This window comes from Candidatus Zixiibacteriota bacterium, from assembly GCA_018820315.1.
Lineage (GTDB): Bacteria > Zixibacteria > MSB-5A5 > JAABVY01 > JAHJOQ01 > JAHJOQ01.
In genome coordinates, this window is record JAHJOQ010000026.1 from 1 (window position 1) to 53,287 (window position 53,287).

Annotated in this window: 44 protein-coding genes and 1 tRNA gene; 25 read left to right on the forward strand and 20 right to left on the reverse strand. The window is 50.9% G+C overall.

Going from position 1 to position 53,287, the window contains the following annotated elements; translation table 11 throughout:
• The first annotated feature begins 546 nt into the window (after positions 1–546).
• The 16 genes from KKH67_02090 (at position 547) to KKH67_02165 (ending at position 21,554) form a co-directional block, all read left to right on the forward strand.
• On the forward strand, positions 547–1,698 hold the full coding sequence (locus tag KKH67_02090) for a hypothetical protein (protein ID MBU1317965.1): 1,152 nt from the start codon (positions 547–549) through the stop codon (positions 1,696–1,698).
• 58 nt (positions 1,699–1,756) lie between these two features.
• Positions 1,757–1,957 (forward strand): hypothetical protein, encoded by a 201-nt coding sequence (locus KKH67_02095; protein MBU1317966.1) that lies wholly within the window; start codon positions 1,757–1,759, stop codon positions 1,955–1,957.
• Between the two features lie 149 nt (positions 1,958–2,106).
• Positions 2,107–3,081 (forward strand): magnesium/cobalt transporter CorA, encoded by a 975-nt coding sequence (corA, locus tag KKH67_02100; protein MBU1317967.1) that lies wholly within the window; start codon positions 2,107–2,109, stop codon positions 3,079–3,081.
• 108 nt (positions 3,082–3,189) lie between these two features.
• Positions 3,190–3,843, forward strand: a complete 654-nt coding sequence (locus tag KKH67_02105) for a TetR/AcrR family transcriptional regulator (protein ID MBU1317968.1) — start codon at positions 3,190–3,192, stop codon at positions 3,841–3,843.
• A complete protein-coding gene (locus KKH67_02110) occupies positions 3,840–5,195 on the forward strand; it encodes a TolC family protein (protein ID MBU1317969.1) in 1,356 nt (451 codons plus the stop codon). The genes KKH67_02105 and KKH67_02110 overlap by 4 nt, the downstream gene beginning before the upstream one ends.
• Positions 5,188–6,222, forward strand: coding sequence for an efflux RND transporter periplasmic adaptor subunit (locus KKH67_02115; GenBank protein MBU1317970.1), 1,035 nt, complete (start codon positions 5,188–5,190; stop codon positions 6,220–6,222). Before KKH67_02110 ends, KKH67_02115 begins: the two co-directional genes overlap by 8 nt.
• Positions 6,222–9,338, forward strand: a complete 3,117-nt coding sequence (locus tag KKH67_02120) for an efflux RND transporter permease subunit (protein MBU1317971.1) — start codon at positions 6,222–6,224, stop codon at positions 9,336–9,338. Before KKH67_02115 ends, KKH67_02120 begins: the two co-directional genes overlap by 1 nt.
• Complete coding sequence (bshC, locus tag KKH67_02125) at positions 9,328–10,944, forward strand: bacillithiol biosynthesis cysteine-adding enzyme BshC (protein ID MBU1317972.1); 1,617 nt, start codon at positions 9,328–9,330, stop codon at positions 10,942–10,944. The genes KKH67_02120 and bshC overlap by 11 nt, the downstream gene beginning before the upstream one ends.
• 12 nt (positions 10,945–10,956) lie before the next feature.
• Positions 10,957–12,099, forward strand: a complete 1,143-nt coding sequence (gene bshA / locus KKH67_02130; GenBank protein ID MBU1317973.1) for an N-acetyl-alpha-D-glucosaminyl L-malate synthase BshA — start codon at positions 10,957–10,959, stop codon at positions 12,097–12,099.
• Between the two features lie 13 nt (positions 12,100–12,112).
• Positions 12,113–12,832: a bacillithiol biosynthesis deacetylase BshB1 gene (gene bshB1, locus KKH67_02135; GenBank protein ID MBU1317974.1), complete on the forward strand. Its 720-nt coding sequence runs from the start codon at positions 12,113–12,115 to the stop codon at positions 12,830–12,832.
• Between the two features lie 531 nt (positions 12,833–13,363).
• Positions 13,364–13,452 (forward strand) — tRNA-Sec (locus KKH67_02140).
• Positions 13,453–13,508: 56 nt separating this feature from the next.
• Positions 13,509–14,900, forward strand: a complete 1,392-nt coding sequence (selA, locus tag KKH67_02145; GenBank protein ID MBU1317975.1) for an L-seryl-tRNA(Sec) selenium transferase — start codon at positions 13,509–13,511, stop codon at positions 14,898–14,900.
• Positions 14,901–16,775, forward strand: coding sequence for a selenocysteine-specific translation elongation factor (selB, locus tag KKH67_02150; protein ID MBU1317976.1), 1,875 nt, complete (start codon positions 14,901–14,903; stop codon positions 16,773–16,775).
• On the forward strand, positions 16,768–18,384 hold the full coding sequence (locus KKH67_02155) for an amidohydrolase (GenBank protein ID MBU1317977.1): 1,617 nt from the start codon (positions 16,768–16,770) through the stop codon (positions 18,382–18,384). Before selB ends, KKH67_02155 begins: the two co-directional genes overlap by 8 nt.
• The gene (locus tag KKH67_02160; protein ID MBU1317978.1) at positions 18,381–20,675 is read left to right on the forward strand and encodes a hypothetical protein; all 2,295 of its coding nucleotides are present in this window, start codon (positions 18,381–18,383) and stop codon (positions 20,673–20,675) included. The genes KKH67_02155 and KKH67_02160 overlap by 4 nt, the downstream gene beginning before the upstream one ends.
• Before the next feature lie 48 nt (positions 20,676–20,723).
• Complete coding sequence (locus tag KKH67_02165) at positions 20,724–21,554, forward strand: hypothetical protein (protein MBU1317979.1); 831 nt, start codon at positions 20,724–20,726, stop codon at positions 21,552–21,554.
• Here KKH67_02165 and KKH67_02170 read toward each other — a convergent pair.
• The 3 genes from KKH67_02170 to KKH67_02180 form a co-directional block, all read right to left on the reverse strand.
• Positions 21,548–22,336: a hypothetical protein gene (locus KKH67_02170; GenBank protein MBU1317980.1), complete on the reverse strand. Its 789-nt coding sequence runs from the start codon at positions 22,334–22,336 to the stop codon at positions 21,548–21,550. The two genes, KKH67_02165 and KKH67_02170, sit on opposite strands and share 7 nt — an antisense overlap.
• Before the next feature lie 218 nt (positions 22,337–22,554).
• Positions 22,555–23,778 carry a cysteine desulfurase gene (locus KKH67_02175; protein MBU1317981.1) on the reverse strand — a complete coding sequence of 408 codons (1,224 nt, stop codon included), beginning with the start codon at positions 23,776–23,778 and terminating at the stop codon, positions 22,555–22,557.
• A gap of 109 nt (positions 23,779–23,887) precedes the next feature.
• On the reverse strand, positions 23,888–24,292 hold the full coding sequence (locus KKH67_02180) for an iron-sulfur cluster assembly scaffold protein (protein ID MBU1317982.1): 405 nt from the start codon (positions 24,290–24,292) through the stop codon (positions 23,888–23,890).
• Between the two features lie 247 nt (positions 24,293–24,539).
• Between KKH67_02180 and pdxS the strand changes: the two genes are divergently transcribed.
• On the forward strand, positions 24,540–25,418 hold the full coding sequence (gene pdxS / locus KKH67_02185; protein ID MBU1317983.1) for a pyridoxal 5'-phosphate synthase lyase subunit PdxS: 879 nt from the start codon (positions 24,540–24,542) through the stop codon (positions 25,416–25,418).
• A 78-nt stretch (positions 25,419–25,496) separates the two neighbouring features.
• Positions 25,497–26,066, forward strand: a complete 570-nt coding sequence (gene pdxT, locus KKH67_02190; protein ID MBU1317984.1) for a pyridoxal 5'-phosphate synthase glutaminase subunit PdxT — start codon at positions 25,497–25,499, stop codon at positions 26,064–26,066.
• A gap of 74 nt (positions 26,067–26,140) precedes the next feature.
• On the opposite strand, the gene KKH67_02195 is transcribed toward pdxT, so the two are convergent.
• Together KKH67_02195 and KKH67_02200 are read right to left on the reverse strand one after the other, a co-directional pair.
• Complete coding sequence (locus KKH67_02195) at positions 26,141–26,983, reverse strand: PAS domain S-box protein (protein ID MBU1317985.1); 843 nt, start codon at positions 26,981–26,983, stop codon at positions 26,141–26,143.
• Between the two features lie 200 nt (positions 26,984–27,183).
• Positions 27,184–27,657 carry a PTS sugar transporter subunit IIA gene (locus KKH67_02200; protein MBU1317986.1) on the reverse strand — a complete coding sequence of 158 codons (474 nt, stop codon included), beginning with the start codon at positions 27,655–27,657 and terminating at the stop codon, positions 27,184–27,186.
• Between the two features lie 524 nt (positions 27,658–28,181).
• Between KKH67_02200 and KKH67_02205 the strand changes: the two genes are divergently transcribed.
• Positions 28,182–33,500 carry a T9SS type A sorting domain-containing protein gene (locus KKH67_02205; protein MBU1317987.1) on the forward strand — a complete coding sequence of 1,773 codons (5,319 nt, stop codon included), beginning with the start codon at positions 28,182–28,184 and terminating at the stop codon, positions 33,498–33,500.
• Positions 33,501–33,570: 70 nt separating this feature from the next.
• Positions 33,571–34,617, forward strand: coding sequence for a T9SS type A sorting domain-containing protein (locus tag KKH67_02210; GenBank protein ID MBU1317988.1), 1,047 nt, complete (start codon positions 33,571–33,573; stop codon positions 34,615–34,617).
• An 89-nt stretch (positions 34,618–34,706) separates the two neighbouring features.
• Here KKH67_02210 and KKH67_02215 read toward each other — a convergent pair whose 3' ends face one another.
• Both KKH67_02215 and KKH67_02220 read right to left on the reverse strand, forming a co-directional pair.
• Positions 34,707–35,162, reverse strand: a complete 456-nt coding sequence (locus KKH67_02215; protein ID MBU1317989.1) for a hypothetical protein — start codon at positions 35,160–35,162, stop codon at positions 34,707–34,709.
• Positions 35,163–35,287: 125 nt separating this feature from the next.
• The gene (locus KKH67_02220; GenBank protein MBU1317990.1) at positions 35,288–35,494 is read right to left on the reverse strand and encodes a hypothetical protein; all 207 of its coding nucleotides are present in this window, start codon (positions 35,492–35,494) and stop codon (positions 35,288–35,290) included.
• 506 nt (positions 35,495–36,000) lie between these two features.
• Between KKH67_02220 and KKH67_02225 the strand changes: the two genes are divergently transcribed.
• The 5 genes from KKH67_02225 (at position 36,001) to KKH67_02245 (ending at position 41,039) form a co-directional block, all read left to right on the forward strand.
• Positions 36,001–36,405 carry a phage tail assembly protein gene (locus KKH67_02225; protein ID MBU1317991.1) on the forward strand — a complete coding sequence of 135 codons (405 nt, stop codon included), beginning with the start codon at positions 36,001–36,003 and terminating at the stop codon, positions 36,403–36,405.
• Positions 36,406–36,665: 260 nt separating this feature from the next.
• Positions 36,666–37,535 carry a DUF4412 domain-containing protein gene (locus KKH67_02230; GenBank protein MBU1317992.1) on the forward strand — a complete coding sequence of 290 codons (870 nt, stop codon included), beginning with the start codon at positions 36,666–36,668 and terminating at the stop codon, positions 37,533–37,535.
• A 140-nt stretch (positions 37,536–37,675) separates the two neighbouring features.
• A complete protein-coding gene (locus KKH67_02235; GenBank protein MBU1317993.1) occupies positions 37,676–38,389 on the forward strand; it encodes a hypothetical protein in 714 nt (237 codons plus the stop codon).
• A gap of 28 nt (positions 38,390–38,417) precedes the next feature.
• Complete coding sequence (locus tag KKH67_02240; protein MBU1317994.1) at positions 38,418–39,797, forward strand: PEGA domain-containing protein; 1,380 nt, start codon at positions 38,418–38,420, stop codon at positions 39,795–39,797.
• 138 nt (positions 39,798–39,935) lie between these two features.
• Positions 39,936–41,039, forward strand: a complete 1,104-nt coding sequence (locus KKH67_02245) for a Stp1/IreP family PP2C-type Ser/Thr phosphatase (protein ID MBU1317995.1) — start codon at positions 39,936–39,938, stop codon at positions 41,037–41,039.
• A gap of 236 nt (positions 41,040–41,275) precedes the next feature.
• Here the strand turns inward: KKH67_02245 and rplS are convergent, their stop codons facing one another.
• The 13 genes from rplS to uvrB form a co-directional block, all read right to left on the reverse strand.
• Positions 41,276–41,656 carry a 50S ribosomal protein L19 gene (gene rplS, locus KKH67_02250; GenBank protein ID MBU1317996.1) on the reverse strand — a complete coding sequence of 127 codons (381 nt, stop codon included), beginning with the start codon at positions 41,654–41,656 and terminating at the stop codon, positions 41,276–41,278.
• Between the two features lie 25 nt (positions 41,657–41,681).
• Positions 41,682–42,425: a tRNA (guanosine(37)-N1)-methyltransferase TrmD gene (gene trmD / locus KKH67_02255; GenBank protein MBU1317997.1), complete on the reverse strand. Its 744-nt coding sequence runs from the start codon at positions 42,423–42,425 to the stop codon at positions 41,682–41,684.
• Complete coding sequence (rimM, locus tag KKH67_02260) at positions 42,425–42,940, reverse strand: ribosome maturation factor RimM (GenBank protein ID MBU1317998.1); 516 nt, start codon at positions 42,938–42,940, stop codon at positions 42,425–42,427. The genes trmD and rimM overlap by 1 nt, the downstream gene beginning before the upstream one ends.
• On the reverse strand, positions 42,941–43,171 hold the full coding sequence (locus KKH67_02265) for a KH domain-containing protein (GenBank protein ID MBU1317999.1): 231 nt from the start codon (positions 43,169–43,171) through the stop codon (positions 42,941–42,943).
• A gap of 18 nt (positions 43,172–43,189) precedes the next feature.
• A complete protein-coding gene (rpsP, locus tag KKH67_02270; protein MBU1318000.1) occupies positions 43,190–43,705 on the reverse strand; it encodes a 30S ribosomal protein S16 in 516 nt (171 codons plus the stop codon).
• A gap of 13 nt (positions 43,706–43,718) precedes the next feature.
• Positions 43,719–45,038, reverse strand: coding sequence for a signal recognition particle protein (ffh, locus tag KKH67_02275; protein MBU1318001.1), 1,320 nt, complete (start codon positions 45,036–45,038; stop codon positions 43,719–43,721).
• Positions 45,039–45,133: 95 nt separating this feature from the next.
• Positions 45,134–45,793, reverse strand: coding sequence for a ribulose-phosphate 3-epimerase (gene rpe, locus KKH67_02280; protein MBU1318002.1), 660 nt, complete (start codon positions 45,791–45,793; stop codon positions 45,134–45,136).
• Positions 45,793–46,566, reverse strand: a complete 774-nt coding sequence (locus KKH67_02285; GenBank protein ID MBU1318003.1) for a PASTA domain-containing protein — start codon at positions 46,564–46,566, stop codon at positions 45,793–45,795. Before KKH67_02285 ends, rpe begins: the two co-directional genes overlap by 1 nt.
• Positions 46,566–47,918, reverse strand: coding sequence for a 16S rRNA (cytosine(967)-C(5))-methyltransferase RsmB (gene rsmB, locus KKH67_02290; protein ID MBU1318004.1), 1,353 nt, complete (start codon positions 47,916–47,918; stop codon positions 46,566–46,568). The genes KKH67_02285 and rsmB overlap by 1 nt, the downstream gene beginning before the upstream one ends.
• Before the next feature lie 50 nt (positions 47,919–47,968).
• Positions 47,969–50,518 (reverse strand): TIGR03960 family B12-binding radical SAM protein, encoded by a 2,550-nt coding sequence (locus KKH67_02295; protein MBU1318005.1) that lies wholly within the window; start codon positions 50,516–50,518, stop codon positions 47,969–47,971.
• 93 nt (positions 50,519–50,611) lie between these two features.
• On the reverse strand, positions 50,612–50,803 hold the full coding sequence (locus tag KKH67_02300) for a hypothetical protein (GenBank protein MBU1318006.1): 192 nt from the start codon (positions 50,801–50,803) through the stop codon (positions 50,612–50,614).
• A 115-nt stretch (positions 50,804–50,918) separates the two neighbouring features.
• The gene (locus KKH67_02305; GenBank protein ID MBU1318007.1) at positions 50,919–51,446 is read right to left on the reverse strand and encodes a 2'-5' RNA ligase family protein; all 528 of its coding nucleotides are present in this window, start codon (positions 51,444–51,446) and stop codon (positions 50,919–50,921) included.
• A 37-nt stretch (positions 51,447–51,483) separates the two neighbouring features.
• On the reverse strand, positions 51,484–53,287 hold a 1,804-nt coding region (gene uvrB / locus KKH67_02310; GenBank protein ID MBU1318008.1), incomplete at its 5' end, for an excinuclease ABC subunit UvrB.

Sequence of the window (53,287 nt, forward strand, 5' to 3'; positions counted from 1 at the left end):
ACTGGCGAGGATCTTCAGGAGTTAATATCATCTCTTACCTCATATCTCTATTATCAGACATACAGATAATAAAAAGACGATACTTAACCGCCTCAACCAAAACTTGTGGGACAGCCTCTGGACATCTGCCGCGCACTTGATGTGCGAGCAGAGGCTGTGCCTCTGCGTTCTTCACGAGCTATCCACAGGAGCACAGCTCCTGTGTGCACTTTGATGCGACATAAGAGATCGCCACGTCGCTTTGCTCCTCGCGATGACGACGATGGACGTATTGGGGTTTTTCAACATGCCTTTTCACCGGCATGACATCTGTCTCATGTTCTGTTGTGGGCGAGGCGTCTTGTGATGCGCCAGACTTGTAGGTCGAATCCCTCGCGGATTCGACACTTCGGTATCTGAATCCGCTTGACTTCCAGAAGAAAAACAAACAACATTAAGACAATGTCCACAATACCGGGGAAGATCACTTTTGACCTACCTTCTGTATTTTTCAGATGTTGAAAGGGACAATATATGTTCTCGAAAATTTTATCTGGGAACTCTCGGATGAAAGAAATTATTCATGTGTTATTACTCACAGTTTTGATTGCCGCTGCAAATCTGGGCCTGAGAACGATGGTGACCCAGGATGATGAGTTATGGACTCGTCGCATTGAATTCCATGAGAATGAATTCCCTTATTCAATACGTCCCCTTACAAATGTAACAACCAGGTCATTGGCCAATGTTTTTGAAATATCTATCAAACATGCCTTTGCTTTCAGCCAGTACATTCTTGTCTTTATCCTCTTTCTATCATTCAGATATTTTTTAAAGATTATCGGGATGTCACAGAAACAAAGGATCTTTGGATTATGGATGCTCGCATTATCGTTCCCGATACTGTGTATACACTTCATTCCAAACTACTCCTGGGATGATCTTTGGGCATATATTGGTTTGATCTGGATGGCGGTATTCTTATTTAGAAGTAAACTAATTCATGCCGCATTGTGTCTAACATTTGCTATGCTAAGTCGTGAAAATGTAGTTTTGATAGCACCGGCTTTTTTCCTGATTGGTTCTGAAAAAATCTCCTGGAAGAAAAGACTTACTGCGCTTTTGATTCCGATTATTCTATATTGTGGATATCGTTTTATCATGTTTCCAGAAATCCTCTCAGGCCGTTTCACACGATTGATTGTGAATTTTGAAAATCTCGGAGAAATCAGACAGACAACCTATTCTGTTTTCATAAGCTTTGGCTGGCTCTGGGGGCCACTTATAATAGCTTTATACAGGTTTCTTAAAAAAGAACGGTTCACGGATAAGTTCTGGAATCAGATTGTTTATTCCGCGATTATAGTTTCTGTATTATGTATAGGAGTAACTCTCAACACCGCGCTTGCCAGAGAAACACGGCTCTTTTTTACACCTTTTGTGTTTATAATACCACTGGCTGTAAGTCATATTTCAAACAGAAAAACATTATTTGAGCAAATGTTAGAAAGAAACCAGGGTTGGAGAATAATCCTGAGCGGTACCGTTCTGTTCACTGGCTGTCTGGTAACAATAGTATTGCTATTTCCCTCTTTCCCATTCCTGCCAATGATTGACTTACATCGCACCCTGTTTGCATTAAATTTGAGCTTGTTTATTGTGATTGCATTACTTGAAAGTAGAAAATACCGTGATCTGTTAATAAGAATCAACCGATGAGAAACGCCAATTATTCACTTCATTGAGTGTGATAATCTCCTCTATTGATCTTGGCAATGTGGAAGACAAGGCCGCGAGCTGCCGCAAAGCTGTAGATGCGTGCAATGAAGCGCTGAAGGTGAGAACGTATGGAGACATCCCGATGCAATACGCGCTGACTCTGGAAAACGCGGGACTGATCTACTGGACGCCGGCTGGAGATGACAACAAGGCTAACGATTGCGCGCTAATGCTCAGGCGCGTTATGAACAGCGTCTGAGGATTCTCTTTTCGACTGATCCCTGCTGATCTGTGATAGACTCATCATGTATTCAGCGCGTTGGTTAAACCATTTGCCTTTAGTATTCAAGAATGTATATTTCCGGCTAATAAGTTTGGCACCTGCCGAGAAGTGATAGGTATGGATCAATGATTAGCTCGTTTGTCTGGAATCCGGAAGAGGGTGGTCGCGAATTTGAGGGAATGATCAATTTCAGCGAACTTCTCACCAAGAAAGATCATGTTTTTTGGGTTGATCTGTCTGAGCCGACCGACGAGGAATCGTACATCCTGACCCACGACTTCAAGTTCCATCCGCTTGCAATTGAAGACGTTTTGAGCGAAATGTCTCGACCAAAAGTCGACGACTACGAGGATTATATATTCGTCGTATTTCTCGTCGCCAGCGGACGCCCGGGTGGCGAGGATGATCTCCCATTCAAGGAGATCGGTCTGTTTCTGACCCGGAATTGCGTCGTGACTGTCCATTTTCAGCGGCTCAAGGTGATCGATTCAATCTTTGCGCGTCTTCATAAAGACGAGAGATTCATCTCGCGCGGAGCGGACTTTTTCTTCCACACGGTACTCGACCATCTCGCTGACACATATTTCCAGACGCTGCTGGTTATCGAGGCCGAGACCGACAAGATCGAGGATGATGTATTCGAGGATCCCGATCCGGAAATCGTCAAACGCATATTCACAATCCGTCGTGACGTGCTCCAGATCAAGCGTACGATTGCACCGCTACGTGAAGTTGTCGCTCAATTTGCTCGGGCCAAGTTCTCCCGGATAGGGGAGAGGACCTCGATCTACTTCTCCGATATTTATGACCATCTCGCGAGGATTTCGGATGAGGCAGATGAGCACAGAGACGCCCTGAACTCGTCGCTCGAAGTCTACTACTCGAACGTGTCGACGCGAACGAATGAGATCATCAAATTCCTGACAATTTTCACTGCGATTTTGCTGCCGCCGTCATTCATCGTCGGTTTTTACGGCATGAATTTTACGACGTTTGCGCCGGGCCTCGAATGGGAGTACGGCTACGTATTCGTTCTTGCGATTATATTGATGGTTGTAGGCGGATTGCTACTTTTCTTCCGAAAGCGCAAGTGGATATAGAGCTTGTCCCGGATACCCCCGATATCTCTTTCGATTGAACTCAGTATCTCTGAATTCTCATCAATCTACAATGAAACCTTGACATCTTTGCGGAGTATGATATATTCATTGACTGACCGGTCGGTCAGTAAGCAAGATGATTTTGCTCTGGGGTGCATTATTTCGAGAGTTCAACAGACAGAGGCGGACAGAGAAGGTCGTCGGAAACATATCACCGAAGCTGCGTTACGGGAGTTTGCCCGAAACGGCTACCACAGCACAGACGTTGCTACGATCGCTGAAAGGGCAGGTGTTTCGAAAGGGACGATTTACAACTACTTCGACAACAAGGAAGATCTCCTCCTCGGCGTTATTCATGACGGCTTTCGGCGAATTGACGAGAGGATGCAGGAAATTTTGTCATCGCCCGGCGATCCTGTCAAGAAGCTGAGAGAATCCTTACAGGCGTATCTTACGTTTTTCGAATCTCAAGAGGAATTCAGTGAAGTTCTCCTAAAGGAGGCGGTTCACATTTTTCCCAAGGTGCGGGATGAATATTGCGGCTATCTTGTGGAGAATGTCGGCTATATCGAGACACTGATCAAAGAGGGAATCGCTCAGAAGAAGTTCGACAGGATAGATGCTCGCCTGGCGGCACTCTGTCTGATGGAACTGGTGCACGCAGCCACGAAAGATTCGGTGCTGATCAAGAGAAAGATAAATGTCAGAGAAGATCACAGGACAATTATGAAGATTTTTCTCAACGGGATAGAGAAGAAATGAATCACAATCTCAGACGGTTAATCGGCCCACGACTGTTTCTATTGGTGCTTGTCTCGATGCCAATTCTCTTTCAGTCGGTATGTGAAGGGAGAGATCTTACGCTGGATGATGCAGTCGAGCTCGGACTCAGGAACGATGAGACTTACTTAATAGCCAAGGAAGAACTGGACCGAGCTGCCGGACAAATTCGAGAGGCTTGGGCTGGCGCCCTTCCTCAGCTCAGTTTCGATGGTCGATACACACGGAACATCGAAATTCCGGAAGTTGTGATCGGCAGTGAGTCGATCAAGTTCGGTACGAGCAACAACTACTCCCTCGGCTTGACGTTGATTCAGCCGATCTATCTGGGCGGCAAGGTTGGCGGTGGGCTTAAGATAGCGAAATACTATCGCAGCTATGCAGACTACAAGCTCAGGCAGACCCGAAATGATGTCATGTATCAGGTCAAGCAGGCTTTCTTTAGAGCTAAGCTCGCAAATGATGTCGTCGCCATACATGATGACGCCATCAAGCAGGCGGAACTGAATCTCGCAAATGTGAGAAAGCAATTCGAGCAAGGCATGGCTGCAGAGTTTGATCTTCTAAGAGCTGAAGTTGAACTGGCGAATATCCGCCCGCAATTGATAAAGGCGGGGAATGATTCTGAGCTGGCTGCAATTGACCTTAAGAACAGACTTGGCATAACGACTGATGAAGATATCAATTTGATGTACGAGTTTGATTCGGGTCAGCTTGATGACTCGCTTGATTTGCAGTCGGGACTCTCCTATGCCGCGCAGAATCACCCTGCGATTGTACAGCAGGATTACATGGTCAAATCATATGACAGAGCTATCGGCATTACCAGGGCGGATGGCAGACCTCAGTTGCTGTTCAGTTCGACGTTTGCGTATCAGGCCCAGAGTGAGGAATTCTCTCCACCGAGCAATGCATGGACGAAATCGTGGTCAGCTTCTCTGATACTGTCTTTTCCAATATTCGACGGCAGAGCGAATTCCGGTCGAGTCAAACAGGTGAGGGCGGATTACAATCAAAGCAAGTATGTCGCCCGCCAGATGAAGGAGAATGTTCTCCTCTCGGTCAGATCGGCGTATGGATCATGGGAGGAGGCTGTGGCTAGTTTGCAGAGTCAGGAAAAAACGATTGAGCAGGCGGAGGAAGGCATTCGGATTGCAAACCTTCGATATGCGGGTGGAGTTGGTACTCAACTGGAGGTCCTTTCCGCTCAGACAGCTAATACACAGGCAAAAGTCAATTACATAAATGCGGTCTATGACTATGAGCTCTCGGTGGCGGCGTTCGAGCGTGCTGCCGGCTACGAGCCGACGATCAGGGGAGAAGAAAATGACTAAGGGCAGGTTAGCGATAGTGATGCTGTTGCTGTTATCGATGTCGTGCGGAGGTGGTAATACCGTTCCGAGCAACAACCATGAAGAGAGGACTGCGGTTGAAGTCGCGGCAGCTGAATTGGGCAACATGACCGTGTATCGTGATTACACTGGAACATTGGAAGGTATTGAGCAGGCGATCCTGACTGCGAAGGTCTCCGAGACAGTCATTGATGTCCGCGTGAAACCGGGAAACTCTGTTAGAGAAGGCGAAACGCTCATTCTGCTGGACAAGTCCGGTGCAACATCAAGCTTCATACAGGCGAAAGCATATTACGATAATGCTCAAAAGACATTGAGCAAAATGAAGGCTCTTTTCGACGAAGGCGCCATATCCGAGAAGCAGTACGACGATGCACAGACTGCATTCAATGTTTCGGAGGCCAACTTCAGGGCTGCGCGAGATCTTGTCGAGATCAAGGCACCAGTGTCAGGAGTAGTTACCGACTTGAAAGCGAACATAGGTGATCAGACAATAGCCGGTCAGAAGCTGGCTACAGTGTCGAGAGTCGATTCGCTTAGATTGACCATCGGCGTCGATCCCGATGATGTTGTTCTCATTGCACCAGGTATGACTGCGAGAGTGTATCCGGTCGGAGTAAAGGACACCTGGACTGAAGGGATGGTAGTCAGAGTCGCGGGCTCAGCCGACCCCAAGACGAGGGCATTCAACGTCGAAATTCTGATTGCACATCAGAGCAGTGGTCTGCGTCCCGGCAGCTTCGCAGGCTGCACGATTCCGCTCCGGGAACTGAAGGGAGTCGTTAAGGTTCCTGACGAATCGATACTGATGCGAGAGGGCTTGAAAAAGATATATATAGTAACCGGAGACACGGCAGTAGCCACCGACATTGTCACCGGCGGAAACTCTGACGGATTCACGGAGATCATTCAGGGGGTCAAGGACGGAGATGTCGTCGTTACCATGGGACAGGTGTTCCTGCAGGATAGAAGCGCTATCCGCATCGGAAACGGGGAGGCTGACGAATAATGATTCTGGCAGATGTTTCCATCAGAAGACCGGTCTTTGCAACGATGATGATTGTTGCGCTCGTCGTTCTCGGACTGACATCATTTCTCAGATTGAACATTGATCTCTTTCCACAGGTGGATTTTCCGTTTGTTGTAGTCGGCACTGTCTATCCCGGAGCGAGCGCGGAGGCTGTCGAGAATGATGTAACGAAGAAGATCGAAGATGCAGTGAACTCCATACAAGGACTTGAAGATATACAATCGTCATCTCGTGAAGGTTACTCGCAGGTTGTGCTCCGGTTCGAACTCGAGATGGACGGCAAGGAGAAAGCTCAGGATGTCCGAGAGAAGATGTCTACGCACCGCAGTGATCTACCGCAGGACATCGAAGAACCTGTGATTCAGCGTTTCGACCCTGCTGAGTCGCCGATAATGTCTCTGGCAATCGCCGGTGACAGATCGCCACGAGAGCTCACGCAGATCGCCAAGGACAAAGTCAAGAAAAGGCTCGAATCGAAGCGGGGTGTCGGGGCGGTCGATCTTGTGGGTGGATTTGAGAGAGAAATACAAGTCGATGTTGATATCGAGAAGCTCGCGGCCTATGAACTATCGCCGTTTGATATCCAGAACTCCATCGCTGCTCAGAATCTCGAAGTGCCGGGTGGCAAGATCAACGAAGGCGGTACGGAGTTCCTTGTCAAGACCATGGGGAGATTCGATGATCTCAATCAGCTGCGCAATCTGGTCGTCGCAACTCCTGAAGGCCAATTCGTGAGGCTCGCTGATGTTGCTACTGTGACAGATGGTGTCGAAGAAAGCAAGTCATTATCGCGCCTCACTGGCAGACGGGCTGTCTCGCTGAATATCAAGAAGCAGTCGGGCGGCAATACGGTCGACGTAGCCAATCTTGTTTATGCTGAGCTTGAGCAGCTTCGCAAGGAGATTCCGGAGGATGTATCTCTGATAGTGGCTCAGGACAATTCGGTGTTCACACGTGATGCCGTCCATGACGTAGAAGTGGCGATGCTGTATGGTTCGATTCTGGCAGTGCTGGTTATCTTCCTGTTCCTGGCTGATCTTCGCTCGACTATCATTTCAGCAATCGCAATTCCTACATCGATAATTGCGACTTTCACTTTCATGAATGCGCTCGGATTCACACTGAATTTCATGACACTGCTGGGGCTGTCGCTCGCTGTGGGATTGCTCATCGACGACGCAATCGTCGTCATCGAAAACATCTACCGGCATATAGAAATGGGCAAACCGGCAAAGTTGGCCGCCGCTGCCGCAACGTCAGAAATCGGGCTTGCCGTGACTGCAACGACTTTCTCGATCGTGGTGGTATTCCTGCCGGTTGCATACATGAAAGGTATCGTCGGGCGGTTCTTCTATTCGTTCGGAATGACTGTCGCATTCTCGGTGCTGGTATCGCTGTTTGTTGCGTTCACACTGACGCCAATGCTCTCGTCGCGCTGGTTGAAGAGAGAGCAATCTCGCAAGGGCACGCGCAATCCAATCTACATGGCCACCAACGCGTGGAATGGTCTGTTTGGTGCGATCAACCGAAGATACAGCGGAATCCTGAAATGGGCTCTTGGGCATCGAGTGATAACACTGCTGGTCGCTACCGTCGCGTTCATCGGCGGAATGATGCTATATCCGTTGATCGGTTTCGAATTCATGCCGCAGAGCGACCAGTCACAGGCGTTTGTGGCAATAGAGACCGCTCCGGGTACACGGCTGGAGGTATCTGAAGAAATCGTTGGCAAGCTGGAGCAGATAATTCGGAGCCACGCGGAAGTCACGGATGTCTTTAGCGTAATCGGCGGAGAATCCTCCCCGATCAACAAAGGCACTATGACGATCAAGCTGATTCCAAAGGATGAGCGCGACATGACTGTCGCCGAGTTCGTCCAGGAGTTGCGTACGGAGTTGAAGCAGGTACCGGGAGTGAGGACAAGCATTGCCGTTGAGGCGGGACATGAAGGGGGGGAGGCGCCTGTTGCATACTCTGTGACCGGCGATCAGGAAGAGCGTGTCACGCGCTATACGGAAGCGCTCGAAGCAATAGTGCGAAACACTCCGGGTGCAGTCGACATCAATAATACTCTCTCCAGGGGGACACCTGAGCTGCGCATCAATGTCGATCGCAATAAGATTGCTGATCTTGGCTTAAATATGCTACAGATAGGTTCTGCCGTTAGATTACTGGTTGAAGGCGACGTTGTGTCACGTTACAAGGACATCGATGACGAGTATGATATTCGCCTTCGAGTGAAAGAAACCCAACGCAATATCGGATCATCACTCAGGAACTTCCTCATCCCATCATCTAAGGAAGTGGAGGGCATCGATGATTTTCAGGTGCCGCTTTCACGAGTGGCGAGTATCGAGAAGTGGGGAGGACCAGCAGAGAAGACCCGTTTCAATCGAAAACGGGAGTATCGAGTGCTCGCGAATGTTGAGGGTCGCTTTTCAGGCAATGTCAGACAGGATGTCGAGGCCGGCTATGCCGATATTGACATGCTTCCCGGATATGATATAGCTCCGGTTGGTGAAGGAAATTACCAGAAAGAAGCATTTAACTACATTTTTGAATCTCTGATTCTGGCAATCATATTCATCTACCTGCTCCTGGCTTCGCAGTTCAATCATTTTCTTGATCCGCTGTCGATCATGGTTTCACTGCCGTTATCGCTGGTGGGGGCATTTCTAGGGCTCCTCGCATTTGGCAGCTCTATTTCGATCATCTCCTTGATCGGTGTGATTATGCTGATGGGACTGGTGACGAAGAATGCTATTCTTTTGATAGACTTCACGAAACAGGCACGGGCGAGGGGTTTGTCTAGAACCGAGGCACTGCTGCAATCAGGGCCCATACGGTTCCGTCCTATCATGATGACCACGGCATCGATGGTCTTCGGTGTCCTTCCTCTCGCTCTCGGATTGGGTCCTGGCGCTGAACTGCGGGCACCGATTGCCCGGGTTGTCATTGGTGGGCTGATATCGTCAACAGCCTTGACTTTGGTCGTGGTTCCCGTAGTATACACCATATTCGACGACATTGCTCAATGGTTTGGCGGTTCACGGCGAAAGGATCAGGAACTTGAGAAGGCTGCGGATGCGGTATAGCGATCTCCGCTCCACAAGCGAGCTATTCAAGGACTTCATCTATGATCCCGGTGCGCTATCGCGATGGCTCGGCCCATCATTTCACGATGCGGACAGCTTCAGGAAAACAGCTGCTCGTCTCCTCGCCACAGAATATGACAGGGATGAGCTTGCCCGAATTCTAAGGTTTCAGAACGAGGAATTCGGAGCCTCTGAGCCCACGCTCAAGAACATCGAGCACATTGCAGATGGGAACGCTTTGTGCGCGATCGCCGGGCATCAAGTTGTGATGCTTGGCGGCCCCGCAATGATTCTCCACAAAGCACTCACTGTGATCAAGCTCTCCGAGAAGCTCAGCAATCTGTTAGCACATCCGGTCGTGCCGGTTTTCTGGCTGGCGACTGACGACCACGATTTCGCTGAAGTCGATCATGTCTTGCTACCGAGAGATGATGGCAGTATCGAGAAGATTTCTTACAGCCCGGCGATTCCGATAAGCGATAGAGCTATGGCGGATGTCATTCTCGATGAAAATTCCACACAGTTCATTGATATGGTTTCTGAGCAGCTCGCCGAGACCGAGTATAAGAAAGAGCTTATCGAAGATTTGCGACGATTCTATGCTCCGGGCAAGAGCATCTACGAATCATTTGCACGCTTTCTTCTCAATCATCTCGGCAGGTGCGGCCTTGTGCTTGTCAATCCTTCCAACCCGGGGCTCAGGAAGCTTTCAGCGAGCATTGTCGCCAGAGAAGTCTCGGAGTTTAAATCAGCTCGTGATACAATCAGACTTGCCAATCAGTCACTAACCGACGCCGGATATCATCTGCAGGTCGAGCGCGATGAGCAATACCTGAATCTGTTTCATGTCGATGGAATGCGCACCAGGGTGGGATTCCATGACGGACGTTTCTTCATAGAGGGCGTGGAAGATTCTGTGACAGAACCGGCGCTGCTTGATTTGATTTCGAATCATCCGGAGAGGTTTTCACCAAATGTGCTTCTCCGTCCCATTGTGCAATCTCACCTGTTGCCTGTACTGGCGTTTGTCGGAGGTCCTGCAGAGGTCGCCTACTCCACGCAGATAGGATCACTGTACGACCAATTCGATGTTGTCCCGCCGGTTGTTTGTCCTCGGATGTCTGCTACGATCGTTGAGTCCCGGTGGGCGAAGTTCATTGACAAGAACGGTGTTGACATGAAACAGCTGCAGACAATATCTGAACGTGAAGAACTGTTGACTGCGCTGCTTAAGGCTAAGTTCCCAGAGGGTATCACAGCGTCTACGGATGAAGGCCACCAACGCGTCTTGGATGTTCTGGGTGAAATTCGCAGCAAACTTGGTGAGGAGAAGAGCCTTTTGCAGGCACTCGAACAGACCAGGAAGAAAATCGACTTTGAATTGAACTCGTTTAAGAACCGAGTGTTTAAGGCACACAGGAAAGCGAACGATGATTTTTCTCAGCAATTCAGAAAGATGGCAGCTCACCTCTTCCCGGAGCAGTCATTGCAGGAGCGACTTTGCAGTCTTGTGTATTTCACAAACAAGTATGGGCCGGGAATAGTAGAAACTATATTCAACTCTCTCAGTATAGATGACCATGATCATCAGATCATATACCTATAGGTAGTAGCGACTATGAGAATTGGAATTACATGTCATCCTGTCATCGGCGGTTCCGGGGTTGTAGCATCGGAACTCGGTATTGCGCTGGCGGAGAAGGGACACCAGGTTCACCTGATAAGTTACGATCTGCCGGTCAGGGTTGACCGATTTATGGAGAATCTCTATTACCACCAGGTCGAATTCGATAGCTATCCGGTATTCAAGTATCCGCCATACACTTTAGCGCTTGCAGCGAAGCTTGCGGAGGTGGCCAAGACGTGGACACTTGATCTTCTGCACGCTCACTATGCGATTCCGCACGCCACGTGCTGCTATATTGCCAAACAGATGCTTGCTGATCCCCATTTGAAAGTAATCACAACACTTCACGGCACGGACATCACGCTTGTCGGTTCTGATAAGTCATTCTATGGGATTACGAAGTTCTCTATCGAGTCGTCGGACGGTGTGACCTGCGTTTCGAATTACCTGAAGCAGGAAGTATGCAAAGAATTCCAGATTTGTGCTGAGCCACGAGTGATTTACAACTTCATTGATGTCGACAAATACAAACCGAACGGCTGCAGCGATTTTCGTCAGAAGCTGACTGCCCGCGGGGAGAAGGTCATAATCCACATGTCAAATTTCCGTCCTCTGAAACGAATCAAAGATGTTATAGACGTATTCAGATTGATTCGTGCAGGAATGCCATCGAAGCTGCTTCTGATTGGCGAAGGGCCGGAAATAACCAGTGCCCGCGATAGAGTCGCGCAATATCATCTCACCGATGATGTCCTCTTTCTCGGCAACCAGGACAAGGTGGAAGACATCCTCACGGTCGGCGATCTCTTTCTGCTTCCGTCGGAGCACGAAAGCTTTGGTCTGGCGGCGCTCGAAGCTCTGGCATGTGGTGTGCCGGTCATTGGTACTTCGCACACCGGCATACCGGAACTGGTCGATGATGGCAAATCGGGATACGTGCTCGAATTGGGTGATACGGAGACTATGGCGATTCGCGGACTGGAATTGCTTTCCGATCCGGAGATGCACAGACAATTCTCAGAGCATGCAAGGAAATCTGTAACGACACGGTTTGAGAAGAGCATGATTGTTAAACAGTACGAGAGTTTCTATCAGGAAGTGATGGGCGGCTTATCGCTCGGATTACAGCAATAAGGATTGACGACAGATGTCTGACATAAAGCTTGATGCTCTTGCGATTGCCGCACACAGAGATGATATAGAGATCACTTCCGGCGGTCTCATGATAAAACTGCACGATCTCGGATACAAGACCGGTGGTCTCGATTTCACGCGAGGTGAGATGGGGACGCAGGGTAACGAAGGCGATCGCGAGCGTGAAGCAGAGGCAGCATCGAAAGTTCTTGGGCTGACCGTGCGTGAGAATCTCGGGTTGCCGGATGCGCAAATCGAGTTCAATCGCGGGAATGTGCTCAAGACCGTTCGTGTGTTGCGCGAGTATCGTCCGCATCTGGTGATTCTGCCGTACTGGGAACAGCGCCACCCGGATCACTATCATTGCTACAGAATCGCTCGCGAAGCTTGTTATTTCGCGGGGTTGGAGAAACTTGATTGTGAGGGGGAGCCTTTTCGACCACACAAGATACTCTATTCGACATATTACCGCGAGCCTAAGCCGTCATTTGTGGTCGACATCAGCGACCAATTCGAGCGCAAACTCGAAGCGGTGAAATGCTACATGTCGCAGTTCGATCCAAGTTGCGAATCGAAGCAGATATTCGTTCCGGGAATCGACATCTACGATTTCATCAGAACCCGCGACCGCGAGTACGGCATGCAGATTCGCAAGCAGTACGCTGAGCCGTATGTAATCAAAGAAACAATCGAAATCGATGACCCGGTCAAAATGCCGGTCGCGTCGATATAGCCGAGCATCCCGTTCCGTCGTTAATGTGCACACGGGAGCTGTGCTCCTGTGAATATCGCACAGAAGAACGCAGAGGCACAGCCTCTGCTTGCACATTTGGAGGAAATAGATACAGTGTCACACCGGCGAAAGGGCTTGTTGAAAAACCCTAAGTGATGTCATTGCGAGCGAAGCGTGGCAATCTCCGCATTTCACAATAGCCTTGATTTACATAGAGATCGCCACGTCGCTTCGCTCCTCGCGATGACGCTGCTTCACAGCATCGGAGGTTTTTCAACAAGCCCTTTCGCCGGTGTGACATGATGTCTGCCCCGGACCTTGGTCCGGGATTTCGAAGTGTGGCCGCGATCTGTTATCGCGGCTTGTATGCCGCTGTCAGGATCTCCTCACATACGTTCGGACCTGCTTCTCGCTTCGCTCCAGCAGGCAGGGATCACTGACCTACAACTTCGCTCCAGCAGGCGGGGATCGTTGACCTACTGTAGTGAACAGATCATTTGACTCTCTCTGCAAATATGATATATTAGCGCTGGAAGAGGATGGGGCCTGGTGGCCCCCGCGGCCTTCAAAGCCGTTGGCGCCCCCTAAAGGCGCGGAGGGTTCGATTCCTTCCCCTTCCGTTTTTTATTGAGGATTGTCCTTGTCTGGCCTTTTGAAGCTCCGTATATTTTTCGCAATGGCTGATACACTGTTTGACAGGAAGTTGAGTTCTCCGCGTGATATTCCGCAGGTGGAGCAAGTAGTCGCCGATCCATTCGTTGGTGAATATGTGGAGCGATATTCTCGCTCCTATGTACTCCAGATCGTGAGAGTTGTGTTCGATCAATTCAGAGACAGACTCAAGGACGGCGAGACTATAGATGGCGCCGAGATCAGGCAGACGATTCTCGATGATCTGGAATCTGAGCGCCACAAGTTCTTCACGAGCGTAGTGAATTGTACAGGGATAGTAGTTCATACGAATCTCGGCAGATCACCACTTGGCAGGCAGCGCGCTCAAACCCTGCTCGACAAGCTAACCGGATACAGCAATCTCGAATTCGATATTTCGACCGGCAAGCGTGGCAAGCGTGGCAGCCATGTCACGCGACTTTTCTCGCTGCTGACCGGTGCGGAAGCTTCCTGCGTGGTGAATAACAATGCCGCAGCTGTTTATCTGATCTTGAACACTTTCTGCAATGGCAAAGAGTGCGTTGTTTCGCGCGGCGAGCTTGTGCAGATAGGAGGCGGCTTTCGGATGCCGGACGTTATGACGGCAAGTGGGGCGATTCTCAGGGAGATTGGCACCACAAACCGCGTAGCGTTTGACAATTACTATCAGGCTGTCGGCGAAAACACCGGCCTCATAGTCAAGATTCATCTCTCGAACTTCAAGCTGACCGGTTTCACTGAGTCTGTCGATGCGAAGCAACTCGCCGCTCTCGGGCGGGAGAGAAACATTCCGGTGATGTATGATCTCGGTTCGGGAAGCTGGCTACGCCCGTCGGATTACGGGATCAAGAATGAACCCTCGATCACAAACGCGCTCGATTCAGGAGTTGATCTTGTCTGCTTCTCCGGTGACAAGCTCTTCGGAGGTCCGCAGGCAGGTATCATACTCGGTAATGCCGACCTGATCGAGAAACTCCACAAGAACCCACTGTACAGGGCATTCAGACCGGATAAGGTGACGCTGCTGCTTCTTGAGGAGACTCTGCTTTCGTATCTGCGCGGGACAGAGACGCTGGATTCACCTGCGATGACTCTTCTGACCACAGAAATTGACAAGCTCAAGACACGCGCAGAGCGGATATGTGCTTCCCTGGGTAAGGCTGGTATAGAGGCCGATATGCTCGAAACTACCGCCCTTGCGGGAGGTGGGAGCGCTCCCGAAGAAGAAATGCGATCTTACGGCGTACGCTTGAACTCCAAGACGAAGCCAGATGATCTGGCATGCGCTTTCAGATCAGCTGATCCGCCGATCATCGGTCGTATCATAGATGACAAATTTGTGCTGGACCTTAAGGCGCTCCTCGAGACTGAAGACGAGGAGCTGACTGCTGCCATTAAGACAATCCTCGGTAAATAGATGCTTTACACTATCGCAACAGCAGGACATATCGATCACGGGAAGTCGTCGCTGGTCAGAGCATTAACAGGCATGGACCCCGACCGACTGCCCGAGGAGAAATCACGGGAGATGACAATCGAACTTGGATTTGCCTGGTTCGAGCTATCGGATGAATCTGAAGTAGCAATTGTTGATGTTCCGGGGCATGAGCGGTTTGTCGATGCGATGATCACCGGCGTCGGTTCGATTGACATGGTGATGTTTATTGTCGCCGCAGACGACGGTTGGATGCCGCAGTCTCAGGAGCATCTGGAAATCCTTGATCATCTCGGTACCGAACATGGAATTGTCGTTGTGACTAAGACTGACCTTGCCACAGAAGAATGGGTAGAATTGGTGAAGGAGGACATCGCGGACAAAGTGCGTGGAACATTTCTTGAGGGTGCGCCTATCGCGACATTTTCTGCCTCTGACGACAGCGGGCTCGACAAAATCATTGGACTGGTATCGGAGCGGCTCGCAAGTATATCGGTCCGCAATCACCCTGATCGCCCTCGACTGTATGTGGACAGAGTTTTTTCGATGACTGGACACGGTGCTGTCGTGACCGGAACGATGCGCGACGGTGTTTTTGCAGTCGGCGATGACGTGCGTGTCATTCCGCACGACCTGTCGGGAAAGATCAAGTCTATCCAGACACACAAGAAGGTGCGCGATCGATCGCAGGCAGGTTCGAGAGTTGCGTTGAACATATCGGGTATAAGCCACAACGAGCTGTCTCGCGGGAGCGCTATTGTCAGTGCGGGGCAGTATTCCGGAACGAAGTCGTTTGCTGCGCGAATACGGATGTCACCGCATGCTCAGGTCAAGCTCACGCACAACAGGACTGTCAAGATTCTGATCGGCACGGTGAAAGCGAACGCTCGCGCCTTCGTGTTCGCAGGTGATACATTCGATCCGGGGTCTGAGGGTGTGTGCGAGTTCCATCTCGATTCACCGATCCTTGCGCGTGTCGGAGATCAATTCATCGTTCGGCTGCCGACTCCGGATGTGTTGCTTGGCGGTGGTGTGGTTATTGATACAGATTATGAAAGACATTCCAGATCGGATAAGACCGCAAGAAAACACTATGAGACGCGACAGACCGATAGCGTCGTTGGATTGATTGAATCCGATCTGAGAAGGCACAAAGGCATCCGCGTTGACAAGCTTCTTGAGTCATCGAACTTCTCGCGCCAGGACATCGAGCCGGCAATGGAGAAGCTGATCGAGGGTGGAAAGACAATCCGACTCGGCCAGATGGTCTTTGACGCCGGACATTTGTCCAAAGCGTCCGAGAAACTCATCGAGAAGATATCCAAGTTCCACGAGAAACATCCTGCGAGGCGTGGCATTCCAAAATCGGAGCTGATCTCAGTGGCTGATCAGGATGCTATGGTCGTAGAAGCTGCTCTGAGTATGCTTATCGGACAGAAGCGGCTTGCCGCCAGCGGGGCCATAGTGCACTCTCCCGCGTTTGCGCCGAAGCTGAAACCGGAGCAGGAGCGTCTGAGAGGGGATATAATCGCGATGTTCACCAGCGACCAGTACAATCCTCCTTCGAGAAAGCAGCTTGAGAGAATCTCATTCGCAATGCGCGATATTGTTAACTTCATGCTTGATGGTGGCGAACTAGTGGAGCTTTCGGGCGGATTACTCCTGCTCGGTGAAGACTTCGAATTCATAAGAGCGAAAATAGTCGAGACTATCGAGTCGAAGGGGAAGATTGATGTGGCCGGGATCAGAGAGCAACTCGGATTCTCCCGAAAGTACGGAGTGCCGATTCTCGAGAAACTCGACGGCATGGGTGTAACCCGGCGAGTCGGAGATCACAGGGTGCTGGCAAATGATTAGTATATCCGGGAGGCGAGGAGCCAGAAGAAAACTGCTGATGCATTCCGGCAACATACGCACGCTCGAACCGCGCTGTCCGTCGGCGCAAGCGATGATCATCGATGGACAGGCGATCTCGTGGATCGGCAACAATGATGAAATCGTTGGCATCCCGGTCGACGAATATACAATGCTGAATCTTGCGGGCAAGACGGTTATGCCGTCGTTTGGTGATGCGCATGTACATTTCGCATATCTGGCACAATCGCTGGCCAATCTTGATCTGGGTGGATGCAAATCATACGGGGAGGCGCTGAAACGCACCGAAGATTTTGCTCGTGGATTAGCAAGAAATGAGTGGTTCATTGGCAGGGGCTGGAAGAAGGACGAATGGACCGATACTCGCCTGCCCCACAAGCGTGATCTTGATTTAATAGCGCCAAACAATCCTGCTGCAATCTATTCCAAAGACGAGCACATGTATTGGACGAATTCGCTCGGTTTGAAGAAAGCAGGGATTGACCGGATGACACCTGATCCTGAAGGGGGACTAATTGAGAGGGATAATACCGGTGAACCGACCGGAATACTGATGGAGACTGCATGCGCGTTACTGAATCAGCGGATAGGCAAGCGGTCGCAAAGCGAAGTTCTGAAGCTGATCGAGCGGGCGGTTGGGGAGTGCCATCGCAGTGGAGTCACGGCTATTGGTAATTTTGATGACATAGACAACTTTGAACTACTTCAGGAATACCACAAGAAGATTGGCCTCAAGATAAGGGTTCGTCAGTATATTCCGATTCGTTTTCTGGACAATCTGTTGACGCTGAATCTCAAGTCGGGGTTTGGCAATCGATATCTGAATATTGCGGGGACGAAGACCTTCGCGGACGGATCGCTTGGATCACAGACCGCATATATGTTTGGGCCGTACAAAGGCAGTCGCCACAACGTCGGCATAGAGGTCACCGATCAGGCTACCTTGACAGAACTTGTAAGGCGATCTGCGTCTGGTGGTCTGGCCTGCGCCGTGCATGCAATTGGCGACCGGGCCAATCATCAGGTTCTCAATGCATTCGCAGATTTGTCTAAGAAACATCGCACACTGAGGCACAGGATAGAGCACGTGCAGATCATAAAGGATGAGGATATTCCGAGATTCGCGCAGCTTGGAGTGATAGCGTCAATGCAGCCATCACACTGCAGCTCGGATATAGATTTGATGGCCAGGTATCTTGGGAAGAGGTCGAACAATGCATACAGTTTCCGGAGCATAATCGATTCCGACGCAAGAGTGGCTTTCGGATCTGACGCTCCGATCGAGAAACTTGATCCATTCGGAGGGATTTACTCGGCGATCGCCAGACGATCTCCAGACGGTGGAAGGAGACACCGCCCCGACCAGAGGATCAGCGTTGGTGAAGCGTTTGCAGGATTCACATCCGGTGTTGCCTATGCACTGGGAGACGAAAATCTGTTCGGTGTCATAGCACCGGGCAGAAGTGCCGATATTATTGTAATGGATGAAGATCCATTCAGAACAAGAATGGAGACCATCAGGGATATTGAGGTCCTTGCCACCTTTTTTGAAGGTGAATGTGTATTTGGAGGGGAGAGGTTAATGGAATGAAAAAGAATACTAAACTGAACCGGCTCTGCGAAGTGGCAGCACTCTGCATGCTGCTTCTCTTTTCGTCTTTCGGAATAGTTCACGCAGGAGTCATTTACAAGATGTACGCCACACATCCATTCGACACAGAGGGTGGGAAATCTCCCGTTTCAGTGTACGATTTCGGCGCCAAGCGCCTCATCTCGACATTGCAAACGGTACCGGGAGCCACATTGGCGAGAGTCACTCCTGATGGAAAAGAGGTGTGGTTCTTCTCCCCCGTAGATAAGAGCGCCGGAGTATTCTCTGTTTCGACCGATGCGCCTGTTGGTAAGGCGTATCTTGACGCACCCGCTTGCGACGCTGTGTTTGATCCCGACAGCGCGATCTGCTATGTCGCATGCGGATCGAATGAGGGGGACGGCGGCCTCAATGTCGTTAAATTCATCGATACCGATAGACGAGTTGCCGCTTACACCATGGGAGTCGGTAAGAACCCTGTGGCAATTGCCATTCGCGATGATGGCTCAAGACTGTACGTTGCCAACAAGGATGATAACTCGATCTCGGTTATCGATCCGCGTAAATACGCGCTTTTAAGAACTATGTATGCGGGCGTCAGCCCGCACGATCTCGTGCTCACAGCGGACAATCGGTACCTATTTGTCGCGAATCGTGGTGTGGATGCGGGAGCAAAAGGCGGATCGTGCATCACGATCCTGGACGCTGAATCGGGCAAAGTGATGTACGTTGTCGAGACTGGTAATGGACCGACCTCGATAGGCTTGTCGCCGGATGGAAAGAGAATGGTAGTATCTCATCCTGGTTCGTCCAACCGTGAGAACCTATGGTTCTACGATATCAACTACCAAGACTCAGGGATATCGGTGGCAACGGTGGCCAAAGCAACCGCCGGCAATGGAATCGAATTTGGCACAGTCGACCCGACCGGAAAGCACTTCGTCGTACCGGATCAAATCGATGGAGGTGTGCTGGATGTAGACATGGTTCAGCCCGGATCTGTGTCTATGCTGACTGGATTCCCGACCGAACGGTCGTTTACGACGGCATTCGCCAGCGTTGATTATGATCGACAAATCGCTGCACGTGATTCTGTGATTGCCCGCGATCCTGCCAGTCCGGAAGCTGTGAAAGCTTATTTTGAGAAAGCAAGCCTTCACAATACGGCTGGCAATCGCAATGAAGTTGTAGCGACACTCAACGATGTAATCGCGTCCTATCCCGGAAGCGCGGCCGAAATGAAAGCGCTCTTCAGCCTTGGGTCGCTTTGCTACGACGGTCTTCTGTTCGCAAATGCTGCCGATTACTACAATCGCGGACTGATAGCATACGGGGAGTTGCTGGCGGTAGGTGATCCGGGCGAGAAGCCGGTGTCATCCGATGTGCTCACTGAAGCCTCTGAACGGCTTGGTGATTTGTCGCTGAAGCTTGACACTGACTATTTCGTCAACCTCTACAAGCTGTATGGCAATATTCCAGTGAAACATCCTGAATTCCCGGGGCTGTTCTTCACGTTTGGGGTTGCGCTTCAGAAGAAGGGCAACACTAAGTATGCAATGAAATGCTTCGAGGAAACTGAAAACAGGCTTATTGAACTGATGGATGACCAGCTATACCAGGAAATGAAGATCAAGCTTGCTCTTGTGAGACGTACTAGTGACGTTGTGCTGCGGGCTACGAAAATCAAGGACGCCGTTGTTCTCGATGGAGAACTTGGCGAATGGAGCAAATCTGAGGGCATACTCCTCGACCGAAGAGACAACGTGATTGTCAACCAGTTGAGGTGGTTCGATCCATCTGATCTTTCCGGCGAGTTTCATGTCGGTTATGATCAGTTCAACTTGTATGTTGCGGGGCGAGTCGTGGACGATCGTATTTTCAGGCCGGATCGTGGCGCGGGCGATTATTTGACTATCTACCTGGATGTTCGTGAGGGATCGGGCAATTATCTCACTCGCTCGAAAGCCATCGGGGAAGGCGTGATCAGCATACGTATCGTGCCGCCATCGAAAGCAGGTGGACAATTCCTGCTCAAGAGCGATGCCGGAGTAGAGCCTTTGATCGGAGGCAAGTCGTCTGTTGGAGGCTACAATTTTGAATTGAAAATACCACTCGCGTATCTTAAGGGCTTCTCTCCAGGCAAAGGCCAATCTATCGGGCTTGGCATCGAGTTGTTCGATATTGACTCTGCCGCTGAGAATGATCCCCCGAAGATTATGGGCTGGCTGATGCCGACAAAATCATCACATGGAACGCGCTTTTCCGAGATGTTTGGAATTCTCGAATTCTGAATATGATACTGAATGACTGAGATGCCGCATGCAATGAGGAGAACACAGATGTTTCTTAGAATCATATTCGTACTGCTGTTGTTGGCTGTCGTGAACTGCTCCAGCGAGAAGACTGAGCAGAGAGATATCGTGTCGTCCCAGTATACTCTCGATATATCCTCCTTCTTCGATATCGATTCATTACTGGCCATTCGATTCAATGATATCGAACTGGACGAACGTATCCCGAGAGTAGAATCCTTCAGAAAGGTAGTCACCTATCCGGAAATCCTGCCCAGCATTCAATTGCTTCTACCGAAATATGAACTCGCTCGACCGCCGAGTCCGGTGTCAATCTGTTATGACAAGGCTTCGGGCAGGTTCTATGCTGTGTTCGAGCGCACTCTCGCAGCAGACTTCAGCACAATGATCGAAGGTCGATTTGGGGAGAGCATAAGCGGCATACAGGCATTTCGGATTGCGGCAGCAGCAGTGCACATGGCATACAACCCGAGACTGCTAGCTTGTCGAAAAGCCGATCTGTTTCTTGATTCCAGGCTGCGACGCTACATCAATGATACGTACACTCCGGTTCCGGGCAAACAGCCAAAGGAATTTACGTCCGATTGGTGGACATGGGAAGCCATCCCGTCCGCGAACAACGACTATCGGAATCTCTACAATGTCTTTAAAGATAGTATCAGCGAGGCTTCATTCCTGAAGGACATTCCTGATGGGGCAGTCGGGGTGCCTACAGTGGAAAAGCAAGGGTTGTACTATCAAGTGATAATATTCGGCCTTCCACCGGGTGCCGCAAGGGAAGTCATGCGTTACAAGTTTAGAATTGCCGAGGATGGCCGCATTCACAGCCTGAACGCAGACGTGGTCTACTATTACTGACCGGTGTCGATCAGACCGAGAACCTCTTCCGGCTTCAGTGATCTCCGAAGCTCGGGTGCATCCATGAATTCCTCGCGCAGACTTCTGGCGACTTCCTTCGCGCGTGCCAGTATTTCCTCCGGGTAAATCGTGCTTTCAGCGGCTGCCATGTTTTGGCCCGCTGTCGACAGCGCTGCTTCTGTCTTCGATTCATTCCGTGACCCGGTACGTTTGATTTGCAGGAGAATACTATCTGCAGTGCTTACCGCTGATTCAACAGTCTTGAGCGTGTCAGACAAGCGAACCTGTTCGGTCTCTCCGGAATCTGCGTGGTTTGCGATAGTGATACCGTTAAGCGTGAGGTCGACACCGGAGAATTCCGGAAGATCGACGTCTGCAATCGCCTTCTTATATCCGCGAAGCTCGTCAGCGAGCTTTCGCTGCAGCATATCCAACGTATCCGGGTCCGCTGCTGTTACCGATGCAACCTGGTACAAAAGAGATTTCATCCTGAGCAGACTTCGCTCCAATATATCGAGGGAAGTTGCTACTGCAGCCGGTCCCTGCTGCTCATCAGAATGTCCGGCATTCTCCGGATTTCGGTTCATCTCAGATAGCAGGACCAGTTCCTCATTAATACTGTGTCTCGAAGCGTTGACCTTCTCAGAGAAGAGTGGGTCGTATAAGTAGTCTGCGGTCTTCTCAACATTGTTGCCAACAGTCACTGCAGATTGACTGACATTCTTGCTGAGGCTCAGGCGTGGCCTGACGTGCACCGTTTCATTACTGATTTTCTCGATCATCTTTGCTTCTCCCTTTCGGCTACAACTTAAAGCCTGCAATCCGTATGCCGAATGGGCGTGAACCCCATGGTGAGGCTGTGTGATTGATTAACAAGAAGATAGGGTGAGTGCTGCACGTTTGCCACTTGCCTGGTTATGGGATTGAACCTACACTCTATTGTCTCATGCTGTCACATGGACGCAGTCGATTGACTGACAGGCTAACAGGTGAACACCGCTCAATCGGCGTAGGGGTCTTTGCCTTTCAGCTTGTCGGAGTAGAGAGGCGACATAGCCAGAAGACGTGCAATCACTTCCGGCAGTGCAGATATGAGATGGTCGACTTCTTCGAAGGTATTGTCTTTTCCCATAGATACGGTCAGGGATCCGGAGCAGTACTCGACCGGGACGCCGATCGCTGTCAGGACATGAGAAGCAGCCAAATCTTCCTCGTCCTCACCTCGAAGATTTGAGGAGCATGCCGAGCCTGATGCACACATAACGCCCTTTATGTTCAGCATTAGCAGGAGTGATTCACCTTCAATATACTTGATCCAGAAACTCACATGACCGGGTATACGGTACATAGGATGGCCTGTGAATTCGAGAAATTCCACGTTCTTCTCCAGCCAATCCCACAGCTTAATCTGAAGATTCTTGAGATGGTCGATGCGGGTCGTCATTTCCTCGACTGCGAGCTCACACGCTTTCCCCATTCCGACTATTCCGGGCAGATTCTCTGTGCCGGACCTCATGCCGAACTCCTGCATCCCGCCTTCGATTTGGCACTTTATCAGATTGCCATTTCTCACATACAATGCGCCAACGCCCTTCGGTCCGTACATGTTGTGGGCGGAACAAGTCATCGCATCTACACCGAGTATTTCCACGTCGATAGGAATATTCCCGGCGGCTATTGCTGCATCCGAGTGGAAGAAGACCCCTCTCTTTCGCGTGAATCTGCCGATGTCTGCGATCTTCTGAATTGTGCCGATCTCGGAACTGGCAGTTTGAATAGTAATTAAGGCAGTGTCATCGCGCATTGCTTTGCGGACCGCCATCGGGTCTACCATGCCATACTTATCACATCCAACAAACGTCACTTCATAGCCGGACTCTCTAAGAGCTGGAAATTGGTTCAGGATCGAGTAATGCTCGACTGAGGATGCGACGATGTGTTTGCCTTTGCCCTGATTCGCCTGCAGGAATCCCTTGACAGCAAGGTTGTTCGACTCTGTTGCAGATGAAGTGAAGATAATCTCTTCAGGTTCGCTGTGAATCAGCCCAGCCACTTTCTCTCTGGCGTTGTCGAGCGCTTCTCCGGCAGCGACGCCCTGTTTGTGAACATGCGATGATGGATTGCCATACAGTTCAGAGAAATACGGCATCATCGCTTCGAGAACTCGTTTATCTACCGGGGTAGTCGACTGATGATCGAAATATATCATTCGGTTATCGGTCATTTGACTGGAATGCTTTTACAGGTGAGGGAGGCCGGATCGCGCCGCTCTTGCGCATGGTCAGTTTAGACAATGTGTTGCAGAGATCCCCCAACGCGGCTCCATTCAACTATCAGTCTCCGTCCGAACTCTTGCTTTTCTCTCTCTCCCTGAGTTCTTTAATCGCGCTTGCCAGAGCCTCTTCGACCATGACCGAGCAGTGGTGTTTCACTGGTGGCAGGCCGCCGAGTGCATCGATTACCTGTCTGTTCGTTATCTTTTCAGCTTCTTCGAGCGTTTTTCCCTTTACGATTTCTGTCAGCATGGAGGATGCCGCTATAGCCGCACCACAACCAAACGTCTTGAATTTGGCATCAACGATTCTGCCGTTTTCGACCTTGACATATAGGCGCATCATGTCGCCACAGGCTGGATTGCCTACATCGGCGATCGCGTCCGCATCAGCTATTTCGCCCATATTGCGCGGATTGCTGAAATGCTCCATCACCGTTTCGGAGTATGGGAATGTCTTAGCCATGAGAATCTCCAATCAAGCAAAACCGAAGGCTTTTTGCCTCAGTTTGTCCCGAAACATTATACATGAAATTCTGGCAAATCAAAGCGGAATTTCGTCCATTTTTAGTAAACAGGGACACACTTGGCGAGGATCATGCCGGGGCGGGGGAGCTGGCTGGGGGAGGTGCCGCATTTTTCAGTTTATTTTGGAGAAAACGCGTATTATATTAATAAGCTGTGTGATGTATTTCTGGCGAAAGAGGTGAGTTATGTATAGAGATTCAGAATGGCGGTTGAAGGTGGGGCTCGCCGAAATGCTCAAGGGTGGAGTCATCATGGACGTGACAAATCCTGAGCAGGCGAAGATTGCCGAGGATTCGGGAGCTGTTGCCGTTATGGCGCTTGAGCGTGTTCCCGCTGATATTCGCAAGCAGGGCGGCGTCGTCAGGATGGCCAGCGTCGATATCATAGCCCGCATTCAGGATATGGTCTCAATACCTGTAATGGCCAAATGCCGCATAGGGCACTTCGCAGAGGCTCAGCTCCTTCAAGAACTCAAGGTAGATTATATCGATGAATCTGAAGTGCTGACTCCTGCAGATGAGGAGTTCCATGTTGAAAAGTGGCACTTCAAAGTCCCGTTTGTCTGCGGCTGCAGAAATCTCGGCGAGGCGCTAAGGAGAATTGCAGAGGGAGCTGCTATGATCCGTACGAAGGGGGAGGCAGGCTCCGGAAATATCGTCGAGGCAGTCAGGCACATGCGAATGGTGATGTCTCATATCAGGCGCATGCAGGCAATGAACCCTGAGGAACTGAAGAAGGAAGCTCAGGAGATGCGGGTTCCCATCGAGATAGTCGAAGAAACGGCGAAGCTCGGCAAGTTACCGGTCCCGAATTTTGCAGCGGGTGGGATAGCAACCCCCGCGGATGCATCGCTAATGATGCAACTGGGTGCGGAGTCCGTGTTCGTCGGCAGCGGGATCTTCAAGTCATCTGATCCACCGGCGAGGGCAAAAGCAATCGTGGAGGCCACTACGTACTACGCCGATCCGAAGGCTGTACTCGACGCAACTCGTCCGCTCGGAGAAGCGATGGAAGGTCTCGATATCCGAGACATCCCGGACGACAAGCTGCTGCAAGTCAGATAAATCTATAGGCCCAGAGACAAGAGCTTCCGAAGGCCGGTGGGGATGCCTGTCGGCCCCGATCTTAGAAGGACTCCTGAAATGACGAAAGCACGAGTCGGCATCCTTGCCCTGCAGGGAGATTTCGCTTTGCATCAGGCGAAGTTTGCGCGCCTGGGCGCAAACGTCACCCTCGTCAAGACTACAAATGAGCTGTCGCAGATAGACCGACTTGTGATTCCCGGCGGAGAATCTACGACAATGCAACTATTGATGGACAGGTTCGGCCTCCGTCAGCCGGTCATCGCATTCGGTAAGGAGAAGCCAACCTGGGGAACATGTGCAGGGCTGATTCTGCTTGCGAGGGAGGTCGACAATCCGCTGATACGGCCGCTCGGACTGATCGATATTAAGGCGAAGCGAAACGCCTATGGGCGTCAAGTCGATTCGTTCATAGCAGATGGCACGGTGACGTTTGATCAGACAAGCTCCACCCTGGAGATGGTCTTCATTCGCGCACCGAAAATCATAGGCTATGCTGATTCAGTTATGCCACTCGGCTACTGTGACGGAGATGTAGTCGTAGCGCGCCAGGACAACATACTTGTCACATCATTTCATCCCGAACTCACCGATCAGACGATTGTCCATAAGTATTTTCTCGAAATGTAGCAGTGATTTGCTTATCCCATATTTGCTGGGTCATGGAAGGTCGGCAGAAGGGGCGCCGCGGTGATGGGGCTGGATCAGCTCTCCTCAAAGGCCTGATTACAAGGCTCCGGTTTGCGATTCCCATTTACGGACTGGTTGATCGGTTCCAGCAGATGCAAAGTGGTCCCGACATTAACTCCATTTCCTGAAATACTCGGCCTGGCGATGGCAGTATACTCAGGTACCTGTCCGTCGGTACCTGTGAGACGGACGAGTCCCCGCCATTGTGTCCGGCGGTGTTTCATAAGCACTTCAGCTATTGATTCTTCCGAATTCTGAAGCTGCACCAGACGTGCAATCGGGTTTCCGAAGATTTCACTGCGATCACATCCAAGAATCGACGACACTTGATTATTGGCATATGTAATTCGTCCCACAGTATCGATCCTGATGATAGGGATCGGTACTTCATTGAGAGTAGTCTCCAGTTCAATCAGCCTTGCCTCGGTTTGCTTCTGTTCTGTCACGTCGATAATCGTGCCAAGGATTGCCGGCTTTCCGTGAAACATGCATCGTACCCCTCTGGAGCGCACGTCGATGATTCGACCATCCTTACAGATCATCTTGAATTCAGAACAATCCTGGCTTGTTTCCCCTGCCATTCTTTTACTGATTCGCTCGTAGACCTCTTTACAAAATCTCGGCTCGATTATATCTTGAAGTGATAGTCCAGAGCGCTCATCTTCGGAATATCCAAGCAGGTTTTGTAGATGGGGATTGGCGAAGTGTATTTGAGTCTGATCGATGATGTAGATCCCAACGAGGGCATTATCAACAAGAGTTCTGTATTTGCGTTCGGATTCGACTACAAGCTGTCTGACGACATTTTGCGTAGCGTCATCCGTAATCTCTTCTTCAAGGAATTCCGATTTTGTCATAATAATTGCTGCTGTTCTGCCAAATGGTGTCAATCTCGCTCGATACTAAATCTATCGGTTCACACCTGAAAATCTTGACTCTGAGCTGCCGCGCTGGAGCACGCATATCTGATTCGGAGAGTCGTTTGACTGAATCACTGTCTCAGTACTTCGGATGGAATTCGTCAGTTGTCACATGAGGCAGAGTGGGACGCTGTGCCCTATTCGAGCTCCTTGAAAGCGCGTATCACCAAGTGGGGGTCAGAAGCCTCTATCAGATTCTCCACAAACCCGGGGTAGTTTATGCGTTCTGCGAGGGACCTGAATACTTTCAGATATAGATTGTCATCGTATGGGGGCGCGGCCATACAGAAAAAGAGCCTGACGGGCTTGCCGTCCGGAGCATCAAACTCGTATCCATCTGCATGTCGTCCTACTGCCAGAATGAACTCTTTTGCCTGCATAGTTCTTACGTGAGGAATAGCGATTTGCCTGCCGATTGCAGTTGTGGCTTTCTTTTCACGATTGAATAGATCGCTTGATAGTTTCTTTTTGTTGGAGACTTTTCCTGAATGGTCGAGAAGGTCGGTCAACTCCGACAATATGGTCTCTTTTATGTTGAGAATCTGTCTCTTTGAATAGCCGTTTTCGCCCTCAGGCGGACTGAACTCCGACTCCATTTCGAGCTTTATCATCTCCGGGCTCATGTATCGCGATATGTTCAAGCTAATCCTTTCGTAAACAGAATGTTACGCTACTTATAGTATCGCAAGATACCGGCAGGAACTTGAATAGTCAAACCGAAAAATTACTAAAATGGAAGTATTGTGCTCTCGTAACACCTCTTTTTATGCGGGTTTGAGGTTGAACTAAGTTTGAGCAGTTCCTGTAACTCATTGTGGGGAAAGAGGCTGTAGGTGTTCTTGCGGCCAAGTTTTCCCTTGACATAGAGGGACTTCGTGTTATATTTAGCGTGCCGTTAGTGATCTGCCCGGGGGAGGGCGAATCACCGTTGTTCTGAGAATAGGATTACTTACTTCTTTTCTGTACCCTACGTCGAGTTGTTGGTGTCTGAGGCTCGAATATATTTGATCAAGATTATAGTTGTATTTTAGCGTTTTTTTCATCGCTCGAAGGAGGTGAAACACTAAGCAAGAATCGATTTCTCTTAGTCCTTAAATCGCCACAAACAATTTGAAACTTTCTTAGGAGGAGTTTGATGAAAACAATACGTTGCTTAGCGATTACCCTGCTGTTGGCAATCGTTATTGTAGCTCCAGCCCTCGCCCAGGACACCGGCGTCCCGGACACCCTTCGTTTTGTGCCGTCGTCCGGTACATGGACGATAGACACAGATGCTGATTCACTGTTTACAGTAGAGATCTGGGGATGGACCGACCAGACGGTTAAGGGTTTGTCGTTGCCGTTTATACTGACCAGTGGCACAGGGCATGATGATTCTCTGGTTGTTGCAAAGGACTGGACCCCGGCGATATCGGCTGACATTCCCACGTTCGGGTTCAGTCACATCGACGGCACAGCGTTTCCTGCGGCTCTCCACAATGATTACAATGGCTTTCTGATCGGAATGGTGAATCTGTTCACGCCGATTTTCCCGGTGAATACTCCAACTAAGTTTGGAGATTTGACCATGACAATGCTCGATCCGGCAAACTCGTCTTGCGAGTTTGACCTTGTGATTGATTCGTTGTTCTTCCCACCGGCAGGCCCTTTCAAATTTACGGCAGGAATAGGCTATCCGCCCCAGTTCGTAGGCACGACCATTCACGTGGTCAACAACCTGTGCACGCCTCCGGCAGCCGATCCGACCATTGGCGTTGATCCTGCATCATTCACTTTCAACGCCGTTCAGGGTGGATCGAATCCGGCCACGCAGGCTTTGAATATCAGCAACATTGGTGATGGCACTCTTAATTGGACCGTTGTCGATGATGCTGCCTGGCTGACGCTGAACCCGGCTTCCGGGACCGATGCAGGCAGCGTTACGCTGACAGTTGACATCACAGGACTTACTGCGAATACTTACAATGCGAACATTACAGTCTCCGATCCGGCTGCAACAAATGATCCGGTGACAGTGCCGGTGACTCTGGTTGTCGCACCTCCGCCTCCGACAATATTAGTCGATCCGACATCATTTACGTTTGATGCGGTGGAAGGCGGATCGAATCCGGCTAATCAGGCGCTCGCCATAAGCAATTCGGGTGGTGGCACGCTGAACTGGACGGTGTCGAAGACTCAAGCGTGGCTTACGCTGAATCCGGCATCGGGATCAGGAAATGGTTCATCGACGCTGTCGATTAACATCACTGGTCTCACAGCGGGTACATACAAGGATACCGTGACTGTGTCTGATCCAGCTGCGACGAATGATCCGGTGAAGGTGCCGGTGACACTGAATATAGCGGAACCGCCACCGACGATTGTGCTCGATCCTACGAGCTTTACGTTCAATGCTGTTCAGGATGGTGCAAATCCATCTGACCAGGCGCTGAACATTTCGAATGGTGGCGGCGGTACGCTTAACTGGACTGCTGGCGATGACGCCGCATGGCTGACCCTGGCTCCGGCTTCCGGATCAGGTGATGCAGCCGTTGCTGTCCAGGTTGATATTACAGGACTGACCGCGAACACATACAGTGCGACGATCACGGTTTCTGATCCAGCGGCTTCGAACAGTCCTCAGACCGCATCGGTCGAGCTGGTTGTCAGTGCGGCACCGCCGACGATCGTTCTTGATCTCGATAGCCTGACATTCACAGCTGTAGATGGTGGACCGAATCCTTCAGACCAGTTTATAATGGTCTCAAACAGCGGCGGCGGAGCTCTTTCCTGGACTGCTTCTGAAGTCGCCACCTGGCTGAGCGTGGCTCCGACGACGGGCACCGACGATGAGTCGTTCGCAGTCTCAGTAGATTTGTCTACTGTGACAGCGGGCACGTATTTGACGACCATCGACGTTGCTGATCCTTCAGCTACGAACAGTCCGCAGACCGCGAAAGTCGTTCTGTACGTCGAAGAGGCTCCGGCCATGATCGTTGTGACTCCAACGTCGTTCAGCTTCTCAGGTCAAGCCACAAAAGCTGATCCTCCTTCACAGATATTGTCGATCACTAATGGTGGTGGAGGGGCTCTAAACTGGACGGCAACTAACTTGGAAGCTTGGCTCAGTCTGGATCCGACTTCAGGTTCTGCTCCCAGTGACGTTGATGTATCAGTGACACTTGGTTCTCTTCCTGCAGGCGTGTACTATGACACGATAGTTGTGACGAGCGGTGACGCTACGAACAGCCCGGTAAAAGTACCGGTCATGCTGACCGTCAGCGATGCACCGACGCTGGTCGTCGATCCGAATGCTCTCGACTTCACGGCTACTGTCAACGGTTCTAATCCGTCAGATCAGCTTATAAGTATTACTTCAACGGATTCACCGAGTACCGAACTCGGCTGGTTAGCCTCGAATCTGACAGCTTGGCTGAGTCTCGATGCGGCGGGCGGAATGACTCCGTCAACTCTGACAGCCTCTGTCGATATCACAGGTCTTGCAGTCGGAGATTACGTAGACACTATCACAATAATGATGCCTGATGGTCCCGCAAAGGAATCCAGCACGGGCGACACAGTCAAGGTGTTAGTAAGTCTTCACGTTGATAACGGAAATCCTGAGATTGATCTCAATCCGAGTTTCTTCTCATTCTCATGGGAGATTGGCAGCCCGGCTCCGGCGAGTCAGGCGCTGAATATCACGAATGTCGGCACAGGCATCCTTGACTGGACGCTGACTACCGCGGGCGGCGGTTTCTGGCTCGATCCGGACGCCTTCAGCGGCACCGCTCCATCCATAGTCAATCTCTCGGTGGATACCGGCCCATCGCTGACTGCCGGTATGTACTACGATACGATTTTTGTCGCAGGCAATGCCTTCAATTCGCCTCAGATTGCCATTGCGCAACTTGAGGTGACAGAACCGCCGGTGCTCGACGAAGATACTGTCTGGGTCGGCACTGCGACCGGTATGCAGGGCGAAGATGTTGTCGTTCCGGTGATCTTCAAGAACATTGAAGAACTCAGCGGCATTACACTTCCGCTCACATTTGCCGGAAGTGCGAAGGCTGTGAATGGACTGACGTGCGACTCCGTTTCATTCCTTGGAACGAGAGTTGACTACCTTGCTATGAAACCTGTCTCAATCGATAACGGGTCTCAGACGATTCTTGTCGGCGCAATAGTCGGAGCAGAGAGTCTGATTCCGGTCGGCAAAGGACCGATGGCGTACCTGCACTTTACAATTGATGCAGCCGCCCCGGCAGGTGTCGTTCCGATTGACTCAGTGTTCATTCTTCCGGATAATGAGCTGCTGTTCGCAGACGCAGACGGCTTCCCGATCTATCCGCAATTCGTTGCCGGATCGATTGAAATTCAGGAAGCGCCGACACCATGTCTAGCGATCAACAGTGATTATTTCGAATTCGAAGCGCTCAATGGTGGCCCGAATCCGGCTGATCAGTATCTTGAGATCACAAACTGCGATGCCGGAACACTCGACTGGACTGTCAGCCCGAAGTTCGGCACCTGGTTGAGCCTCGATCCTACATCCGGCACCGGTGACGGTACGGTTACAATGGCAGTGGATTACACCGGCCTCGTCGATGGGATCTACTTTGATTCCATAACGGTCGATGCAGGCGATGCCACAAACTCACCATTGTATGTACATGTGCAGCTCACGATCACGACGCCGCCTCCGGAGATCATCGCCGGTACAGTCGAACTCTCGAATACGGACCCGGTCCCCAGCGCGACGGTCGAACTGTGGGATATGTATCCGAGCGGCATCATTCTCGCGTCGACCATGAGCGACGGCTCAGGAGCTTTCGACTTCGGTGCTATGTCCGGTGAGTATGATATCAGAGCCTACAAAGCCGGTTACTATCCGACAGTCGAGCATGTAGTGGGCCCGGATGCTAACGTTGTGATCGTTCTGAATCCGACCGGCTCAGTTATGCCGACCAACGAGTGGATCGATCTATACTGCGACGACGCGACACTCGATGAATATCTGATTCAGCCGGGTGATGTAGTTGAAGCTTACGATCCTGACGGTGTTCTCTGCGGCCAGTGGTTTGTCACTGCCGAGGGCACGTTCGGGTTCATGGCGGTGTACCGCGATGAGACCGTGACGACGCCCGGAATTGACGAAGGTTGTGATCCCGGTGATGAAGTGACTGTCAAGCTCAATGGCTTCGACGTCAGCAGCTTTGTCGATGGTGCTCCAATCATCTGGACCGAGAATGGCGCCCGCATTGAGGCCTGCTTCTATGCCTACACGATCGTGGAAGTCTGCCTCGATCTCATCGAGGGATGGAATCTGATCTCGTGGAATGTCGATACAGAGTCTGACGACATTCTTGATATTATAGACGGTATCCTACCGTATGTTGAGGTTGTCCTTGGTTTCGAACAGGGTGCGGGAACGTACGATCCTGATCTACCAGGATTCTCGACTCTCTTTACGCTTGATCACTATCACGGCTACTGGGTCTATGTCACTCAGAATGTTGAATTCTGTGTGACTGGTATGCCGGTAGATCCGTCGACACCGATCTACCTTGAAAACGGATGGAATCTCGCTTCCTATCTGCCGAACGTCACGTACCCGACACCTGATGCGCTCGCGTCGATTTATGCAAATGTCATCATTGTGCTCGGATTTGACGGCGTCGGTCTAACCTGGGATCCTGCGAATCCGGGAGCTTCCGACCTTACAGATATGGGTCCGGGCTTCGGATATTGGATCAAGCTCGATGCTGACGCGACTCTGACGTATCCGGCAAACGGTCCCGTTGCGATGTGGGTCAGCCAGCCTGATAACACATCCGCCAAGATCAGCACAATCTCCGGCGTCGTACCGACCACTCAGTGGATCGATGTATACGGCGGTAATGTGACCTTGGATGGTCTGCCGATTAGATCCGGAAGTACTATCGAAGCTGTCGATGCCAACGGTACTGTCTGCGGTGCCTTCAAGGCAACGGTAGGCGGCAAGTTCGGATTCATGCCGGTGTATGGTGATGATGCCTTGACACGCGGCACATCCGAAGGGCCGACGAGAAACGGCACCTTCCATCTGGTGATCGACGGTATCGAGACCGTTGAGGAATTCACCTGGTTGTCACACGGCGACCGCATTGAAGTCGGTTCACTCAACTCACTCGGCGGTTCGGGCGTGACAATCCCGAACGCTTACACACTGCGCCAGAACTATCCGAACCCGTTCAACCCGTCGACGAGCATCTCCTATGAGCTCGGCAACAGTGGTGATGTAAGACTGGCGATTTATAACCTTCTTGGTGAAGAAGTTAAGGTCCTGGTCAATGACTATCAGTCGGCCGGTGACTACACAATCGAATGGGATGGCACTGACCATAGTGGCAGAGTTGTCTCATCGGGCGTGTACTTCTATAAGATCTCCGCTGGAGATTTCACTGAAGCCAAGAAGATGATGTTGATGAAGTAGCAGCCAAATTAATGGCAGGGCGATGCAAAGTCGCCCTGCCGTGTCACGGAGGTGACTTTTGAGAAATCTGATGAAAATATCGCTAAGGCTGTTACCTTTGACGTTGTTGTTTGTTGTTTTGTTGTCGACCGCGTCAGGTCAGGTTGTTCCGACGAATGAGTGGGTTCATTTCTACAGTGCTAATACGACATTGAACAGCTCGCCCATTCCAGTCGGAGCTCTAATCGATGCCTATGATCCGGACGGAGTTCATTGCGGTGCTGACACCGTGAGGACTGCCGGAGAATACGGATTCATGAACGTGTATGCTGACGATAATATCACTACACCCGGTGTCGATGAGGGTGCCGATGAGGGTGATGATATCACGTTCTACATCAATGGTGTACTTGCTACGCCACTTGGGCCGGATGACGCTAATTATGTCAGCACATTCGCGATTCTCGAAGTCGACTTGGGTGTCAGCTATGAATTGGGGATTCTGCTGACTGCGCCATCAGACGATGGCGGATCGCCGAACACTTATGTCGACTACTCATTCGCCCTGACGAACACTGGCGAAGGAATCGATTTCTTCCACCTGGATGCCTGGTCCGAGGGCACCTGGACCGCTGAGTTAATTAGCCCTGCGACCACCGGCTATATGAATTCCGGTTCGGTGACGATGGTGACGGTTCGCCATCACATACCTGGTAGTGCTCTACCATTCGAGACCGACATATTGCATCTGTCCGCTACATCCGCAATGTCGCTCGAATCGACAATACTTGCGGACACGGCTCAGGTCACTACAACCGCCGAAACGAGTGCGGCAGGTGACCATGATCCCTTCATTCCGGGCGTGTTCGAGCTATTCCAGAACTATCCGAACCCGTTCAATCCCACGACTCGAATAGAATTTTCGCTCGAACGGGCAATGGATGTCGAACTCTCTGTCTACAATGTAATCGGACAGAAGATCGCTACGCTTACTGATGGATTCTACTCTGCCGGAACCTATGACATTGAATGGGATGCGACTGACGAAACTGGTCGCAAAGTGGCAAGCGGAATTTACTTCTACAGATTGACCACAGACGATTATTCTCGCACGCGTAAGATGATGCTTATGAAATAAAGACCCTGTCCTGTTGTTGTTTTAGAAGGCTTCTTCGTAATCGAAGAAGCCTTTTCTTACCGATATGGATATTCCAGGGTATGCGGTTTTCAACGCCCGTCGAGGACCACGCGCATCAAGATGCTTTGAAACCTGCGATAATCTCTGAAGAATGTGATCGAATCACTTGAACCGGTCCAGAAAGCAGGCTTCTTATAGCTGTTCATCGCGTCGCCCATTCGAGGAATCTCCGTATCGATCGGCGAAGCCGATTCCTCCAGGCTGGGGTGCTCACAGGCACGTACTTTCCAGAGCATTCTCTGCGGCTGGCACACATTCAACGTGACCGAGATGTCCACAGTATCCGTTCTACGGTCATTCTGTTCAATCATGGATGTGGCGGAAGGGGAGTGGTGAAGGCGATGTCCGGCGATATGCATGGTCGGAAGTTGCTGCTCGCGATTGTCAGCCTCTGCGTCAACGATGATATCGCAGGTTATCAGTTCATCGCTGAACTGGGTGAGTATTCGATCACTCAGGCTTAGATTTCGAATGCTGCTGCACATCTTGCCTTTCCGGCTCCATTGTCGAATGTCAGATCAAGATCGAATTGTAAGACTTTGATGGGGGGCTGTCAATGCATTACCAGGGAGATAATGTCCTACCGACCGGCAGTGCGAAATGAACCGAATCAATCGACCTTTATACTGTTTTCGAGAAGCACGTGTGCGACCACTCTTTCCAACTCCTCGAGAGTTACATCACTCGCATCCTTCCTGTTGAGATGTTCCTGCAGACGCGACATTACAATTTGTCTCAGTTCATTCGAGTCTGCCGGAAGATTGATAACGAGTTCTCCTGACACTTTATCGAATTCTATGAATCTTTGCTCTTCCAAAATAAGACCTCAGTGATTGGAGAGGTTTATGTCCAAACTCAATACGTGAGTTCTTTGGTTCCATTTCAATAACAACGCCTGATTTAGTGAAGTTCCCCCCAAAAAAATAGGCATTCGGATGTCGTGCTTGTGTGTGTTCTCGTGATGTCTGCCAGCTAGTTGGCAAAAAAGCGCATTTTTTGGATTGACATTAAGGGAGCCACATCTTTCTTTACCTAGCGTGAAAGGGTATCACGGGCGAATCAACGTCTGTTCTCCGGCGATTTCGTCAGAGTGACGCGCCAGCACGGTTGGCCACTGTCTATAGACCCCGGATTTTGGCAGCAAGTCGGGGTTGATAGTCCGGGAGGCTCGATCATCATGACGGATTGAATCGGAAGCGGGAGCTGCAACAGTCGATCGCCTCTGAGAGAGCTTGTGCGGGTTGTCTGATCAGGGCTAATGTGAGGACAAGCCCGCTGATCTGTTTTCGGCTCTCACTGATATGAAATTCGGAGAGTTATACGATGGAAGAAACGATCCTCGAAGCTGCGTCCGCCAGCAAATCGCCATTTTCTACGGAGTTTGAGTTTACATTGCCACGTGGGTACATTGATGCTGACGGGAATGTCCATGGAGATGGTGTGATGCGCCTCGCGAATGCAAAGGACGAAATAGCTCCCCTGTCTGATCCGCGAGTACGAGCAAACAAAGCTTACCTTGTGATTCTGATACTGTCGCGAGTCATCGTCAGGCTTGGTTCCGTCACCGATGTAACTCCGGAAGTAGTCGAGGAATTATTCTCTGCAGATTTGTCATATTTGCAGGAGTTTTACCGCAGAATCAACGGGGAAGGCGATCTGGCTATTCCTGCATCCTGCCCCTCTTGCGGGCACAAATTTGATGTGGAGTTTAGTTGCCTGGGAAAATGACGAGCTACCCCCGGGATCGGATTTTTCGGGAGGTAGCTTATCTTGCGTACCATTTCCACTGGAGCCTCGATGAGATCATGGAGCTTGATCACAAAACGCGACACCGCTTCATTCATGAGGTTTCAGAGATAAATCGAAAGATCAACAAGAGCGAGGGGAGTGAATCGCCCCAACAAGCAGAAGACAAGAGAGAATCAACCTAAACTGGATTGCCGATCGGTGGTCCCAACAATGACAGAGGCGTAAGAAGAGGAGTGAGCATGCTAAAGAGAATCGTATTACTGATGCTCGTGGGAGTTATGGTATTCGGTTGTTCATCGGAGAAATCCGAAACGACCCCTGTGGCAAAGACTCAGAATGCCCCAAAACCGGATTCAGATGTTGCAATATCTTACACAATGCTTGTATCCGGCATACCGATGATGGGGGAAATGACTTTCAATCAGCGTTATCTCACAGATGGTGAAATCGGCAGAGTTGAAATGGAGTCAATCATACCTGTTGGCGATCAGGTCAGAACATCCGAATTCGCGACCATCGTTGATCTCGATAACCAGATGGTGCATTACGTGAACGATGCTGCTAAGACATTTGCCAGTGTTCCGTTCCCGGACTCTGCGAGCATTCCACCCGTGACCTCTCCCGAGATAACCATCAAGGCGGAGTGGACCGGCCAGGTCGACAGCATGGTGGGAATCCAGTGCGAAGAGAGAGATGTTGCTTTCACAGTATCGTACAAAGTCAGAGATCAGGATGTCACCACCTCAATGAGCGGTAAGCTGTGGGTAAGCAAGGACTTCCCTGGCTACAACACCTTTCTTGCATTTCAAGCGAAGTCTCTTGAGAAGCTGACTGACAGCAGGATGCAGAGTGGCGGATTTCTCGATTTCCTGACAAGATTCAATCTGAGCAGGGAGAACCTCGATTCACTCTATGCCGCGCTCGGCGGATTCCCATTCGGCGGGGATCTCGAATTCAAGATAAATGAGGGACTGCCCCAGTCATTTGATTTGAAGACCAAACTTGAGGTCACAGACGTTAGCACCGACAATCTCGACACTGAGATATTTGCAGTGCCTGAAGACTACACGCCGGTAGATTTATCGCAAGTCATGGCTCCTCCGAAGTAGAGAGAGCCGATTTGTGATTCTGTTTGAATAGAAGTAAGTTGTATGCGGCAGCGGCGCGTCAAGAGGCAGCAAAGCCCAATTTGATTCCATGACGCCCCGCTGCCGCAGCAGTTTTAAGATTCCATTGACGGATGCAGAGTATGGACGATGTCTGGATCAGGACCGTTCGACAACTGGAGAAGGAACTCGCAGACTATAGGCTGCTGAAAGCTCAGAGTTCATCTGAGCGTTACTCGACGGTCTCAGATGCTATGGTGCAGGACCTTGATGGAGCAAAGGCGCTGCTCGATCAGAAATACGCGCAGATTATCGGATTCATGGCTGGCCTCTCAGACGACAGCGTCGAGTTCGACTGCGACCTCGAATGCGCGGCTATAGTAGTCTCGCGAAAAAGCGGAACGTCCTACATATTTGGACCGCAATCTGTGTCATCATCGGCTCCCTATCTATCGTCGGAACTGATCGGATTCATTGCCGACCATCTCCAGAATGGAAATCCTGCCTCGCCGTCAACTCGGGATTCAAGCGGCAGCCATGCACTCGGCCTGCCGCATGAGCACCCGGTACACGAGTCCGTTCCGGGATCACGTTCGATGCTGATGCTGGACGGATCAGACTGGGCGCATCGAGGGTCGGTCCTCGCGGACTACTTCGACGCAAAGCAGGCGATTCGAGATCGTATGATTGAGCACTGCGATCAGGACATTGGACGGCGCGACTCGCAGGTTATCTGCACGCCGGGTGCGCTCCGATTTGCTCGAGAAATCGAAGAGCTAAGAGAGATTGGTCACACTCCTCCAGTGGACGTCGAATGTATCCCAACAACTCCTGACTTTGAATTCTTATCATGGTGATTATGAGTTTCATTCAATCGGAGATGGAATGTTGATCCCCTGGCACAACCGCACATCGCTTGCATTAGCAGCATTGATTTCATTTCCGATCATCATTGCTCTTGGTGTCGCAGGCTGCGGTGGTAATGATGACTCTTCAAGCCATCATGCGGACTTGGAGAGCCTCGGATTGAGCGAGCCTGAAGGGCCGTTTATCCTATGGGTGAACAGCTACCCGGAAGGAGCCACAGTGTCGTTGAACGGCGAGACGTACGGTAGAACACCGCTCACCGTGAAAGCCATTCGGCCCGGAGAATATCGCATGCACTTGCAGTTGGCACCATTTCGTCAGATAGACACTATCATTTCAATGGTGGATGGTCAACAGGCGAAACTCGCGCCATTTGTCTTCGAGCGAAGGCTGATACTCGAAAGCAATCCTCCCGGTGCTGCCATAATAATGAACGGAGCGGAAACCGGAAAACATACGCCATTTGAATTGGACCTGCCAGCGACCGACACGATTAACTTCAGCTTCCTGTATGCAGGTTTCGAGCCGATGTGGCTCTCAGCAGTTAGTCCTGCTGCTGACGAAGCGAATATCCCTGTAGGCCAGTACTGGGAATTCGAGACCGATTCATCCTCCGGTACGCAACGATACATCGGGTCTTTCACCAGAGAGGTCACCATTAAGACGATGCCGAGTGGAGTTGCAATCATACTTATTAGGAATGACTCGCTGGTAGGTTACTCTGATGCGCCAATACAGCTTCCTTGTGGGGAGAGAGGTTACAGACTGAACAAGTCCGGTTTCAATGGAATCAACATCTTGCCGTACATTACGCCAAAGTCACAGCCAGTCTACGTTCACGAACTGACAAGGCAAATCCGAATCGGCGCTGTGGACGCCAATGGCTCTCCAGACGCAGACATTGGTGCAGACATTCTCCGTGCAGAACGGGGATACTTTGTCTCGTTCCTGGATGCTGTCACCCCTGCTACTCTGACACTTGTTGGGGCGGAGCAAAGACTGTTCCTCTCTGCGATTGGCTTTGAGGATACATCCGTCGTCATTGGGGCTGATGACACATTGCAGATCGTGCGGATGCGCAAGGTATCTGCCGGTGTCCGCGCACATACTGATGCCGCACACAAACCCTCTCCCGGGATTGGCAGAGTGGAGCTTTTCATTCGTGACAGAGAGACAAACCAGAAGATCGAGGGAGCAGAAATCATTGCAAAGATAAAGTCAGAGGACAGGATGGTCCTCCTTGGAGTGACTGATAGCATGGGGCAATTCTCTCAGGATCTGCCTCCCGGGGACTACGAGTTCAGGATCAGTGTTAGCGATTACAAAACTGAGAAGAAAAAGCATAGTGTGAAGGCAGGGGACTCGAAAACTCTTGAAATTCTGCTGAAACGGGAGTGACACAGTCACCCAGGCATTGCATGTATGGTCATTTGCCAATAATTCACTTGATTGTCAGTTGGGACTGATGTCAGATATGGTGATCGGAGTAATTTTTGTTGTTGATTGTTTTAGCAATAATCGTTTTTAGGTGATGTAATGTTACAGGTTCAACTCTTGGGGAAGACCGACGTTGGTCGGCAGCGCGAAATTAATGAAGATCGTTACGGGCTTGTCGAGTCTCGAAATCTGGCTGTTGTCTGTGACGGGATGGGCGGACATGCTGCAGGCGAGGTAGCGTCTCAGTGTGCCGTTGATACCATAAGTGCCCTGTATCTGGACATGGAACTGCCTCCCGGCTCTGAGGCGGCATTCGATCTGCCCGTTGAATTTAGCGAGGAGGGGAGGCGGCTTGTCTCCGCAATCAGGATTGCCAATACGCGCATTTATGAGAAATCGGATGCGAATCCGACCCTTGCGGGTATGGGGACAACTATCGTCGCAGTGGTATTCCATGACAATCGCATGTCAATCTGCCACGTCGGGGATTCCAGAGCCTATCGGTTCAGGAATGGAGTTCTGAAGCAACTGACTAATGATCACTCGCTTGTAGGCGAGCTCGTGGCGAGCAAGCAGATATCGCCCGAAGAGGCAAGAGATTTCCCCAACAAGAATGTTATCACAAGAGCTCTCGGCGTCAGAGAGAGAGTGAAGATTGACCTTCGCGAAGAGGGGATAGCGCCCGGAGATATCTTCCTGCTCTGCAGCGATGGGCTTACAGGGTGCCTTCCAGATACGGAAATACTTGGGATTATCTCGGCTGCAAGTGAAGATCTCCATAAGATTGCCAACGATCTGATTGATGGCGCCAATAATGGAGGGGGAGACGACAACATCACCTGCGCGCTGGTTCGAGTTGACAGCGCCCGTGCCGCCGATGAATCTGACCCCGGTCTTGAGACGATCACTTTCCCGGAAGAGAATGACTTGGAACTGGCTGCTCAGAAAATAGTCGCCGACTTCCTCGACAATATGCCGGAGGAGAAAGAGGAAACACCGGTTCCCGATGAGGTCCCATCCGAGGAGCTCACGAATATGACCACAGAAGAGAGGGATCTCTCTGAAATATTCGAACCCAAGGGGCACTCTGCCAATTTCCTGCTTGGCCTGATTCTCGTGCTCGTCGTCGCCTGCGTGGCCGTCCTCGTGTTTGACATCGCCGGAGCGCGAGAATTCACCTGGAACTTTCTGGGGCTGAATTGACAAAAGGCGCTGCCGTGCGTCATTTTCGTTGGCAAATAGTGATATCTAGTAACGAATTACGCTGCTTGATTGCTGGAGTAAATCTGACAGAGACAGGATAATGCCGGACTTCGCTGGGCGCTTTGCTCGGAGGTCAATACCTGCATTTCTACGGGAGATTCATCGGTAGTGCGATTCCAATAGGAAAGCCGCATCCGATGGATGCGGCCTCTTGTCTGTCAGATTCAGCTTACGAGCTATTCGCTTTCTTTCTGCTCTTTCAGCTTCTTGCGATCGACTTTCTTCTCTTCAATTCGGCTCTGCTTGCCAACAAGGTTGCGCAGATAGTAGAGCTTGGCACGTCTGACTTTGCCCTGTCGAAGTCTTTCGATTTTGGGGACGTTCGGTGAGTGAAGGGGGAAGATTCTCTCGACGCCTATTCCAGAGGACATTTTCCAGACGGTGAATGTGGCGCCCGTTCCGGCTCCACGTCTACCGATGACTGTTCCCTGGAATACCTGGATGCGCTCCTTTTCGCCCTCACGGATCTTCACATGTACTTTGACAGTGTCACCGGGGCCAAATTGCACTTCCTGTTTGGTGAGATTATCCGCTTCTACTTTCGAGATCAGGTTCATGTTCATGGAGCACCTCCTGCTATCTTTACTCTGATACTCTCGTACTCAAGTCGCTTATGATTTGTCTATCTTCATTTGTCAAATCGGCCGTATCCAGCATTTCCGGACGGTTCTTCAGTGTTTTTTCCAACGATTTTGTTCGGCGAAACTTTCTAATATTCTCATGGTGTCCCGACACAAGAACTTCGGGCACCTCTAATCCGTTAAACTCCTGCGGCCGCGTGTACTCGGGATGTCCGAGCAACCCTGATGTGAAACTGTCTGTTTCGGCTGCCTCAAATTTGCTCATGTAGCCGGGCAGAAGTCTCGCTGTGGCCTCGACCATCACCAGCGCTGCGAATTCCCCGCCTGTCAGTACATAATCGCCTATCGAGAATTCCTCAACGTCGAACAGGCTCATCACGCGCTCGTCGATGCCTTTATATCTTCCGCAGACTACAATCAAGTGCTTCTCCAGGCTCAATTCTTCAGCGGTTCTTTGCTCGAATCTCTTCCCTGATGCAGACGTGACAATAATCCTGTGAGATAGGTCTGAATGTCTCTCTATGCACGATTTAATTCCGCGATAGACTGGCTCGACTTTCATAACCATCCCGGGACCACCTCCAAATGGTGCGTCATCCACGGTGCTGTGTTTGTCGTCGGTGAAATCGCGAAGGTCATGGATATTGATCGACAGGAGTTCTTCCTCGACCGCCTTTCCGAGCAGAGACTCAGAAAGGGCGGGGGAGACCATCTCTGGGAATATCGTTAATATGTCGATGACCATCACTCAAATTCCAGGCCTGTGAGAAGCTCAACCTCCATTCGTTTGTTCTTAAGGTCTACCTTCTTCACTATATCCCGGATCGCCGGGATCGATAACCTGCCTTTGTCTCCCTCAATCAGGTAAACGTCATTGGCAGGGTATTGATTTATTTCTACTATCTTTCCGAGTTGCTCTCCTGAAGTCGTAAACACCTCTACTCCGATCAGATCAAACAGATAATAGTTGCCTTCCTCCAGCTCCGGGAGTTCCGTGGTCTCGGTCAGCAGGTATCCGCCTTTAAGCTGATCGGCTCGGTTCTTGTCGTCTACTCCTTCCAGCTTGATAAGCCATCCTTTCGGCGTGGCTGTACAACTCTCTATACGAAATCGTATTCTTCGGTCTCTGACTTCTACTAAAGTCTCTCTGAGAGCTTTGAATCTCTCAGGGTTATCGGTCAAGTTTTCTACGGCGACTACACCACTCACTCCGTGTGCGCGGCGGATGCAGCCGATAGCGACAAACTCAGGTCGGTCCATCTACTCAAGTATTTCCAATACAGCCCTCTTTCCCTGCTTGGCTGAAATGGCTGCGATAAGAGTTCGAATCGCCTTCGCGGTTTGTCCTTTTTTCCCGATAACCTTGCCCAAATCTCCCTGGGCAACGCGCAGTTCGTACACTGTGGTCTTGGAGCCAACAATCTCCGTCAGGCGAACGTCGTCCGGATTGTCAACCAGTGCGCGTACGATATTCACGATGAACTCGTTCACAGTAGTGCTCCTTCCGGATTAAGAGTTGTCGGTTTCGCCAGGTTCCTTGGTTGAAGGCTCCTCCGTTGTCTCCGGCGCAGCTTCTTTAGTTGGTTCTTCCGTGATCTCGGTGGTCGCGGCTTTCGCGGTCGGTTCTTTCGTGATCACTGTAGTCGCAACTTCCTCAGCCGGTTCTTCCTTGATCTCTGTAGCCGCGGCTTTCGCCTTCAGACTTCTCTTCTTGCGTTCACGAATGGTATTCTTGATCTCAATGTCGTCACCAGACTCACCCGCTCTTACCTTCTCCCACTTGTCGAGAAGTTTGATCTGTTTGAACAGGCTTGTGACAGTCTCAGACATCTGAGCGCCGTTCTTCAGCCACTTGAAGACCTTCTCAGGTTCCACGTTGATTTTCGCCGGCTTTTCCATCGGGTTGTAGTAGCCGAGAGTCTCTAGAAAGCGCCCGTCACGCGCATATCTCGAGTCGGCAGCGACGAAGCGATAGAACGGTCGCTTCTTTGAACCCATCCGTCTCAGTCGAATACGTACGGCCAATTAGGATTCCTCCTTACATCTTGAACATTCCCTTGGCGAGATCATTCATCTGTCCACGGGATATTTTCTTCAGCATCTTCTGCATCTGCGTAAATTGTTTCAATATGCGATTGACATCCGCCAGATCATTGCCCGATCCGAGCGCAATGCGTCTGCGCCTCGAACCATCGATTATATTAGGTTTCAATCTCTCTTCACGCGTCATCGATTGTATCATCGCCTCGATTCTAACGAGCGCGTGATCATCGACTTCAATATTTTTCATGGCCTTGCCCATGCCCGGAATCATTGAGAGAATCGATTCGAGCGAGCCCATTTTCTTCAACTGCTGCAGCTGGCCATAGAAGTCATCAAACGTAAATGCCTCTTTCTGAAGCTTCTTCTGGAGCTTCTCGGCTTCGCGCATGTCGACGACATCCTGTGCCTTTTCGACAAGGCTCAGAACATCTCCCATACCGAGTATCCTGGAAGCCAAACGGTCCGGGTGGAATACCTCGAGATCCGACAGTTTTTCACCGACGCCGATCATCTTAATCGGTTTGCCGGTTACAGCTTTGATCGACAGTGCCGCGCCGCCGCGTGCGTCGCCGTCCATCTTCGACAAGATGACACCTGTCAGATCGAGACGACCATCAAACTCCGAGGCGATATTCACTGCATCCTGGCCGGTCATCGCGTCTGCTATAAGCAACAGCTCATCAGGCTCGACAGCTTTCTTGATCTCTTCGAGTTCGATCATAAGCTTGTCATCGATATGTAGTCGTCCCGCGGTGTCTATTATTACTACGTCATGGTTGCCTGCGCGAGCTTCGACCAATGAATCTCTTGAGATCGAAACCGGATCTTTGTCCACATGAAACACCGGCATATTGATGCTCTTGCCGAGCACTTTCAACTGATCGACAGCCGCCGGTCTGTATATGTCTGCTGCTACCAGCAGGGGGGATTTGCTCTTCTTGCGATAATCGAGTGCAAGTTTGCCGCACATGGTCGTCTTGCCCGAGCCTTGAAGCCCTACAATCATGATCACGGTCGGCGGAGATGATGAGATTATTAGACTACTGGATGCAGATCCGAGAACCTGGACCAGCTCTTCATGGATAATCTTTATGACCTGCTGACCGGGCGTTATCGACTGAAGCACTCCTTCGCCGAGCGATTTCTCTCTGACGCTCGCGATGAAGTCCTTGGCAACCTTGTAGTTGACATCAGCCTCAAGAAATGCCCGTCTGACCTCTTTCAATGCAGACGAGATATTGGCCTCTGTCAGTTTCCCGTGGCCTTTAAGCTTCTTGAAGATTCCTTCAAGTTTGTATGTCAAATCATCGAACATATTCCATCCCAAAAATATAGAACCGCTAAATATAGCAAATAAACCTAATCTGGCAACTGAATTCTATCATCAGCCTGACTGGACTGATTTTGCTTTCAGTGAGGGGCGGTCACTTCCTTGATGCGGCGCGCGAATTCTCCGTAGTCTCCTGATCGGTAGAATGATGAGCCGGTGATGAGGATCTCGGCTCCTGCCGATGCCACACGCGGCGCGGTCTTCAGGTCTATTCCGCCATCAATTGCTATTTCGCACTTAAGTCCTTGACCATCAATGTATTGCCGTGCTCTGTTGACTTTCTTCACCGAATCGGGAATGAATCTCTGTCCGGCAAAACCGGGATGTACTGACATAATAAGCAGCCAATCAGCATGTTCCAGGTATGGCTCGACCACTTCCACCGGTGTGTTCGGTGAAACGGTGATTCCCGATTTGATGCCGAGGCTTCGGATTGTCTCCAGCATCTTCTCGGGATGCTCGACAGCTTCGTAATGGATCGTCAGGTAATCTGCTCCTGCCGCAGCATATATCTCGAGATACTCACCGGGATTCGAGATCATCAAATGCACGTCAAGTGGTATGTCCGTCTCGCTGTTGATGTACTTCACGAGTTCCGGTCCAAACGTCAGGTTAGGCACGAAATGACCATCCATGATGTCAAGGTGGATGTAGTCGACTCCGGCGGCGGCAGTTTTCTGAATTTCGTCCTGCAGATGGCCGAAATCTGCGGCGAGTATCGACGGTGATAACTTAATCATCAATCTGTCACCGAGACTTTGAGTTCAATCGACGAGCCAAGCTCGACTTTGCTCCCCTCACGCAATGACTGCCAGATTACTGTGTTGGGCAGAAGGTCTGTCATGACCGCGCGGTCTATCCCGGATATATTCAGGCCCAAAGAATCGACAGTCTTTTCAGCCTCCGACAGGACGGTTCCGACAAGCTGGGGGACAGCTACTATGGTCGTCTGAGAACCACGATTGAAGAAAAGATTCACTGACGTTGATTTCGGAACGAGGGATCCTGCGGCGGGGATTGAGTAGACCGTTACGTTGATAGGTAGAGAATCGCTTGCCGCCCATCCTACGCCGCCAAGTTCAAGCCCGGCTTCCCTCAGCTTCAATTCGCTTTGCCGCTGGGAGAACCCAACCATATTCGGGACAGTTGCCATCTCACGTCCGGCAGACTTCATCACCTTGACCCTCCGTCCCTCCTTTACCTTTGTTCCACCCGGAGGTGTCTGGGTCATCACCGTTCCTTCGGGGAGGCTTGGGCTTGGCTCCTCTCCGGCAATCTCAAGTTCGGCACCCACCTTTTCAAGCGCGGTGGTAGCTTCAGTAAGACTCATGCCGACAACATCCGGAAGCGCGACTTCGGAGCCGTGCCGGGTGACCCACGGCATAACAACTGCGTCCGTCAAGAGAAACAGCAGAACAAGCAGCAGAACCGGGAAGAGGAAGTATACCACCAGTGGAAACCAGATAGTCTTCCTCGGAATGAATCTCAAGAAGTACTTTTTCTCGGATTCCATTATCCATTCTTCCTCACTCTAAAGGCAAACATGCCTTCCATCGTGCCCGCGCACGGAGGAATGAGCATGCAACCCTGACTTTGCACAAACTGATGATATTGAAAACCAGTCGGGACATCAAGATTAAAGTTGGGATGCTTCTCCATGAACTCTTCGAAAACCTGGACAGTCTCTGCCGCAGTCAAAGTGCAAACACTGTACACGATAACGCCATCTTTGGCGACCAATCGCGCTGCGCTGTCCAGCAACTCAGACTGAATTCGGCTCAGCTTCGCGATATTCCCCCGGTTCTGCGTGTACTTGATCTCCGGGTGTTTAGCAATTGTGCCAACTCCGCTGCAGGGGGCGTCCAGCAGGACTGCGTCGAATTGCTCTCCAGCGTATGATCTTGCGTCAGCACACTCGCTGCTTATCGAATCCAGGCCGAGCCTGACGAAGTTCTTTCTCATTGAATCAAACCTTGATTTGTCAACTTCAAGCGCAGTGATGTTTGCCGGGTGTCCGCATATTATTGCGAGCGTTGCTGCTTTCCCACCCGGTGCCGCGCACATGTCGAGTATACGAGTATCAGGACCAGGGGGAAGCAACTCGGCAACGATTCCGGAGGAGACATTCTGGACAAAGCAGCGACCGCTTTCGAGCTCCTTCAGATCAGAAAGGTCCGCATCGTTGGAAAGCATGTAGTAGTCATCGTGGAACTCTGAATGAGAATATGATATTCCCTGTTGGTCAAGTGCCTGCTCGAATTCGCGGTTTGATATTCTGAGTCTATTGATGCGGAGTGTTATGCTCAGTCTCCGGATGAAGGCCTCCAGATAGCTTATCGCAACATCTCTACCGCAATCATTGATTAGCGTCTCCACCAGCCATTTCGACTGCGCGTATTTCACGGAGAGCATGTCGACCGCGGCACCTGAGGGCAGGAGATCATTCCAGTCTTTCGAAACCGATGCGACATTGCGTAGAACCGCATTCATGAATCCTGTCAAACCGTCGGTTAGAAGTTTGCGCGTGAGATTGACAGTCTCATTTATCGCTGCCGATGTTGGGACTCTCGATTCCGGCATCAACTGGAATGCTCCGAGCCGCAGCAGATTCAATTTCTGCCGGTTTCGAAGCGATTTCCGGTTGCTCACGAATTTTCCTATAATATAGTCGAGCTGCTCGCGGAATCTGACCACACCGTAGACAAGATTCGACACGAATGCCCTGTCGCGCGCTGAGAAATCCTCCCGAATCATTCGGGATTCTATAAGTTCAGGCAGGGGAGAAGGCGCTCTGTCAAAATCGCACAGAATCTCGACCGCAGCAAGGCGCACCGGGTCGAATTCAGTTTTGGTGGTCGGTTTCATAGGTTATCAGGTTAGGCAAAAGCCGGAGGAATGGCAAGCCAAAAGGCGGGCTATGGAATCTCAAAAGGTGTGAGGCGTTTGTCCTCGATTTGGATCAGGAGTTCTGTGCGCTTGATGGCAAGTTGCGCTATCTCCTCTTCGGTCAGGCCAAATCCATGCTGAAGAACCTCTGCTGGTCGAGCAAAGGTGAGCGTTCCGAAACCGCATGTCATTTCAAGAAGCGTGGTGCCGTTGCTCCCACGCAGATTCAATTCGAGTATGCCCGGTCGAATGTCGATTTCCAATACATCAGTCTTGGTCTTTCTGCTGACAACAAGACTCTCCATTGTGAGCGTCTGATCCCGCCTTTCGGCTGCAGTCTCGCTGCTCATCGGCAATTCGATTTCGTAAACTGACACATTGATTCTCGAAGATAGCGATTGGCTCTTGCCGAAGAGCGGCTTGGTTTGACTTATGTAAAAGCCGTTCGGAAGAACCGCGTTGAGCCTGTCGAACATTTCCGTGTTGTAAGGTGCCTCTAACTGCACATCGAAGTACTCAGCATCCGAGGCATAACCAAGCGTGAGAGGCGGTCCAAATGCGATTTTCTGATGTGGATGGAATCCCTGACTGTACGCGACCGCGATATTCCCTCGCCGCAACGCCCTTTCGAATACTCGCGTGTTGTCGAGATGGGACAGAAACCGAACATCGGCACTCTTGCTCCATTTCACTCTAACTCTGCTGTTCGGCACCTGCAAGCCAGTCTGGACTTTGACGCGCTTGCTGCGCCTGCCAAATTCGACAGAAGAATCTGGCTGCTCCGGTTTTAGTGTCACGGCCGTGGATTGATCGGCTGTCTCCGAATCATCTACTGTTATTTCTCTTGATCGTAGAGCTTCACGCTTAAGAGACTCCTTCTTGATTCCTTTCGATATGTGATCCCAGGGTAATGGTGCATCGAATGGGATTTCTCGATGATAATCCTTCATGCTGAGCTCGCAGGCCTCGTAGGCGCTGAGCCAGAGTTCATATTTGAAATGCTCGCTCCATGCATCGAGTCGAGCGCCGTTTCTGTATGCATGCTCGATCACATCAGCCACCCGTCGATCACCGCGACCGAGAGCAGATTCCAACAGAGTCACCTCGGGGCTGCGGAACTTCACATTGACACTTCGGGGCGACATCTTTGAGATATATTTCTGCTTCTCAAGTATTTCGTCGTATCCAGCCTGTTTCTCCCATTGCCATGGAGTGTGCGCCTTTGGGCAGAAGGGGGAAGTTGTCACATTTATCGTCTTCCTGCCGGGACGACACTGGATCATGCGCGCAACCTTCTTCAAAAGCGCTCCAATTCCGTCGAGATCCTCGTCTGTTTCGGTCGGCAAACCGACCATGAAATAGAGTTTCAGCAACTGATAGTCATTGTCAAACGCCACATTCACAGCCTCGAGAAACTCTTCCTCAGGTACCGGCTTGTTGATGACTTTTCTAAGTCTGTCCGTACCGGCTTCGGGCGCAAGCGTCAATCCAGCCTTCCTGGATGCAGACAATTTCCTGGCGAGGCTCGGCGACAGGCCATTCGGTCTCAGCGAAGGCAGTGAGAGCGTAACACGATGTTCTTGCAGAATCGGCGTCAGCGCAGTGACGACATTCTCGAGTTCGGGATAGTCGGATGACGATAGTGAGAGCAGAGTCAGATCGGAGAATCCCGTCGCTGCCAGCGACTTTGTCGCCTGATCGATTATGTCTACAGGCTTGCGGTCCCTTCTCGGCCGATAGATCACTCCCGCCTGACAGAAGCGGCATGCCCGGCCGCAGCCACGCATGATCTCCACCGATAGACGATCATGCGTTATCTCGACGAACGGTACGATCGGTTTTGTCGGATAATAGTCCGGCTTCAACTCGTCTACCTTGCGGGCATAGACTATGTCCGGCGCGCTCTCGTCAAGTTTATCGAGCTTTGCGAACCTGCCGGAATCATATTCAGCTCTATAATATGACGGAATGTACACACCGCCGATTTTCGACAGACGGGCGATCTTTTCGTCGCGAGAAACATCTTGCGAATCCCTCAGTGCGTCGACAATCTCAACAACAGCGTCTTCACCATCACCGAGAAATACGGCGTCGGCGAACTCTGCGAGCGGCTCAGGATTGAAAGTACAGGAGCCGCCGAGCATCACAATTGGATCATCATCGCCGCGATCTTTGGAGCGCAACGGTATATCGGCGAGATCGAGAATGGTGAGAATGTTGGTGCTGCAGAGTTCATAGGCCACTGTGAATCCGAGCAGATCGAATTCACGAAGGGATGTCCGGGACTCGATCGAGAAGAGGGGGATTCCTGTCGACTTGAGACGATCTTCTGCGTCCGGTGCGGGTGCGAATACTCTCTCGGCTACTGCATAGTCGAGGCTATTGATTCGGTGATAGAGGATCTGCAGTCCCATGTGAGACATGCCGATCTCGTATAGATCGGGGAATGCCAGTGCCACACGAACACGTCCGACATGATCTTTATGATGACTGTTGAGCTCGTTGCCTACGTATCTGCCCGGCTTCATAACCAGCGGCAAAAATTCGTGCTCTATCCTGTCGGAGAGTTTAGAGTCCATTCTGTAGAGAGATACCCCTCAGGCTCCTGAAAAAGAAAAAACCAAGAGCGCGTGAACCCTCTTGGTTCTTTAGAGAAAGTCTTGTGTCCAATCTTAGGCCGATAGAATCTTCTCGTTGCACTTGCAGATCCCTACAAGGCGCGAGCGCATTCTAAAAGACTTGCCGTTCGCCGTAGGTTCCGGGCTTACTACGAGTGTATGAGCAACCGGCTGATTGCAAGTCGGACACATTGTGATATCTTTCTTCTTGCTCGCTTTATCTGCGAAAGATTGTCTTTTTGCCATACCTATCTCCTCTCAGTTCGGGCTTAATATATACTAACGCCAATTTCTGTCAACTGTTTCTTTGCGGCCTTTCTTTCCAATGGTCGTGCAGAAGCAGACCAGTTCTCGCGTGGTGTTACTGGTGTGTAAGCTCCACGTTACCGACACAATCGATTCCACCCTCCTCATAAAGCGCGATGTCAATCGATGAAATCGTGCCTTCCACAGCGAACTCCTTATCATTCAATCTGTTCGCAAGATTCACGCATTCTTGCGGATTCGGCGAGTTTCCGACGGTAACATGCGGAATGTATGGCATATCGAGCCTCTGGTTGCCCTCAAGGATGCCAGTATAGAGCCTGTCGTGCAACCTTGCTATTTTGCTGTGTCCTTCCTCCGGGACAAGCAGTACGAAAGTAAGGGCTTCTGACTTGTCGGTGACGATTACAGTACTTCTCAGGACGAATCTTATGATATGTGTCTTTCTCGCTATATTGCCTACATGGTCAGTGAAGTCATCCTGAGATATGCCTTCCGTACCGAACACAAGTGTGAAATGCGGCCGAACAATACTATAGTTTTTCTCGTGCGCTTCTCGGACATTTTCGATCCATGCAAAATCTTCGGGTGTCAACTCCGGGTAGCTCAGTGCAATCAGACTCATGTGGATGTTCCTCTGGTTCGGTAACAGAGTAATGACATCAGAGGGATCGTTTTATGCTCGATTTCTTGCTCTTCGAGAATTTCAGAATCTCATCTCTAAAGAACGCCGCTTTCTCGAAATCGAGATTCTCGGCAGCGGACGCCATAGCCTGCTTCAGGAACGCGACTTTCTCACTCACCGGCATCTCTGAAAAGAAATCGGGCAGCAACTCCTTCGATTCATCGACAGTCTTCGAATCGGCAAATGCGGTCGCCTTCATGATATCTTCGCGGGTTTTATGAATCGTCTGCGGGACGATATTGTGCTTCTCGTTATATTCGACCTGGATCTTTCGACGGCGGTTGGTCTCGTCGATTGCTCTTTTCATCGAATCAGTCATCTTGTCGGCGTACATGAGCACTTCGCCGCCTGCGTTTCTGGCTGCTCGCCCCGATACCTGAATCAGACTTCTCTCCGATCGAAGGAATCCCTCCTTGTCGGCATCGAGAATCGCGACGAGCGATACCTCAGGCAGGTCGAGGCCTTCACGAAGGAGGTTGATGCCGACGAGCACATCGAACTCCGCGAGCCGCAAATTGCGTATGAGTTCGGTTCTGTCGATGGCGTCGATTTCGGAATGCAGGTATCTTACCCTGATTCCAATTTTGGAGAGATAATCGGCAAGATCCTCAGCCATTCGTTTGGTGAGGGTTGTTACGAGCACACGTTCTTTCTTCACGACTCGCTTGCGTATCTCTTCGAGGAGATCGTCAACCTGCGTCGCGAGTGGGCGCACTTCGATGCTGGGATCGATCAGACCAGTCGGACGAATAACCTGCTCGACTACTACACCCTCGCATTTCGCGAGCTCATAATCGGCAGGCGTAGCAGAGACATAGACCACCTGGTTCACCATAGATTCGAATTCGTCGAAGTACAACGGTCGGTTGTCGAGCGCCGACGGCAGCCGGAAACCATGTTCGACCAGAACCTGCTTGCGAGATCGATCCCCCGCAAACATGCCGCGTACCTGCGGAACCGACTGGTGCGACTCGTCGATAATGAGCAGGTAGTCTTTCGGAAAGAAATCCATCAGCGTAGACGGCCTCTCACCCGGCTTGCGTCCGGAGAGATGCCGCGAGTAGTTTTCGATACCGCTGCAATATCCGATTTCGCGCAGCATCTCGATGTCATAAGTCGTGCGTGATTCGAGTCGCTGCGCCTCGAGCAGCTTGTCTAACCCACGGAAAACTTCAAGCTGTCCCTTCAACTCGGCCTCTATGCCGGTGATGGCGTCGCGGAGACGATCCTCGCTGGTCAGAAAATGTTTGGCTGGATAGATTGCGATACGTTCGCGTTCGCCCTTAACCTTGCCGGTCAGGGGATCGATCACGGTGATCTTCTCGATATCATCGCCGAAAAACTCGATACGGAGAGCTTCGGTTTCGTAGGCGGGGAAGACCTCTACGGTATCGCCGCGCACTCTGAACATGCCGCGCACGAATTCATAGTCGTTGCGCGAATAGTGCACCTCGACAAGTTGCCGCAGGAGCTGGTCGCGGTCGAGCTCCTTGCCGGTCTCGACAAATATCAACTGGCGCTTGTATTCATCCGGCGAACCGATTCCATAGATGCATGACACCGATGCGACAATGATGACGTCTTCGCGTTCGAGCAGCGAGGATGTCGCTCGCAGGCGCAGGCGGTCGATATCGTCGTTGATAGATGTATCTTTTTCGATATATGTGTCGGTCGTTGGCATATAGGCTTCCGGCTGATAGTAATCGTAGAAGCTGATGAAAAATTCGACGGCGTTTTCGGGGAAATAGGCTTTCAGTTCGCCGAAGAGTTGCGCCGCCAAT

What these genes read in the sequence shown, in the direction of transcription:
- KKH67_02285 (MBU1318003.1), bottom strand. Translation starts at nt 46,566, where the DNA reads ATGGAATCCGAGAAAAAGTACTTCTTGAGATTCATTCCGAGGAAGACT.
- trmD (MBU1317997.1), bottom strand. Translation starts at nt 42,425, where the DNA reads ATGGTCATCGACATATTAACGATATTCCCAGAGATGGTCTCCCCCGCC.
- KKH67_02210 (MBU1317988.1), top strand. Translation starts at nt 33,571, where the DNA reads ATGAAAATATCGCTAAGGCTGTTACCTTTGACGTTGTTGTTTGTTGTT.
- KKH67_02160 (MBU1317978.1), top strand. Translation starts at nt 18,381, where the DNA reads ATGAAAAAGAATACTAAACTGAACCGGCTCTGCGAAGTGGCAGCACTC.
- selB (MBU1317976.1), top strand. Translation starts at nt 14,901, where the DNA reads ATGCTTTACACTATCGCAACAGCAGGACATATCGATCACGGGAAGTCG.
- KKH67_02305 (MBU1318007.1), bottom strand. Translation starts at nt 51,446, where the DNA reads ATGAGTCTGATTGCACTGAGCTACCCGGAGTTGACACCCGAAGATTTT.
- KKH67_02225 (MBU1317991.1), top strand. Translation starts at nt 36,001, where the DNA reads ATGGAAGAAACGATCCTCGAAGCTGCGTCCGCCAGCAAATCGCCATTT.
- KKH67_02235 (MBU1317993.1), top strand. Translation starts at nt 37,676, where the DNA reads ATGGACGATGTCTGGATCAGGACCGTTCGACAACTGGAGAAGGAACTC.
- bshC (MBU1317972.1), top strand. Translation starts at nt 9,328, where the DNA reads ATGCGGTATAGCGATCTCCGCTCCACAAGCGAGCTATTCAAGGACTTC.
- corA (MBU1317967.1), top strand. Translation starts at nt 2,107, where the DNA reads ATGATTAGCTCGTTTGTCTGGAATCCGGAAGAGGGTGGTCGCGAATTT.
- KKH67_02200 (MBU1317986.1), bottom strand. Translation starts at nt 27,657, where the DNA reads ATGATAAAGCTCGAAATGGAGTCGGAGTTCAGTCCGCCTGAGGGCGAA.
- rimM (MBU1317998.1), bottom strand. Translation starts at nt 42,940, where the DNA reads ATGGACCGACCTGAGTTTGTCGCTATCGGCTGCATCCGCCGCGCACAC.
- KKH67_02230 (MBU1317992.1), top strand. Translation starts at nt 36,666, where the DNA reads ATGCTAAAGAGAATCGTATTACTGATGCTCGTGGGAGTTATGGTATTC.
- rpe (MBU1318002.1), bottom strand. Translation starts at nt 45,793, where the DNA reads ATGATTAAGTTATCACCGTCGATACTCGCCGCAGATTTCGGCCATCTG.
- KKH67_02175 (MBU1317981.1), bottom strand. Translation starts at nt 23,778, where the DNA reads ATGACCGATAACCGAATGATATATTTCGATCATCAGTCGACTACCCCG.
- rplS (MBU1317996.1), bottom strand. Translation starts at nt 41,656, where the DNA reads ATGAACCTGATCTCGAAAGTAGAAGCGGATAATCTCACCAAACAGGAA.
- KKH67_02115 (MBU1317970.1), top strand. Translation starts at nt 5,188, where the DNA reads ATGACTAAGGGCAGGTTAGCGATAGTGATGCTGTTGCTGTTATCGATG.
- KKH67_02195 (MBU1317985.1), bottom strand. Translation starts at nt 26,983, where the DNA reads ATGACAAAATCGGAATTCCTTGAAGAAGAGATTACGGATGACGCTACG.
- KKH67_02090 (MBU1317965.1), top strand. Translation starts at nt 547, where the DNA reads ATGAAAGAAATTATTCATGTGTTATTACTCACAGTTTTGATTGCCGCT.
- rsmB (MBU1318004.1), bottom strand. Translation starts at nt 47,918, where the DNA reads ATGAAACCGACCACCAAAACTGAATTCGACCCGGTGCGCCTTGCTGCG.
- KKH67_02120 (MBU1317971.1), top strand. Translation starts at nt 6,222, where the DNA reads ATGATTCTGGCAGATGTTTCCATCAGAAGACCGGTCTTTGCAACGATG.
- bshB1 (MBU1317974.1), top strand. Translation starts at nt 12,113, where the DNA reads ATGTCTGACATAAAGCTTGATGCTCTTGCGATTGCCGCACACAGAGAT.
- ffh (MBU1318001.1), bottom strand. Translation starts at nt 45,038, where the DNA reads ATGTTCGATGATTTGACATACAAACTTGAAGGAATCTTCAAGAAGCTT.
- selA (MBU1317975.1), top strand. Translation starts at nt 13,509, where the DNA reads ATGGCTGATACACTGTTTGACAGGAAGTTGAGTTCTCCGCGTGATATT.
- KKH67_02180 (MBU1317982.1), bottom strand. Translation starts at nt 24,292, where the DNA reads ATGGCTAAGACATTCCCATACTCCGAAACGGTGATGGAGCATTTCAGC.
- KKH67_02240 (MBU1317994.1), top strand. Translation starts at nt 38,418, where the DNA reads ATGTTGATCCCCTGGCACAACCGCACATCGCTTGCATTAGCAGCATTG.
- KKH67_02300 (MBU1318006.1), bottom strand. Translation starts at nt 50,803, where the DNA reads ATGGCAAAAAGACAATCTTTCGCAGATAAAGCGAGCAAGAAGAAAGAT.
- KKH67_02165 (MBU1317979.1), top strand. Translation starts at nt 20,724, where the DNA reads ATGTTTCTTAGAATCATATTCGTACTGCTGTTGTTGGCTGTCGTGAAC.
- pdxS (MBU1317983.1), top strand. Translation starts at nt 24,540, where the DNA reads ATGTATAGAGATTCAGAATGGCGGTTGAAGGTGGGGCTCGCCGAAATG.
- KKH67_02170 (MBU1317980.1), bottom strand. Translation starts at nt 22,336, where the DNA reads ATGATCGAGAAAATCAGTAATGAAACGGTGCACGTCAGGCCACGCCTG.
- KKH67_02295 (MBU1318005.1), bottom strand. Translation starts at nt 50,518, where the DNA reads ATGGACTCTAAACTCTCCGACAGGATAGAGCACGAATTTTTGCCGCTG.
- KKH67_02205 (MBU1317987.1), top strand. Translation starts at nt 28,182, where the DNA reads ATGAAAACAATACGTTGCTTAGCGATTACCCTGCTGTTGGCAATCGTT.
- bshA (MBU1317973.1), top strand. Translation starts at nt 10,957, where the DNA reads ATGAGAATTGGAATTACATGTCATCCTGTCATCGGCGGTTCCGGGGTT.
- KKH67_02245 (MBU1317995.1), top strand. Translation starts at nt 39,936, where the DNA reads ATGTTACAGGTTCAACTCTTGGGGAAGACCGACGTTGGTCGGCAGCGC.
- KKH67_02215 (MBU1317989.1), bottom strand. Translation starts at nt 35,162, where the DNA reads ATGTGCAGCAGCATTCGAAATCTAAGCCTGAGTGATCGAATACTCACC.
- pdxT (MBU1317984.1), top strand. Translation starts at nt 25,497, where the DNA reads ATGACGAAAGCACGAGTCGGCATCCTTGCCCTGCAGGGAGATTTCGCT.
- KKH67_02110 (MBU1317969.1), top strand. Translation starts at nt 3,840, where the DNA reads ATGAATCACAATCTCAGACGGTTAATCGGCCCACGACTGTTTCTATTG.
- KKH67_02155 (MBU1317977.1), top strand. Translation starts at nt 16,768, where the DNA reads ATGATTAGTATATCCGGGAGGCGAGGAGCCAGAAGAAAACTGCTGATG.